The sequence below is a fragment of the Formivibrio citricus genome (genome assembly GCF_900115065.1).
GTDB lineage: Bacteria > Pseudomonadota > Gammaproteobacteria > Burkholderiales > Chitinibacteraceae > Formivibrio > Formivibrio citricus.
The window spans coordinates 55,560-100,927 of sequence record NZ_FOVE01000013.1; the positions used below are offsets into that span (position 1 = coordinate 55,560).

The following is a 45,368-nucleotide window of genomic DNA, read 5'->3' on the forward strand; positions in this document are numbered from 1 at the left end:
AGCATTCGGGCCGCCGCGCCTTGCAGACATAACGGCCATGCAGGATCAGCCAGTGGTGCGCGTGCTGGCGGAATTCGGCGGGAACCACCTTGAGCAGCTTCTGCTCCACGGCTTCGACATCCTTGCCGGGGGCGAGGCCGGTGCGGTTGGCGAGGCGAAAAATGTGCGTATCGACCGCGATGGTCGGCTCGCCGAACACGATGTTGAGGATGACGTTGGCCGTCTTGCGCCCGACGCCGGGCAGCGCTTCGAGCGCCTCGCGGCTGGGTGGCACCTGGCCCTGATGCCGGTCGATCAGGATGCGGCAGGTTTGCAAGAGATGCCTGGCCTTGCTGCGATAAAGACCAATCGTGGCGATGTACGATTCCAGCCCGTCCTGCCCCAGCGCCAGCATATTTTCCGGCGTGTTCGCCACCGCAAACAGCCGCGGCGTGGCCTTGTTCACGCTGGCATCGGTGGCCTGCGCCGAAAGCAGCACTGCGACCAGCAGCTCGAACGGCGAGGAATACTGGAGTTCGGTGACCGGATGCGGATCCAGTTCGGCCAGCCGCCGGAAAAACTCGTGACGGGATACTTTGTTCATCGGGATCTCTCTGGCTCGCTGATCCATGGCAAATGCTTCAATCGCTGCCTACTGGCCTCCAGCGAACGGAGTTGCCCGGACCGGTCGGCATTCAGCAGGCACGCCAGCACTGGATAAATTTTTTCCCAGTCGTAGGACACCAGCAGCAAATCCATGCCTGCATTCAGCGCCTGGGTTGAAGATTGGCACAGTCCCCGGTTGTAGACCGCGGCCATGGTCATGTCGTCGCTGACCAGGACACCCTCGTGCTTCCAGTCCTCCCGGACAATGCCGGTCAGCAACTTGGCGGACAAACTGGCTGGCAGCTCCCGATCGACGGCGTCCACGAACACATGCCCCACCATCAGCATGGCGGGTGTCTGGGCCAACGCTACTCGAAAGGGAACCCAATCCCGTGCGTTCAGGGCATCCAGCGGCAAGGTCAGATGGGCGCTGAAATGATGGGTATCATCCGTCACGCTGCCCAGACCGGGGAAATGCTTGGCCGTCGGCAGTACCCCTTTGGCCAACAAGGCGCGGTTGTACACCAGCGCAACCCGGCTTACCGTTTCCGGATCGGAAGCAATGGCGCGTTCCGCGATGCGGGTATGGAAATCCAGCACTCCCTTGGCCCGCTCCGGTTTCAGATCAAGAACCGGGCTGAAATTGACGTTGACGCCCAGCGCGGCCATGCCGCTCCCTTGTTGGCGGGCATACTCCGCAACGCGCGCATCAAGCTCGGCACGGGGCAATCCGGGCACCAGCACGGAAGCAAGCGCTGGCTGCCTGGGCAGGGGCGGCGACAATCGCGAGACCATTCCGCCTTCCTGATCGCTGGCAATCATCAACGGCGGCAACCCGGCCTGCCGTCTCAGGGCCTGCAAACCTGAAAGTTCGTCACGCACCTGCTCGAAGGTCTTCCCTTCGACGTTGCGGCGAGTCACGAACACGCCGCCGACGTATCCCCGCCGAACCAATTCCCGAATGTCGTCCACATGGTGGTACCCCACAACCAGATGCGCACCCAGACGGTTCAAGCGACGGTCATTATCGCCATCTGCCGTTAGAACAGTCTCTTTCTGGTGCAAAAAACGGTATTCGCCGAAACCTGTCAGGGCCAGCACGGAAAACCAGAGGACAAAAAAGAAAAGCCGCAGATTTTTTCTGCGGCGAAGGAAAAACCAGGTCAGGGCCGAGCCGGAAAGCGCGAGGATCACGAGAGCAGGCGTCTCGCGCGTCCGTGAATCCAGCAAATGGGGATCTTTCAGATGATACGCCCAGATCATGCCTGCTGCCGCCAGCAAGAAATGCACGGTTTGCAACAGGCGCAGCAAATATCGATTCATCCCGGTCTGTCCGCTGACAATGAAACCTGTCGGGCGAGTGATCTGCTTCGTAAATAGCGGACATGAAAAAGCGAAGGATTCGAGTTTCTGGCAAGGCGCGAATCGCAGCAATAGCCGTAGCTATTGCGAGGATGAGCAACGCAGTCAGGGACTCGAAGACAAGCTTTGTCGGTTCGTTCATTTGCGAAGCGGACCACCAGCATTTTCACCCCTTGGCGTGGCCGGTGGCGCAGGACGCCTCGGGGGCGGATGCGCGCTTGTCGAGCCAGGCTTTGCCGGCGACAAGGAAGCCGAAGCCGATGAACGCGCCCGGCGGCAGGATCGCCAGCAGGAACTGATAATTGTATTCGGGCGGAACGATATGCAGGATCCAGTGGGCGGCCTGCGGCCCCAGGACCAGATCGAGGCCGGCGAACAGCGTTCCCTTGCCCAGCACTTCGCGCGCCGCGCCCAGCACCGCCAGTACCACGGTGGCGCCGATGCCCATCATGAGGCCATCCAGCCCCGATTGCAGCACGCCGTTCTTGGAGGCAAAGGCTTCCGCGCGGGCCAGCACGATGCAGTTGGTGGTAATCAGCGGAATGAAAATACCCAGCACCAGATAGAGATCGCGCAGGTAGGCATTCATCAGGAGATCCAGCACCGTGACCAGTGCGGCGATGATCAGGATATAGACCGGGTTGCGCAGTTCGTTGGGCACATACTGGCGCAGGCTGGCCACGGCCATGCCGGATACCAGCATGACCAGCGCGGTCGCCACGCCGAGGCTGACGCCGTTGACGACCGTCGAGGTCATGGCCAGCGTCGGGCACATGCCCAGTATCTGCACGACCCCCGGATTCTGCTTCCAGACCCCGTTCAGGGTGATTTTCCGGGATTCTTCTGCCGTTATCATGTTTGCTCCTGCAAGCGGCGCCGCGTGGCGCTCACTCGAAAATCGTGGTGCGGTTCACCACCACATATTCCAGCGTTCTTTTCACGGCGCCGACCACGGCGCGCGGCGAGATGGTCGCCCCGGCGTTGGAATCGAACACGCCGCCGTCCTTCCTGACCTTCCAGCGCTCGACCTCGGGCGATGCCAGCGATTTGCCCTCGAACTGGCGAATCCAGTTCGATTTTGCCGCATCGATGTAGTCGCCCAGCCCCGGGGTTTCCTGCTGGGTGACCACCCGCACGCCAAGCACATTGCCGTTCGCGGCAACGGCAACCAGCAACTGGATCTTGCCGGCGTAGCCATCCGGCGCCACGGCTTCGAGCACGGCCGCAACCGTCTTGCCGCCCTTTTTCGCCAGATAGATCGAAGCGGGCTTGTCGTTGCCCAAGCGCCGGGAATCTTCGGCAGAAAGCAGGCGCGTATCGGCCAGCAGATTGTTGTCGTAGCTGCCCGCCGGCAAGGTCTGGGCGATCAGTTGGGTACGTGCCTGTTCTTCATTCTTGAGCACGATCTCGCGCGTCAGGCTGTAGGCGCCCGCCATCAAGGCCGTAAAAACCACCGTAAACGCCGCCAGGATGCCCGCACCGCGCACACCATTGGAGATCATGGCCTTCATGCCCTGCCCCCCTTCTTGCGCCCGAACACGGCCGGCTGGGTGTATTGATCGAGGAACGGCACCACGATGTTCATGATGATCACGGAAAACGCCACCCCGTCCGGGAAATTACCCAATACGCGGATGAGGTAGGCCAGCACCCCGGCCAACCCGGCGAAAATGATCTGCCCCAGCGGCGTAGTGGGCGAGGTCACCGGATCGGTCACGATAAAGAACGCGCCCAGCATGGTGCCGCCGGCAAAAAGATGGAGTAGCGGCGAGGCATAGTGGGCCGGGTTCGCCCAATAAAACAGCGTCGCGGTCAGGAACACGCTGCCCAGAAACACCACCGGCAGACGCCACTGGATCACCCGCTGTTGCCACAGGAACAGCCCGCCCAGCAGGTAGCCAAGCGCAATCCATTGCTGGGCCGCGCCGCCCAGCGCGCCAAACTTGGGAGTGCCGAGAATATCGGCCAGCGGAATGCGTTGCAGCAGCCCGGTCCGGATCGCGTCCAGCGGCGTGGCCGAGGCGACGGCATCGAAACCGGCTCCGGAAGACAGATGCCCGGTGAAGATCAGGCCGATTTGCGCCACGGCGTCGAGATCGGCCGGAGCCAGCGCCAGCGGCGCCGCCCAGCGCGACATCTGCGCCGGGAAAGACACGATCAGCGCGGCAAACCCGATCATGGCCGGGTTGAACGGATTCTGCCCCAAGCCGCCGAACAGGTGTTTCACGAACCCCACGGCGATGAACGTGCCCAGCACCACCAGCCACCACGGCGCCAGCGGGGGGATCGACAACGCCAGCAGGCAAGCGGTCAGCACCGCCGAACCGTCGGCCAGATAGGGGCGCACCGGGTAGCGGCGCAGGTTCAGGCACCAGGCTTCGGTGGCCAGCGCCACGGCCACGGCCAGCGCCACCTGCACCAGCACCCCAATGCCGAAGGCCCAAGTCGCCACGGCCATGCCCGGAAGCAATGCCCCGATCACCCGGTACATCAGGCGGTTGAGCGGCATCGGCTGGGCCACGAACGGAGAGGTCATCATCGTCATTCTGCCTTGTCTTGTTCCTGTGCCGCCTTTTTGGCAGCGGCTTTTTCCTTGGCGGCGGCAATGCGCGCGGCCTTTTCGGCGTCGAGCGCGGCGCGCTCTTCGGGGCTCATCGCCGCCAGGCGGGCCTTTTCTTCCTCGCGCTTCTGCATCGCGGCGCGGATGCGGGCGGCTTTTTCCTCGTCCAGCGCTGGCTCGGTCGGGGCGGCCGGGGGCTCGACCAGCGGAGCGGATTCAACGTTCAGCGCGGCATTCTTGGCCGCAGCCCGCTCCATCGCCGCCTTGATGCGGGCCGCACGCTCGGCGTCCGCCGCATCGACCGGCGCGGCCTCGGAGTTCGCCTCGACGGCCTTGGGCGCGGCGCGCGCGGCCAGGCGTTCGGCCTTCTCGCGTTTTTCGCGCTCCTCGCGGAACTGGCGGAATTCGTGCCGCTGGCGCGCATGATCGGCCGCCTTCATCTGCCGCTCGTCGGCCCAGATCTCGGACTTGGCGTAGCGGAAATAATCGACCAGCCGGATATGCGACGGGCAGACATATGCGCACGCGCCGCATTCGATGCAGTCGAAAAGCTGCCATTGTTCGAGCTTGTCGTAGCGCTTGCTGCGCGTGAACCAGTAGAAATCCATCGGCTGCAATTCGATCGGGCAGGCATCGGCGCACTTGCCGCAACGAATGCAGGGCATCTCCAGCGGTCGCGGCGGGAAATGCACCGCATCGCGCACGATGATGCAATTGCCGGCCTTGGACAGGCCAATGTCGAGGTTCGCCAGTTCGAAACCCATCATCGGGCCGCCATAGACGTAACCCGTCGCCTGCGGGCGCACGCCGGCCAGTTGCAGCAGTTCGTTCAACGGCGTACCGATCAGCGCTTCGTAGTTGCCGGGACGCTCGACGTTGCCAGTCAGCGTCACCACGCGCGAAATCGCCGGCTCGCCGAATTCAATCGCGCGCCAGATCGTGTACAGCGTGCCGACGTTGAAGCATTGAACGCCCAGATCGGTGGAGCGCACGCCGGACGGCACTTCGATGTTGGTCAGGAGCTTGATCAACTGCTTGGCCGCGCCCGAAGGGTACAGCGTCGGCACCACGCCGACGTCGGCCGGCAGGCCGCTGGCGCGGATCGCCTCACGCATGATTGCCACGGCTTCGGGCTTGTTGTCCTCGATGCCGACCAGAATCTGTTGCGCGCCCAGCAACTCGCGCACGATGGCCGCGCCGGCGAGGATGCCTTCGGCGCGCTCGCGCATCAGGCGGTCGTCACAGGTGATGTAGGGCTCGCATTCGGCGCCGTTGACGATCAGCGTCTTGACCTTGCCCTTTTCGACGATCTTGAGGTGCGACGGAAAAATCGCCCCGCCCAGGCCGACGATGCCCATGTCGCGCAGGTGTTCGCGCACGATGCGCGGCTCGACGTTGCGCCAGTCCAGCGGCTGCCGGTCGATCCAGCGGTCTTCGCCATCCGGCTCGATCGTGATCGCCGGTTCGGACAGCCCGGACGGGTGCGCCAGCATGGCCGGTCCGATCGCCGTCACGATGCCGGAAGTCGGCGCATGCACGGCCACCGACAACGCACCATCCGGCGCGCCGATCTTCTGACCTTTCAGAACCCGCTCACCCACCTGCACCAGCGGGCGGGCACAATTGCCGACGCTTTGCAGCAGCGGCACGACCAGCTTCGACGGCAAAGGCGCTGCCGCAATCGGCGCACCGCTCGAAAGATCCTTGAATTCCGGCGGATGTACGCCGCCGTGGAAGGGGAAAATGGTTCTGGAGTTCATGCTTGCTTTTTCACCTTCAGCGGAATCACCGGGTAATGCCATTTCCAGCTGGTCAGGTTTTCCGGAACCGGCTTCATCGAAATGCAATTGACCGGGCAAGGGGCCACGCACAGTTCACAGCCCGTGCATTCCTTGACCAGCACGGTATGCAGGTGTTTGGCGCTGCCGACGATGGCATCGACCGGACAGGCTTGCAGGCACAGGGTGCAACCGATGCAGAGGTTCTCATCGATGACTGCATACGATTTGGGCTTCTCGACCTGCACTTCCGCCGACATGGGAACGAAATCCTTGCCCAGAAGATCGGCAAGCTTGCGTACCCCGTCTTCGCCACCGGGAACACACAGATTGATTTCGGCCTCGCCCGCCGCCAGCGCCGTGGCATACGGCTTGCAGCCCGGATAGCCGCACTGCCCGCACTGGGTCTGCGGCAAGATTTCGTCGATCTTGTCGACCAGCGGGTCGTCATCCACCTTGTACTTGATCGCAGCGAAACCGAGCACTGCGCCGAGTACGACAGCCAGCACGACCATGATGAGAATGGCTTCAAGAAAAGCGATCATGTCTGCCTCACTTCACCAAGCCGGAAAAGCCCATGAAAGCCAGGCTCATCAGGCCGGCCGTCATGAATGCAATCGGGGTTCCACGGAAAAGCGACGGAATATCCGCGCCCTCCAGACGTTCGCGAATTGAGGCAAACAGGATCAGCACGAGCGAAAACCCGAAAGCGCTGCCAAAACCGAACACCAGCGATTCCAGCAGGTTGTGCTTCATCGACACGTTGAGAAGCGGCACGCCCAGCACCGCGCAATTGGTAGTAATCAGCGGCAGGTAAATGCCCAGCACCTGATACAGCACCGGGCTGGTCTTGTGGATAAACATTTCGGTGAACTGCACGATGCCGGCAATCACCACGATGAAACCCAGCGTACGCAGGTATTCGATATTCCAAGCCACCAGCAACTGATCCAGCAACCAGGACGTACCGCACCCCAGCGTCAGCACGAAGGTCGTGGCAATACCCATGCCCACGGAGGCTTCCAGCTTCTTGGAAACCCCCATGAACGGACACAGGCCGAGAATGCGCACCAGCACCACGTTGTTGACCAGCACGGCGCCAAGCAACAGCAGCAGGTAATGTTGAAGATCCATGGCTTCACCAGTGGCAAGCGGGGCCTGCGCCCCGCTCGTTGTCTATTGAAAACTATTGCGGATTATCCGCCCGCCCTTATGGCGTTTCAACCACAATCGCGGCATGTATATAGCTGATTTGGCTATATATGATTCGCCCGTTGTTGCTGAAGGGCGGCGGCGCAATCCCGAACCAGATCGGGACCGCGATAGACCAGCCCGCTGTAGACCTGCACCAGCTGGGCTCCGGCCAGCGTTTTTTCCACGGCACCTTCGCCATCGAGAATGCCGCCCACGCCAATGACCGGAATACCGCTGCCATGCAGGATGCCGGCCAGCTCGCGGATCACCGAAGTGGCACGCGCGCACACCGGTGCTCCGGACAGACCGCCCATTTCCCCGCCATGCGGCAGATGCTCGACTCCCGCACGGGAAATGGTGGTATTGGTGGCAATGACCGCGTCGAAGTGGTGGCGAATCACGCGCTCGGCGATATCGCGAATCTGAACGGGGTCAAGATCGGGCGCGATCTTGAGCGCCAGCGGTACATAGCGGTCATGCTCGCGCGCGAGCTCCGTCTGCCGACTCTTGAGTGCGGAGAGCAGCTTTTCCAGCTCTTCCGATTCCTGCAACTGACGCAGATTTTTGGTGTTGGGCGAAGAAATATTGACTGCGACGTAGCTCGCCAGCGGATAAACCTTGTCCAGGCAGATCAGGTAATCGTTGACGGCCTGCTCGATCGGCGTGTCGAAATTCTTGCCGATGTTGATACCGAGAACGCCCCGGTAGCCGCTGTTGCGCACGTTCTGCACCAGCTTGTCCACGCCGTCGTTGTTGAAGCCCATGCGGTTGATGATGCCTTCTGCGGCCGGCAGGCGGAACATGCGCGGCTTGGGGTTGCCTGGCTGCGGACGCGGCGTGACGGTGCCGATCTCGATGTGCCCGAAACCGAAACGCGACAGCGCCATGATGTGGTCGCCATTCTTGTCCATCCCCGCGGCCAGCCCGACGGCATTGGGAAACTCGATCCCCATCACCGTGACCGGCGCGCGGACCGGCTTGGGCATCAACCATTTCAGGAGCCCCAGGTTTTCCAGCAGGTCCAGCCCCCGAAGCGACAGCTTGTGGGCTTGTTCCGGGTCGATCATGAAAAGAAACGGGCGCAGCAATCGGTACAGCATCGGTTATTCCAGTATCGACTTGAAGAGAATCAAGCGTTGCGCTTGAGGTATGCGTCAAAAGTATTTTGCATGAGCGTGGCAACCGTCATCAGCCCCACGCCGCCCGGCACCGGAGTGATCCAGGAGGCGCGCTCGCTCGCCGCTTCGAATTCCACGTCGCCGCACAGCTTGCCATTTGGCAAACGATTGATACCCACGTCGATGACCACCGCTCCCGGCTTGATCCAGTCGCCCTTGACCAGCCCCGGAACACCGGCCCCGGCCACGACGATGTCGGCCTCGCGCGCCTTGGCGGCACTGTCTTTGGAAAAGCGGTGGCACACCGTCACGGTCGCCCCGGCCAGCAGCAATTCCAGCGCCATCGGGCGGCCCACGATATTGGATGCGCCCACGATCACCGCATCCGCCCCCTTGATCTGGATACCGGTGCGCTGCAACAGCGTCATCACGCCGCGCGGCGTGCAGGACCGCAGGGTAGGCAGGCGCAACGCCAGCCGGCCCATGTTGTAGGGGTGAAAGCCATCCACATCCTTGGCCGGATCGATCATCTCGATGATGGCTTCGGCGTCGATATGCTTGGGCAGCGGCAACTGCACCAGAATACCGTCCACACTGTCGTCGGCATTCAGACGCGCCACCAGAGCCAGCAGCTCGGCCTCAGTCACGGTCTCCGGCAGGTCATACGCTACCGACTGGATGCCGGCATTGGCACACTGGCGCTTCTTGTTGCCGACGTACACTTGCGACGCCGGATTATCGCCTACCAGGATCACGGCCAGGCTAGGCGCGCGCTTACCCGCCGCAACACAGGCATCCACCCTGGCACGAACATCACCGATGATTTCCTGGGAAATCAGCTTGCCATCCAGAATCTGCGCAGCCATCCGCGTACACCCCTGCCTTGAAATATCGAATTTTTTGAAAAAAGCCGCGTATTTTCGCACCGATCCGCGTTACCCTCAATGGCAGCCGAAGCACGGCTTGACGCGCGACGCTATCGCGCGTATATTTCGCCCTCTCATCGGGGCGTAGCGCAGCCTGGTAGCGCATCTGCTTTGGGAGCAGAGGGTCGCGAGTTCGAATCCCGCCGCCCCGACCAAAGCCTTCCAGAACGCTATTGCATCCGTTTCCGGGCGCCCGTAGCTCAACTGGATAGAGCAACGGCCTTCTAAGCCGTAGGTTACAGGTTCGATTCCTGTCGGGCGTGCCAGCCCACGGCAAGATTGAACCCCGGCCCGGCAAGATTTATCGTTGAAGCAGCGCTTCAACAAACCGTTTCGGCGGTGGATGTAGCTCAGTTGGTAGAGTCCAGGATTGTGATTCCTGTCGTCGTGGGTTCGAGTCCCATCATCCACCCCAAGTAACACAAGCACTTAGCCCAGCCTTCACGGTTGGGCTTTTTGCTTTCTAGTGGTCTGCTTCGTAAATAGCGGATACGAGAAAGCGTGGGATTCGAGTTTCTGGCAAGGCGCGAACCACAGCAATAGCCGTAGCTATTGCGAGGATGAGCAACGCGGCCAGGGGGTCGAAGACAAGCTTTATCGGTTCGTTCATTTGCGAAGCAGACCACTAGCGTTCATGTAGCCACCATGTTGCTTTTTCCCGGCAACACCAAGCAACTTCAAATTGCAGACTTGCCCTCCTTCACCTGCACCCTCAGGTGTAATACGCATCCCATTCAAAATATGGTTTTACAGATTCAGGCGGGTTAGGTTCTTGGCGTACAATTTGCCGTAACCAATAACCGCAACTTGATGGCGGCCTCCTTCCGGCCTTCGCCAGAAATCAAAAAATGAACCACCAAGCCCTTTCATCCTTCATCTGGTCGGTTGCCGACCTTCTTCGTGGCGATTACAGGCAGTCTGAGTACGGCAAGGTCATCCTGCCCTTCACCATGCTGCGCCGTCTGGACTGCGTCCTCGAAGCCACCAAGCCCGCCGTGCTGGCGGAGCTGGAAGCCAAGACCAAGGCTGGTTTGAATCCGGACCCATTTCTTCAGCGTAAAACGGGAAATCTCGGCTTCTACAACACCTCCCCGCTAGACCTCGTGAAGCTCTTGGGCGACCAGGACCACATCCGCCAGAACCTCTACGCCTATGTGCAGGCCTTCTCGCCAGCGGCGCGCGACATCTTCGAGCGCTTTGATTTCTATGCGCAGATCGAACGGCTCGCCAAGGCCAACTTGCTGTACCTGGTCACCGAAAAGTTCGCCAACATCGACCTGCACCCGCAGGTGGTGGATAACGCCCAGATGGGCCTGATGTTCGAGGAGCTGATTCGCAAGTTTGCCGAAATCTCGAACGAGACGGCGGGGGAGCATTTCACCCCGCGTGAAGTCATCCGTCTGATGGTGAACCTGCTGTTCATCGAGGACGACGACGTGCTCACCCCCGGCAATGCCGTCGTGCGCACCATCTACGATCCCACTGCCGGCACCGGCGGCATGCTCTCAGTGGCAGGCGAATACCTGCTGGAGCACAACCCGCAGGCACGGCTCACGATGTTCGGCCAGGAGCTCAACGACGAGTCCTATGCCATCTGCAAGGCCGACATGCTCATCAAGGGGCAGGACGTGGGCAACATCGTGGCCGGCAACACGCTGTCCGACGACGGACACAACGGCCGCAAGTTCGACTACATGCTCTCCAATCCGCCTTTCGGCGTGGAGTGGAAGAGGGTCGAAAAGGTCGTGCGCCAGGAGCACGAGCAAAAAGGTTTCGACGGCCGCTTCGGCCCCGGCCTGCCGCGCGTGTCAGATGGCTCCATGCTCTTCCTGATGCATCTGCTCTCCAAGATGCGCCCAGCGCAGGATGGCGGCAGCCGCTTCGGCATCGTCCTCAACGGCTCGCCGCTCTTCACTGGCGGCGCCGGCAGCGGCGAATCCGAAATCCGCCGCTACGTGCTGGAGAACGACCTCGTGGAAGCCATCATCGGCCTGCCCACCGACATGTTCTACAACACCGGCATTGCCACCTACGTCTGGATTCTCTCCAACCGCAAGACAGATGACCGCAAGGGCTTGGTGCAGCTTATCGACGCCAGCAGCTTCTGGCAGAAGATGCGCAAAAGCCTCGGCTCCAAGCGCAAGGAGATGAGCGACGAGCACATCGCCACCGTTACCCGGCTGTTTGGCGGCTTCACCGAGGCAGAATACATCACCGTGTTTGACGCGGCCGGCCAGCAAGTCGGCGAGCCGCAACTCGTGACCAATACCGACACGCCGCCTACGGCACCCGAAGGTGGCCGCCTCAAGCGCGTGCCCATTGCCCGCATCTTCAACAACGAAGACTTCGGCTACACCACCATCACCGTCGAGCGCCCGCTCAAGGACGAAGCCGGGCAGGTGGTGCTAGGCGTAAAAGGCAAGCAAAAGGGCAAGCCGCAGGCTGATAGCACCCTGCGCGATACCGAGAATGTGCCGCTCAGTGAAGACATTGCCGCCTACTTCAAGCGCGAAGTATTGCCGCACGCGCCGGATGCCTGGATGGACGAAGAAAAGAGCAAGGTCGGCTATGAAATCCCGGTCAACCGCCACTTCTACGTCTTCGAGCCGCCGCGCAGCCTGCACGCCATCGACGAAGAGCTGAAGACCGTCTCGGCCAACATCATGAAGATGCTGGAGGGGCTGGCGGAATGAGCTTGCCGAGGTATCCGGAGTACAAGGACAGCGGGTTAAGTTGGCTCGGTCAAGTGCCTTCTCATTGGCGGGTCACGAAGACGAAGCACGTTTGTTCTTTCTCCACGGGATGGACCCCGCCCACAGGGAACTCTGCTGCATATGAGGGCAGCAATCTCTGGGCAAATATTTCAGACCTTGGAGCAAGGACTATTGCTGACACTGCCAAACGAATCAGTGATGAAGCTGCTGTGCAGTCCGGCATCGAACTATCTCCCAAAGGGAGCCTACTGTTCAGCTTCAAGCTGTCGATAGGACAGGTTTCGTTTGCAGGTGCTGACATGTTTACCAATGAGGCAATTGCAACGTTTAGAGGCTCTGACCTGCTGGCTCTGCCATTTGCCTACTATGCTTTTCCGTTATTTCTCGTACAGAACGCGTCGGAAAACATATATGGGGCAAAACTCTTAAATCAGGAACTGATTCGTGGAGCTGCATTTGCTCTTCCATCAGTAGAAGAACAAACCGCCATCGCCGCCTTCCTCGACCACGAAACGGCGAAAATCGATGGTCTGATTGCCGAGCAGGAAAAGCTCATCGCCCTGCTGGCCGAAAAGCGCCAGGCCACCATCTCCCACGCCGTCACCCGCGGCCTCAACCCGGCTGCACCGATGCAGGATTCCGGCGTGGCGTGGCTGGGGGAGGTGCCGGCACATTGGGGGGTGACTCGGCTTAAGTACGCCACCAACGCTATCGTCGATTGTCCCCATGAAACGCCAGCGTACGACGACACGGGGTCGTATCGGGTGATTCGTACTGCTGACGTTAGCGAGGGGAGGCTGCGCCGGGAAGGAATGTATTCCGTCACTCAGCAAGAGTTTATGCAACGCATACGACGCATGCCCCTAGAAAAGGATGACATCGTGTATGGGCGTGAGGGAGAGCGATGGGGGTTCGCGGCCCAAGTTCCAGAAAATGACATCTTCTGCTTGGGTCAGAGAATGATGCAGTTCCGTGCAGCAGCAGGGATGTACCCACGCTTCCTTATGTGGCAGCTAAATGCGCAAAGTACATATCGACAGGGACAGATAGATACCGTCGGCGCCACTTCGCCGCACGTCAACGTTGGAACCATCAGGAATTATGTTTTGACGGAACCTCCTCCCCGCGAGCAAGAAGAAATCAGTACATTCCTCGATGCAGAAACAGTCAAGCTAGATGAACTTGATACAGAGGCCGAACTCGCAATCACCCTTTTGAAAGAACGCCGCTCCGCCCTCATAGCCGCCGCCGTCACCGGCCAGATTGATGTGCGTGAAGCTACAGGAAAGGCTGATACATGAACACCAGAGCCAAGACGATCCAGATCTTCCTGCCCGGCGGTGATCCGCAGGGTATTCGCGTGGCAGAGATTACGACGCGAATCGTGCAATTGATCGAAGTTCCGCGTGCGCTTCTGCCGGAATTTCTGAAGATGCCAGAGAGTGCACAGGTTGCCTTGTACTTCTTGGTGGGCGAGGCAGAAGATGGCGCGGAACGACGTGTGTACATAGGCCAGACGGGTGATTTGCCCGCAAGACTGGCGAAGCACAATAAAGAAAAGGCGTTCTGGGAGCGTGCGCTGGTACTGATTTCGCGTACCAACAGTTTGACCCAGACTCATGCGTTGTTTCTGGAGTGGTACAGCCTGCAGCGGGCAAAGCAGGCCGAGCGCTACGACCTGAGTGAGAACAAGAACGGCGGCAGCAAGCCCCATACGCCGGCGCCGCTGGAGGCTGATTGCCTGGAGATTTTCGAGACCGGACAGACTTTGCTGGCAACACTGGGCTACCCGGTGTTCGAGCCGGTGGCAAAGCCCACGGAAGCGGGCAAACCGGCCGAATTGTTCCACTGCAAGCGTTCGGGCATCGAGGGGAAGGGGCTCTACACGCCGGAAGGCTTTGTGGTGCTCAAGGGTTCGCTTGGCCACCAAGCTGATGCGCCATCTATTGCCGGCACTTGGGCTGAGCATTTGCGCAACAAGCTGCGCGACAGCGGTGTCGTCCAGGTCAAGGCCGAGAGCATCGAGTTCCTGAAAGATCATCTGTTCGCATCCCCCAGCGCTGCTGCCGTTGCACTGCTGGGCCGCACGGCCAATGGCTGGGTCGAATGGAAATCGGCCGAGGGCAAGACACTGGATGCACTGAAGCGGCAGGGCGGGACGGATTTGTCCGGGGGGCACTGATCCGCTAGCCTGTAGCCCGGCTGCAGGTTGGCCGGTTTTTTAGGGGTTGATTGACTTGCCAAACCCTTGTCGCACAGGCATATTCGCAATTCGCGAATAGCGAATAAGGCAAAAAAATGGAACTCAAACCCCAAGACTTGCTGGTGCTGCTGAAGGTGGCAGCCAATCCGCCGCAGCGCTGGACTTATGCCGCGCTGGGCGAGGCTTTGGCCATGAGCGCCTCGGAAACCCACGCCTGCGTGAAGCGGGCGATTGCCGCCGGGCTGGCCGTGTCGCTAGGGCGTGAAGGCTGGCAGCCGGTGCGCCCGGCTTTGCTGGAATTCATGCTACACGGTGCGCGTTATGTGTGGCCGGCCATCACCGGCCCAGCCAAGCGCGGGGTGCCGACCGCCTTTGGTGCCGAACCTCTGGCCAGTCTACTGAATGCCGCTCCCGGCGAAGCGCCGGTGTGGGCGCACGCCAAGGGCAGCGCCAAGGGGCCGACACTCTCCCCGCTCTATCGCACGGCGCCGCAAGCCGCACTGGCCGACCCGGCCTTGCATCGCCTGCTGGCCTTGCTCGATGCAGTACGCATGGGCCGGGCTCGCGAACGGGCAATGGCCTCAGAGCTGTTGAAGACGGCACTGGGAGGCGACAGCCATGAACCCCAATGACCCGAACCTGCCACAACTGCGGCGCATCGCCGGGGCGCTGGGCGAACTGCGAGAGCAAGTCGTGTTCGTCGGCGGCTCGGTGGCGGGCTTGCTGCTGACGGACCCATTGGCCGAGGGCGTGCGGGCGACTACGGACGTGGATGCCATCGTTGAAGCTGGCCGCGCCGCCTTTCATCAACTGGAAAATGAGCTGGCTGAGCGTGGTTTCGTGCGCGACATGCACAGCGAGGTGATTTGCCGCTGGGTGCATCGCGAATCCGGCCTGCTGTTCGATCTTATGCCAGTGGACGACGCCGTGCTCGGGTTCACAAATCCCTGGTATTCCTACGCAGTCAAAACAGCCGAATCCGTGGAAATTTCGGAGGGCGTGCATATCCGCCTGCTCAGCGCCGTGGCCTTCGTAGCCACCAAGCTGGAAGCGTTTACCAGCCGAGGCAAAGGCGACTTTTGGACCAGCCACGACCTGGAAGATGTGCTGAACGTGGTGGATGGTCGCGACGAGCTTGTTGAAGAAATGCGCACTGCACCGGAAGCGCTGAGGAACCTTGTGGCACAAACCTTTTCCACGTTGCTGAAAAATCCAGATTTCCACAACGTACTGCCCGGCCTGATTGCAGAACCGGAGCGAGCAAGTGAGGTCATGGCACGCATGGAGCAAATGAGCCGATGACCCCCTACACACATACTGAAATGGCTGGCTGAGCGATGGCACTACATCAGGAAATCCACTTCGAATCCGAAATCTGCGCCCACCTTGCGGCCAATGGCTGGCTGTACGCCGAAGGCGACGCGGCAAAGTATGACCGCGCGAATGGCCTGTTTCTACCCGACCTCCTGGCGTGGGTGGAAGAGTCGCAGCCGGATAGCTTTCAGCGCCTGACCAAAAACCACGGTGCGGCGCTGCCCCAAGTGCTGGCGGAGCGCGTGCGCAAAAGCCTGAACCTGCCAGACCGGGGCACGCTGGATGTGCTGCGTCGGGGCGTGGAAATGCTGGGGCTCAAGGAGCCGTTGATGCTGGCGCAGTTCAAGCCCGCTCTGGCGCTGAACCCTGCCATTGCGAAGAACTACGCAGCGAACCGCCTGCGCGTTGTTCGCCAGGTTTGCCATTCGCCCAACAATCCGAAGGAAGAGCTGGACCTGGTGCTCTTCCTCAACGGCATCGCCGTGGCCACGGTCGAGCTGAAGAGTAACTTCACGCAGAGCGTGCAGGATGCTGTCGACCAGTACCGCTACGACCGCCATCCGCAGCCCAAGGGCGGCGTGCTGGAGCCCTTGCTGGGCTTCCCCGGCGGGGCGCTGGTGCACTTCGCGGTGAGCCAGTCCGAAGTGATGATGACGACCAAACTCGCCGGCAAGGAAACCTTCTTCCTGCCTTTCAACCGTGGCAACGCGGGCGGCGCGGGCAATGCGCCGAATCCGGATGGATTTGCCACTGCCTACCTGTGGGAAGAGGTGTGGGCGCGAGAGAGCTGGCTGGACATCCTGCACCGCTATCTCATCGGCAAGCGCGATGACAAGAAGCAGCTCAAGAGTTTCATCTTCCCGCGTTACCACCAGCTCGATGCCACGCGGAAGCTGGTGGGCGATGTGCTGCAAAACGGTGCGGGCGAGCGCTATCTGATTCAGCACTCGGCGGGCTCGGGCAAGACCAACTCGATTGCCTGGACGGCGCACTTCCTCGCCGACCTGCACGACGCGCAGCACAACAAGCTCTTCGATAGCGTGCTGGTGGTAAGCGACCGCAACGTGCTCGATGCTCAGTTGCAGGAGGCCATATTCGACTTCGAGCGCACCACGGGCGTGGTGGCCAGCATCACGAACGAGCACGGCAGCAAGAGCGCCCAGCTTGGTCAGGCGCTCAAGGACGGCAAAAAAATCATCGTCTGCACCATCCAGACCTTCCCCTTTGCCCTGCAAGCCGTGCAGGAGCTGGCAGCCACCGAGGGCAAGCGCTTTGCGGTGATTGCCGACGAGGCACACAGCTCGCAGACCGGCGAAGCCGCCGCCAAGCTGAAGCAGCTTTTGTCCGCCGAAGAATGGGCCGAGCTGCAGGACGGCGGTGAGGTGGATACCGAAGCGCTGCTCGCGGCGCAGATGGAGGCGAAAGCTGGCGCATCGAAGGGCCTGACCTACATTGCCTTCACCGCCACGCCCAAGAGCAAGACGCTGGAACTCTTCGGTCGCAAGGGCGAAGACGGGTTGCCCCAGCCTTTCCATGTTTACTCCATGCGCCAGGCTATCGAGGAAGGTTTCATCCTCGATGTGCTGAAGAACTACACGAGCTACAAACTGGCTTTCAAGCTGGCCCACGATGGCCAGGAATACGACGAGAAGGCCGTTGAGCGCAGTACGGCGATGAAGGGAATCATGCAGTGGGTGCGCCTGCACCCCTACAACATCGCGCAGAAGGTGCAGGTGGTGGTCGAGCACTACCGCGAGAACGTGCAGCCGCTTCTCCGAGGCCGGGCCAAGGCCATGGTAGTGGTGGGTAGTCGTAAAGAAGCCGTGCGCTGGCAGAAGGCCATCCGCGCCTACATCGCCAAGCAGAACTACCCGCTGGGCGTGCTGGTGGCGTTTTCGGGTGAGGTAAACGACCCCGAGAACTTCCCCGAGCCGGTCGCCGAAACGAATGCCCAGCTCAACCCCGGCCTCAAGGGGCGCGACATCCGCGAAGTATTCAAGGAGCCGGATTTCCACCTGTTGCTGGTGGCCAACAAGTTCCAGACCGGTTTCGACCAGCCGCTGTTGTGCGGCATGTACGTCGACAAGATGCTGGGCGGCATCCAGGCCGTGCAGACGCTCTCGCGCCTGAACCGTGCGCATCCGGGCAAGGACACGACCTACATCCTCGACTTCGTGAACGAGCCGGCGGAAGTGCTCAAGGCCTTCAAGACCTACCACGAAACAGCCGAGCTGGAGGCCACGACCGACCCGCATGCGGTGTATGACCTGCGCGCCAAGCTGGATGCAACCGGCTACTACGACGACTTCGAAGTGGAGCGCGTCGCCAAGGTCGACCTCGACCCGAACGGCACGCAGAAACAGCTAGATGCCGCCATCGCCCCGGTGGCCGACCGCCTGCTCAAGCGCTACAAGAGCGCCCAGCAGGACAAAGCCGCGGCTGAGGCAAATGGTGATGAAAAAACAGCCAAGGTCGCCAAGGACACACTGGATGCCCTCATCCTGTTCAAGAACGACATGGGAGCCTATGTGCGCCTGTATGCCTTCCTGAGCCAGATTTTCGACTACGGCAACACCGACATCGAGAAGCGCTTCCTGTTCTACAAACGCCTCATCCCGCTGCTGGAATTCGGCCGCGAACGCGACACCGTGGACCTCAGCAAGGTTGTGCTTACCCACCACAACCTGAAGAACCGTGGCAAACAATCGCTGAACCTGAACCAGGACGGTAGCTACAAGCTGCAACCGATGGACGCGGTGGGCAGCGGCGCAGTTCAGGAAAAGCAGCAGGCCTACCTCGCCGAAATCATCGAGAAGGTGAATGGGTTATTTGAAGGCGAGCTCTCCGACGACGACCAACTCGTCTACGTGAATGGTGTCCTAAAAGGGAAGCTGCTAGAGAACGAGACCTTGGTTCAGCAGGCGGCCAACAACACCAAGGAACAGTTCGGCAATTCGCCCGACCTCTCGCAAGCGATCTTGCATGCCATCATGGATGCACTGGAAGCTCACACCTCCATGAGCACCCAAGCGCTAAGTTCTGAACGTATCCGCGAAGGGCTGAAAGATACCCTGCTAGGACCTGCACAGTTGTATGAAGCGCTGCGGGCGCGGTCAGTGGGCGTGGCCGCGAGAGCATGACCACAGGCCCCCTGCATCAAAAAGCCCGCCTGATCGCAAGATCGGCGGGTTTTTCCTTTTGACCCCGCCATTCCGTACAATGGCGCCATTCCTTCCCGCACGACAGCACCATGGCCGACCTGACCTTTTTCTGGCACGACTACGAAACCTTCGGCATCGACCCGCGTCGTGACCGGCCCGCCCAGTTCGCCGGCATCCGTACCGATGCCGAGCTCAACGAAATCGGCGAGCCGCTGATGTGCTACTGCCAGCCGGCTCCGGACTACCTGCCCGATCCGCAGTCCTGCCTCATCACCGGCATCACGCCGCAACTGTGCCAGGAGCGCGGCTTGCCGGAAAACGAATTCGCCGCGGCCATCGAAAAGGAACTCGCGGCCCCCGGCACCATCGGTGTGGGCTACAACACCATCCGCTTCGACGACGAATTCACGCGCCACCTGTTCTGGCGCAACCTCATCGACCCGTACGCCCGCGAATGGCAGAACGATTGCGGACGCTGGGATCTGCTCGACGTGGTGCGTTGCGCCTACGCCCTGCGCCCGGAAGGCATCGTCTGGCCAACCAACGACGACGGCAAACCGAGCTTTCGCCTGGAACACCTGACCGCCGCCAACGGCCTCGTTCACGAAGCCGCGCACGATGCACTGTCCGACGTGCGCGCCACCATCGCGCTCGCACGCCTGATCCGGCAAAATAATCCCAAGCTGTTCGACTTCTGCCTGAAGCTGCGCAAGAAAGATGCCGTCCAAGCCGAAATAGGCCTGCCGCAACGCAAGCCGTTCCTGCACATCTCCGGCATGTTCGCGCCGGAAAGGGGCTGCCTCGCCGTCGTCTGGCCGCTGGCCTGCCACCCCACCAACAAGAACGAAATCATCGTCTGGGATCTGGCGCACGATCCAGCCGAGCTTTTCGCTCTCGACGCCGCCACCGTGCGTCAGCGCCTGTTCACCCGCAGCGACGAGCTCCCGGAAGGCATGACCCGCCTGCCCGTCAAAAGCATCCACATCAACAAGTCCCCCATCGTCATCGGCAACCTGAAAACGCTCAGCCCGCAAATGGCGGAGAAATGGGGCGTCGACATGGCCACAGTGGAGCGCCACGCCGCAACCGCCGCCCAAGCCCCGGAGCAAGGCGGCCTGTGGGCCGAAGTATTCCAGCGTCCCGCCGGCAACGACGGCACGCCGGACGTGGACGGCGACCTTTACGGCGGATTCATCGGCAACAACGACCGGCGCACACTCAACCGCCTGCGCGGACTGAACCCCGAACAACTCGCCGCCGCCCGCCCAAGCTTTGACGATGCACGGCTCGACGAGCTGCTCTTCCGCTTCCGCGCACGCAATTTCCCGCTCACCCTGAGCGAAGAAGAAGCCGCCCGCTGGCAGCAACACTGCACGGAACGCCTGCACGAAGGAAAGAACAGTGCCCGCGACTTGGCGAGCTATTTCGAAAACATCGACGCCCTTTCCGAAACGGCGGACGAGCGCGGCGAAGAAATTCTCGGCGCGCTCTACGACTACGCGGAAAACATCGCCCCGGAGTTGAACTGAATTTCGCAAAGAGGTTGACACGCGCAACGAAATCCGGTTTAATTCGGCCTCTCTTGGCCAGTTAGCTCAGTTGGTAGAGCAGCGGATTGAAAATCCGCGTGTCCGTGGTTCGATTCCGCGACTGGCCACCAAAAGTTTTAAGCAAAAACGCCGACCCATGTGGTTGGCGTTTTTGTTTTCTGCGGGACAAAAACCAAACAAGTCCGGCAACCCGGTCTATTCCCGGTTCAAATTTTTTGAGCCGACACGATACGCGAAGCTTGAACCATCCCTCCCTTCTCACCCTGTATTCCCTAGCGCCCACGTTTTGCTCGCGGTGAAATAGCCCCCCCCTCACAGCCAATAACAAAACCTCGCTCGCGACAGCCACCAAAACGCATCCAGCAATCTGTTCTTCTTACCCTAGATATCAATCTGCGTGCACCTACCACCGTGCGCAGTTTCAAGTAAGCGGCATTACCACCTCTCCCGGTTTCTTGTGCATTTTCCACACACCCAGCTCAATACATATTACTTAAAGTATAATATTTATTTCATATTTTCTTTCATATTCATGTCGTGCCATCAAAGACTTACCCTTTCCAATTTAATAACAAGTTCGCCAGATCAGGCACGCAACCGAAGAGGAAATACCGCTTCGGCCTGAAGCGCTTTTTTGGCGACGATCCAGTGCCTACCCATCCACCCCCGAGAGTGCAAGTGTTCACGGCGAAATCCAGATCAAGGACGGCAACAAATGGATCAGATGATTCGGCACAAACCAATCGAAGGGCATGGCTTCGCCTATCAACCAAGCTCGACGTCAAGAACACTTCTTCATGGACGTACTGGACAACCAGCCGTCCCCATGGGGCCAGTTATAGTGACCACCCATAACACCTAAAATTCTTGAGGATCAATATGTACAAACACGCTTCCGCTATTTTGGTACCACTACTAGTTGCAAACTCGGCTCTATCGGCGGGACAAGAAACACCCCCGCAAAACTCGGGGACTGAGGCGTTGCGCCATTTTGCCCAATGCGATGCATCGTTTTTTAATACATTGAAAAAACACCCCAATACGTTTGGCCCTTCCGTGCACGTCGCGAATCGCGGCTCGGCGGCCACAATCGTGGTTGCAAATCCCTTGTCAAAAAAAGGGAACGAGCAGTATTTCTCCCATCCCCCGCAGATCAACGATCTGCGGTTGGTCGCGTGGCACAACGAAGTATCATACGATGTCGACATGGGCGGTTTTCTCTACTGGGGCTTTAAGGTTGATGGTGATCCGACATCAGTCGCAAAGAAAATCAATTCACTGCTTCCTGACACCCGAAAGCTGGTGCACACCGGGAAAGAATGGGTTCGTTCAGAGGTTCGTTCAATCGGAGACGCTATCGACACTTGGCATGCCGGCGGTATATCGGGGACAGTAACCCCACGAGGAAGCGTCGAGCGCGCCCTTATTGTTGAGGGCGAGTCGCCATCCGTGACGACCGTTTATTGCTCAATTCAAGGATCAATTACAGCCCCGCTGCTGAAAAGGTTGCGGCCAGATTTGCTTTCTTCGGAGTACCCACAATGATATCAGTCCGTCAATTTGCAGTTATTTGTGTTGTTTTGCTTTCGGGGTGCGCAGGGGCGCAAAGCAAGGTGATGACTAGCGATGTTGCAGCCAAGGGGCAAGACCCTTGCGCCCAAATCAAGCCACTGAAACTTAACGCAGATGGAACCAATTTCGAGAACCCACAATTGGCAATAGATGTGCTTTCCGCATGCAATGCCTCCAACACTCGAGCGCCCAGCAAAGCGCGCGCTGCCATTTTTAAACTTCGCAGCACAGCCTATGCGCAACTGGGTGATTATGGAAAGGCTATTAGTGATTGCGAAGAATCTTTACGACTGGTCCCTGCTCGTACTGCTTGGGACGTAATAACGCTGGCGTCTCTTTATCGACAGAGTGGGCAACCAGAACGTGCTCTTGGCGCCCTCAGGCAGATGCTGAAGGATCATTTGGGGGTAAGCGGCAAAGGAACTACACCAGGGATGCCAAGCTATTATCACCTCGGCATGACCTTGGTTGCACTTGAACAATGGCCTGAAGCCGCTGAAGCATTTTCAGAAGGATTGACCTATCAGCCCGATTACGCATGGGCCTATCTGTATCGCGCGCTATCTTATGATCATATGAACGACATGGATCGCGCCCGTGACGATGTAAGAAAGGGGCGATCACTTATTGATGCGTTGAAGGACGATGATCGTGCAGAGGGACTTAAAAGCCTGAGCAAGCCCCCTTTTGCAACGTTGATGGCTAAATATCCCAAATAAAGTGTAGAAGTTTCGACTTGATCTGACAGTCCCCCATTTTGACGGCACCGGATTGTCAGATCAATTCAGAACAGGCGTCGATCTCGAGGTCTTAGTAGAATTTTCATGGCAAGAGGACGAGGGACTTTGCATATTTAAACTGCATAGTCAGGCGCATTGCTCTCGACGCGACTGCCATACCGGGATGCCCCGTAGAATTCCAGCTTTTCTACCGGCAAGGGCGAAGGAACCTTCCCTTCCGCAGGAACTCAACGCATGGGCACCTTGAGGTGCGGCGGCACCGGAACGGCGGTCACACTGTTCTTGGGGCTGCCGTCAACCAAACGGTCTGAGTAGACCAGATAGGCCAGCGTGTTGCGCTTAACGTCAACCATGCGAACAACGCGAATATGCTTGAACACAAGCGAAGCTTTCTCGCTGAAGACTTCTTCCTGCTGCGGCAGCGGGCCAGTGAAACCGATCTCCCCCACCTGCCGGCATGCGACAGACGCCTCGGCCTTGTCTTCGGCCAGCCCCAGAGAGCCAGAAATCCCGCCTGTTTTGGCTCTGGAAAGATAACAGCTCACGCCATTGACGCGGGGGTCGTCGAACACCTCCACTACGACCTTGTGGTTGGCTCCCAACAGTTTGAAGGCCGTAGAAACCGCGCCGACAGTTTCGGCGGCGGCTGGCAGGGCGGCGCACAGCAACACACCAAGGAACAGTCGTTTCATATCAGCACTCCGTATGCGAGAAAAACCAGAAACCTCTTATTCGACAGTAACCGACTTGGCCAAGTTGCGCGGCTTGTCCACATCGGTCCCGCGCATCAGCGCGGAGTGGTAAGCCAGCAATTGAACCGGAATTGCATGCACCACCGGCGAAAGCACGCCTACATGCCGCGGGGTGCGGATCACGTGCACAGCCTCGGACTCGCTGAAGTGGCTATCCAGATCGGCGAAGACGAACATTTCTCCACCGCGGGCGCGCACTTCCTGAATATTTGATTTCACCTTTTCCAGCAAGGCATCGTTGGGCGCGATCACCACGACCGGCATGTTTTCATCGACCAGCGCCAGCGGCCCGTGCTTGAGTTCGCCAGCGGGATAGGCTTCGGCATGGATGTAGGTGATTTCCTTGAGCTTGAGCGCGCCTTCCAGGGCGATGGGATAATGCACGCCGCGGCCCAGGAACAGGGCGTGGTCCTTGCCGGCGAATCTTTCGGCCCAGACACGGATCTGCGGCTCCAGGTTGAGCGCATGTTGCACGCTGCCCGGCAATTGGCGCAGAGCGTCGAGGTATTCGGTTTCCCGCGCTGCCGTCAGCTTGCCGCGCAACTTGGCCAGCGTACAGGTCAGGGCGAACAGTGCGATCAGTTGGGTGGTGAACGCCTTGGTCGAAGCCACTCCGATCTCGGCTCCGGCACGGGTATAGATCACCAGATCCGAAGCGCGCGGGATGGCGCTTTCCTTGACATTGCAGATCGACAAGGCCCATTTGTGGCCCAGCGATTTCGCATATTTGAGCGCTTCCATCGTGTCGAGCGTCTCGCCCGATTGCGAAATGGTGACGATCAGCGTGTTCGGGCGGGCGACTGCATCGCGGTAGCGGTATTCGCTCGCGACTTCGACGCTGCACGGGATACCGGCAATTGCTTCCAGCCAGTAGCGTGCGGTCAGGCCGGCATAGTAGCTGGTGCCGCAGGCCAGGATCTGCACGCCATCAATCTGGCTGAGAATTTCGCTGGCTCCGGCGCCAAACAGCGCTGGCAAAAAGCCGTCGTGCAGCACCTGCTCGATGGTATCGGCCAGCGCCTTGGGCTGTTCGTGGATTTCCTTCTGCATGAAATGGCTGTACGGGCCGAGCTCAAGCGAAGCGAGGGAAACATCCGAGAAATGGATCTTGCGTTCGATGGGCTGGCCTTGCTGATCGGTCAGCTTGACACCTTCGCGGCGCACTTCGGCGATGTCGCCTTCTTCAAGGAAGATCACCTTGCGGGTCGACGAAATGATGGCTGAAACGTCGGAGGCGATAAAGTTCTCGCCTTCGCCCAGCCCCACCAGCAGCGGACAACCTTTGCGTGCGCAGGCCATCACGTCTGGTTGGTCGAGTGCAATCACGGCAATGGCATACGCGCCGCTCAGTTCGCGCGAGGCAACGCGCACAGCTTCAACCAGGTCGAGGCCGCCATTCTTGTAGTAGTGATGCACCAGATGGGCGATCACCTCGGTATCGGTCTGCGATTCGAAAACGTAGCCGAGCTGTTTCAATCGTTCGCGCTGCTCGTCGTGGTTCTCGATGATGCCGTTGTGGACTACCGCGATCTGGCCGTGCGAGACGTGCGGATGCGCGTTGTATTCGGTCACGCCACCGTGCGTGGCCCAGCGGGTATGGCCGATGCCAAGCTGGCCTGTCAAATTGATCTCGGCGGCGGCATTTTCCATTTCAGCTACGCGGCCAACGCGGCGCACACGCGTGATCGCGGAACCGGTATGCACGGCGACCCCCGCCGAATCATAACCCCGGTATTCCAGGCGTTTGAGCCCTTCGACCAGGACAGGCACCACGTTACGCTGGGCTATCGCACCGACAATTCCGCACATTCTCAATCCCCTTGTTGGCAACGGGTGAAACTATACCGACCCACCCCGCATTGCACCATGAAAAACGCCCGTTTTTCTCCGACAAGCGGCCTTACATCCCGCATATCAGGAGTCTAAATTGAATTATGACCTTAATAGGAATGCCTATCATGTCTGACCAGCTGCTCGCGCTCGGCGTCATTGGCGTGCGACTGTACGACTGCATCCTGACTGCGCAGGCCACCGCTCCCGAAGAGTTGTCGGATCATATCGTTGATACGATCAACGGTTACCTGATCCGGGCAACCCCCAAGGAAAAGACCTTGTTATTCCACTTGGCTTGTGAAATTCACGACGCACTGTCGAAGAATTTCGACCGGGTGGACAATCTGGAAGCCCGCAAGGATGTCATCAAGCTAGTCAACGTACTCATCAATCGCGCGCGGGCCTTTGCCGGCCACCACGGCGACTGAGCAACCGCCATTGCCATTCTCCACGGAGAAGCAAGGGATTGGCGTTGTCTGCTCTCCTCTCCCCAATCATTTTTTCTGCAATTTCACCGGCCTTGCCCAGCCTTCGACAGTGAGTTGCTTGGCGCGAGAAAGCGTCAGCTTGTCCGGGGGCGCATTCTTGGTAATCACCGACCCCGCGCCAGTCGTTGCCCCCGCCCCGACTTCAACCGGAGCAACCAGGCTGGTATTCGAGCCGATGAAGGCGTTATCCCCGATCACGGTGCGGAACTTGTTCACACCATCGTAATTGCAGGTAATCGTACCCGCCCCGACATTCACACCGCGACCGATCGTGGCATCGCCGACATAGGTCAGATGATTGACCTTGGAGCCGACGCCAACTTCCGCCTTCTTGATTTCGACGAAGTTGCCGATGTGGACGTTTTCCGCGAGTTGCGCGCCGGGACGCAGGCGCGCATAAGGTCCGATCAGGCTTCCCGCACCGACTTCCGCTTCTTCGAGATGACAGAACGGATGAATCACGACGTTATCGGCCACCTTGACATTCTTCAGTACGCAATTGGCGCCGATGCTGACATTGTTGCCGAGTTCAACCCTCCCCTCGAACACGCAATTCACATCGATGCATACATCCTGTCCATGGTGCAGCATACCGCGCACATCGATGCGAGCCGGATCGGCCAAGGTCACGCCGGCCTCCAGCAGCTTGCACGCCACATTCTGCTGATGGATGCGCTCCAGCTGCGCCAGTTGCAGTTTGTTATTGATGCCTTCTGCTTCCCAGTGCTCATCCGGCTGCACGGCGTTGACGGCCAATCCGTCCCGCACAGCCAGGGCGATGATGTCAGTCAGGTAATACTCGGCTTGCGCATTGTCATTGCGCAGCTCGGCCAGCCAGCCATCCAGCCGCGCGGTCGGCACCGCCATCATGCCGGTATTGATTTCCTTGACCGCGCGCTCCGCCTCACTGGCATCTTTGTGCTCTACGATGCGGACCACCTTGTGCGCCGCGTTGCGCACGATTCGGCCATAGCCAGTCGGATCCGCCAGGAAATCGGTCAGCAGCCCGACGGCGGTGCAGTGCCCTGTCGCATCCAGTAAACGCTCCAGCGTGGCTTTGCGCGTCAGGGGCACGTCACCGTACAGGATCAGCGTGACGCCTCCCTGCACGTGCGACATGGCCTGTTTCACGGCATGACCAGTTCCCAGTTGCTCGGCTTGATGCGCCCAGACCAGATCGTCCTGCCCGGCAAATTCGGCGCGCACCTGGTCGCCTCCATGCCCGTAGACCACGACCAGCTTGTCCGGGCTCAGACTGCGCGCCGTATCCAGCACGTGCCCCAGCAAAGGTTGGCCCGCGATTTTGTGCAGAACCTTGGGGCGCTTCGAATACATGCGCTTGCCTTGCCCGGCGGCAAGAACGATCACTTGCAGAGACATGCTGAATTTCCTTTGGGTTGATCTGCGAATTTTAACCGATTTGCCGATCACAAAAACAAAGAGGCAGCCTGCCGGCCGCCCCCTTGTTTTCAAATACCTGCCAAACGCTCAGTGCGCGCGCTTCTTGAGTTTGTCGATCACGCCCAGTTTGGCGATAGCCTCGGCCAGTTCGGCTTGGGCCAGCGCAAAGTCCATGGCACTGGCGCGATTGCGAATGGCCTCTTCGGCACGCCGCTTGGCATCCAACGCCTTGGCCTCGTCGATATCTGCCCCGCGAATGGCGGTATCCGCCAAAATGGTCACCACATGGGGCTGCACCTCAAGCAAGCCACCCGAAACGAAAAGGACAACCTCTTCATTGTCGGTATTGGCGACCTTGATCCGGACAGCGCCCGGGCGGATGCGGGTCAGAAGCGGCGCGTGGCGGGGCAGGATACCCACTTCACCCTTTTCAGCCGGGGCGGACAGGAACTCGGCAGTTCCGGAGTAGATCAGCTCTTCCGCGCTGACTACGTCCACGTGCATTGTCATTGCCATATCTGAAACCTCGTGAGGAGTGAGGAAAAAGGCGTGAGGAGCGGAGTTTCACCCCACCCCCCGCACCTCACACCTGACATCATTGCAGCGTCTTGGCCTTTTCGACAGCCTCTTCGATGCCGCCAACCATGTAGAACGCCTGCTCGGGAAGGTGATCGTAGTCACCGTCGAGAATGCCCTTGAAACCCTTGAGGGTTTCCTTGAGCGGAACGTATTTGCCTGGCGAACCGGTGAACACTTCGGCCACGTGGAACGGCTGCGACAGGAAACGCTGGATCTTGCGAGCCCGCGCCACGGCCAGTTTGTCTTCGGCCGAAAGTTCGTCCATACCCAGAATGGCGATGATGTCCTGCAGTTCCTTGTAACGTTGCAGGGTGGCCTGCACGCCACGCGCCACGGTGTAGTGCTCATCACCCACCACTTGCGGATCAAGCTGGCGCGAAGTGGAATCGAGCGGGTCCACTGCGGGGTAGATACCCAGCGCGGCGATATCGCGCGACAGCACCACGGTTGCATCCAGGTGGGCGAAGGTCGTCGCCGGCGACGGATCGGTCAAGTCATCGGCAGGCACGTACACGGCCTGGATGGAAGTGATCGAACCGGTCTTGGTGGAGGTAATGCGTTCTTGCAGTACGCCCATTTCTTCGGCCAGCGTCGGCTGATAGCCCACGGCGGACGGCATCCGGCCCAGCAAGGCGGATACTTCGGTACCGGCCAGCGTGTAGCGATAGATGTTGTCGACGAAGAACAGGATGTCGCGGCCTTCGTCGCGGAAGTATTCAGCCATGGTCAGGCCGGTCAGCGCCACACGCAGACGGTTGCCCGGCGGCTCGTTCATCTGGCCATAGACCATGGCCACCTTGTCGAGCACGTTCGAATCCTTCATTTCGTGATAGAAGTCGTTCCCTTCGCGGGTACGCTCCCCTACGCCGGCAAACACGGACAGACCCGAGTGCGCCTTGGCGATGTTGTTGATGAGCTCCATCATGTTCACGGTCTTGCCCACACCCGCGCCGCCGAACAGGCCCACCTTGCCGCCCTTGGCAAACGGACACATCAGGTCAATCACCTTGATGCCGGTTTCCAGAAGATCGATGGTCTGGTTCAGCTCGTCGAACTTCGGTGCTGGCTGGTGAATCGAGCGCACGGTCTCGCTTTCGACCGGGCCAGCTTCATCCACCGGCGAACCCAGCACATCCATGATACGACCGAGAGTGGCTTTGCCGACCGGCACCGAGATCGGCGCACCGGTGTTGAGCACACCGAGGCCGCGCTTCAAGCCATCGGTCGAACCCATCGCAATCGTACGAACAATGCCATCACCGAGTTGTTGTTGCACTTCCAGCGTCAGCTCGCCCTCGACGAGCTTCAACGCGTCATACACCTTGGGCAGGGCCTCGCGCGGAAATTCCACGTCAACGACCGGGCCGATGATTTGAACGATTTTCCCTTGGCTCATTGCAGTTCCTAATCCAGTTGATTCTGCATTCCGTTAAACCGCGGCCGCGCCGGACACGATTTCAGAAAGTTCCTTGGTAATGGCTGCCTGGCGAGTCTTGTTATACAAGAGCTGCAAGTTGCCAATCACTTTTTCGGCATTGTCGGTCGCCGACTTCATGGCCACCATGCGCGCCGCCTGTTCCGACGCCATGTTTTCCGCCACGGCCTGATAAATAAGCGCTTCGAGATAGCGATTCATCAAGTCGTCGATCACGGTCTTGGCGGCCGGCTCGTAGAGATATTCCCAGTTGTAACCATGTTCGGGCTGACCAAAAGCCTCGCCAGACAATGGCAACAATTGTTCGCACACGGGCTCTTGCTTCATGGTGTTCACGAAGCTCGTATAGACCATGTGCACCTCATCCACATCGCCCGCGATGTAGGCATCAACCATGGCCTTGATCGGGCCAATCAGTTGTTCAAGGTGCGGGGTATCTCCCAAGCCATGCGCCGAAGAAACCACCTTGGCGCCATTGCGGCTCATGAAACCCAACCCCTTGTTGCCGATTGCCGTAACCACGGTTTCCACGCCGGCATCGCGCCAGCCCTTCATGCGGTTGACGGCCAAACGCAGCGAATTGGTATTAAGACCCCCACACAAGCCCTTGTCGGAGGTCACCACAATCAACCCCACGCGCCTGACGTTTTCGCGCGCCAGCAAATACGGATGCGGATATTCCACCAACGCCTTGCTGAGGTGAGCCGCCACGTTGCGGATTTTCTGGCCGTAGGGACGCGCAGCTTTCATGCGATCCTGGGCCTTGCGCATCTTCGACGTGGCGACCATCTCCATGGCGCGGGTGATCTTCTGCGTATTCCTGACGCTTTTGATCTTGGTCCGAATTTCTTTTCCGCCTGCCATGATTTGATCCTTGTTTTATCGTCTCAAATCAGTAGGCAGCGCCAGCCTTGAACGAATCCACCGCTTTGAGGATGGTAGCTTCGTCGTCTGCAGCCATGTCGCCTTTCTCGTCGATCCGGGCCAGTACCTCTGCATGCGCCGTCTTGAGGTGGGAAAGGAATGCAGCTTCAAAAGCAAGCGCACGATCCACTTTGACGTCGTCATAGCAGCCCTTGTTGATGAGCAACAGAGTAATGGCGAGTTCGGAAACCTGCAGCGGCGAATACTGCGCCTGCTTCATGAGCTCGGTCACCATGCGACCGCGGTCGAGCTGCTTGCGAGTGGCTTCGTCGAGGTCCGATGCAAACTGGGCGAATGCAGCCAGTTCGCGGTACTGAGCCAGCGCCAGACGCACGCCGCCGCCGAGTTTCTTGATGACCTTGGTCTGTGCAGCACCGCCGACGCGGGACACCGAAATACCGGCGTTCATGGCAGGACGGATACCCGCGTTGAACAAGTCGGTTTCCAGGAAGATCTGGCCGTCGGTAATCGAAATCACGTTGGTCGGAACGAAAGCGGACACGTCGCCAGCTTGGGTTTCGATGATCGGCAGCGCGGTCAGGGAGCCAGTCTGGCCCTTTACTTCGCCGTTGGTCAGACGTTCTACGTATTCCGGATTCACGCGGGCAGCGCGCTCCAGCAGACGGGAGTGGAGATAGAACACATCGCCCGGGAAGGCTTCACGGCCCGGCGGACGACGCAGCAACAGCGAAATCTGGCGATAGGCAACGGCTTGCTTGGAAAGATCGTCATAAACGATCAGTGCGTCTTCGCCACGATCCCGGAAGTATTCGCCCATCGCGCAACCGGAGTAAGCCGCGATGAACTGCATTGCTGCAGATTCCGCCGCTGCGGCAGCCACGATGATGGTGTGATCCATTGCACCATGCTCTTCGAGCTTGCGTACCACGTTGGCAATCGAAGAGGCCTTCTGGCCAATCGCCACATAGATACAGGTGCAGTTCTTGCCTTTCTGGTTAATGATGGCATCAATCGCCACGGCGGTCTTGCCGGTCTGGCGATCGCCGATGATCAGCTCGCGCTGGCCGCGACCGATCGGCACCATGGTGTCGATGGCCTTGATACCGGTTTGCAGCGGCTGGGAAACCGATTGGCGGGAAATCACGCCCGGAGCGATCTTCTCGATCGGGCTGGTTTGCTTGGTATTCAGCGGCCCCTTGCCATCGATCGGCTGGCCCAGTGCATCGACCACGCGGCCAATCAATTCGCGACCGACCGGCACTTCCAGGATGCGGCCGGTACATTTGACTTCGTCGCCTTCGGTAATGTGCTTGTAGTCGCCCAGCACCACCGCGCCCACCGAATCACGCTCAAGATTGAGCGCCAGACCAAACGTATTACCCGGGAATTCCAGCATTTCGCCCTGCATCACGTCCGACAGGCCGTGAACGCGGACAATACCGTCGGTCACGGAAACCACGGTACCTGTGGTGCGCGTCTGGGCGCCTTCGGCCAGATTCTGGATCCGGGCCTTAATCAGCTCGCTGATTTCAGACGGATTGAGTTGCATGTTTTCTCCTAATTCTTCAGGCTCGCGGCCAGTGCGGACAGCTTGCCACGCACGGACGCATCGACCACCAGATCGCCAACAGTCACCTTGACGCCCCCGATCAGGGCTGAGTCGACAGTCACTGAGGCATTGACCTTGCGATTGAGTTGCCGGGACAGCGTCGTAGTCAAATCGGCCAGTTGCGCGTCGGTCAGCGCGTACGCCGACTCGATCAATGCGTCAACTTGGCCTTCGCTGGCTGCTTTCAGTTCCTCAAACAAGGTCGCAATGGAAGACAGCACCAAGAAGCGCCGATTTTCCAGTATGGTCGAGATGAAATTGCTCACCTCCGGCATGACATCCTTGCCAAGCAACTCCAGAAGCAGTGCTTTGGTTTGCGCCACAGAAAACTGTGGATCGGCAACCACCGCCTGTGCCTCCTTGTTGCCGGCGATCAGCGCCAGCTTGGCGAGAGATTCAGACCAGGCATCAAGCGAGCCGGACTCCTTGGCCAGCCGAAATACCGCCTCGGCATAAGGGCGTGCAACGGTAGTGAGTTCTGCCATTTGCGTTACAGCCCCGCTTTGATCGACGCCAGAATGTCGGCGTGCTTGTTCTGATCGACTTCGCGCTGCAGGATTTTTTCCGCGCCGGCAACGGCCAGTTCGGCCACCTGCTGACGAAGAGTTTCCTTCGCATGCTGGACTTGTTGTTCGATTTCGGCCTGGGCACCGGCAATCAGGCGATTGCCTTCCTGCTTTGCGTCGTCCTTGGCTTCATCGACAATTTGCGCTGCACGCTTCTCTGCTTGCGCGACAATCTCGGCAGCATGCTGCTTGGCTTCGCGCAGCCGTTCGGCAGCGCGTTTCTCGGCCAACTCCAGATCCTGTTTGGCGCGATCCGCTGCAGACAGCCCCTCGGCGATCTTTGCGGCTCGTTCATCCATGGCCTTGACCAGCGGCGGCCAGACAAATTTCATGGTGAACCACACCAGGATGGCGAAAGTAATCGCCTGCCCGATGAGGGATGCGTTGATATCCATGAGTGCGTTCCCCGGTTACTGACTGAACAACCCAAGTCGTCCAGCCGGAAAATTACTTGATAACGGCGAGCAGCGGGTTGGCAAACGCAAACATCAGGCCGACGGCAACGGTGATAATGAAGATGGCGTCCACCAGACCGGCGATCACGAACAGCTTCGGCTGCAGGGCGTTCATCATTTCCGGCTGACGGGCAGCAGATTCAAGGAAACGGGAACCGACCAGTGCCACGCCGATCGCCGCACCGATCGCAGCCAGACCGATCATTACACCAATGGCAATCACGGTTACCGATTGAACTTGAGCCAGAAATTCCATGTGTTTTCTCCTAAATGAAAGACGGGTAATACGTTTACAACAAGGTTGAACAAACAGCCGATCAATGCTCTTCAACGGCCAAACTGCAATAAACAATCGTCAACATCATGAAAATATATGCTTGCAGGATCACGATCAGGATGTGGAAGATCGCCCACGGCGCTCCGCCCACCCACTGCGCCCACCAAGGCATCAGTGCGATCAGCATGAAAACCAGCTCGCCGGCGAACATATTGCCCATCAACCGCATTGCGAGCGACAGCATCTTGGAAAAGTATTCAACCAGCTGCATGAAGAAGTTGACCGGAGCCAGCAACAGAATCATCACCGGATTGTGGGCATGGAAAGGCGCGGTAAACAGCTCTTTGAGGAAGCCGGCAGGCCCCTTGGCCGCAATACCCAAGGCTACGGTGCACAGCACCACGGAAATCGACATGGCCAGCGTCTGGTTGATGTCAGCGGTCGGAACAACTCGCAGATATACATGATGTGGATCGGCATGGAAGAAGGTCATGGCGAACCACTGCGCCAGCTTGGGCAGCAGATCGACCGGCAGGAAGTCCATCGAGTTCATCAGGACAACCCACATGAAAACAGTCAGTGAAAGTGGCCCGACCAGATTCGACCCCCTGCCATGGAAGGCCCCCTTGACTTGGCTGTCAACCATGTCGACGATCATTTCGATGACATTCTGCAAGCGACCGGGAACTCCAGAAGTCGCCCGGCGCGCGACATAGGCAAACAGCGCCAGGAAAACAAAACCCGTCAGCAGCGCCACCCAGAAAGTATCCAGGTGAAAAGACCAGAAGCCATCGCCCACCTTCCAGAATTTCAGGTGATGCTGGATGTATTCGGTAGGATTGGCAGGTACGTATGCGTGTTGTCCAGACATGATTCAACCGTCAGTTTTTTATCAAGAGTCCAAACCAGTAAGCACTATAGGCAGCAAGGCAACCGCCTACAACAAGAAACCATTCTGCTTGCCGGAAAAAAAACAGCACCACCACCAGTGCGGCAGCGATTCCTGCCAGCTTCGCCAACTCGGCAACAAAGAGCAAGTACAAAATTGCCGTCGAGCTGAAGTCGCCTTCATTGATCTTGCGCAGGGCCACGAAATACAGCAAGCCTCCAGCAATTGCGATCCCAGCTCCCAGCAATCCGGAAAGTGCTGAGGCCCAGCCTTTCGGCATGAGTAGCAGAAAAAAAATCAGTGCGATCCAGCACTGAATCCTGACCACTGCCCGTATGGGAGTCCTTGCAGCCACATTCAACCCTGCCCTCAATAAAGCCAATAAAGGCAATAAAAGCGGTGAAGCGAATCGATTGTGCGCCACACAAACTTACGCCGTCAAGCGCTGACAGCTGTTTGAGTCAGCGGTTATTTGAGCATTGACAACAAGCCGTCAAGCTGCTCAAGGCTGGCATAATCGATCACCAGCTTGCCCGCGCCCCGGTGCCCCGGCGCAATAGTCACACGCGCACCGATTCGCTCGGAAACCTCTTCCTGAAGCCGGCGCACATCGGGGTCAACCTCGCGATTCAGCTTGCTCTCCGCAGGCTTTTGAATGCGCTTGACCAGGGCTTCGGTTTCACGCACGGAGAGCCCCTTGAGCGCTACGGTCTTGGCCGCTTCCAGTTGCTTGAGCGCATCCAGCGGCAGAAGGGCGCGGGCATGCCCCATGTCGAGCTGTCCGTTCATCAGCATGTCGCGCACCGGCTCGGTCAGATTGAGCAGGCGAAGCAGATTGGTGACGGTCGTGCGCGATTTGCCCACTGCATCCGCTGCCACCTCATGCGTCATGTCGAATTCGTCGATCAAGCGCTGGATACCGATTGCTTCTTCCAGCGGATTGAGGTTCTCGCGCTGGATGTTCTCGATCAGGGCCATCGCCAGTGCGGCCTCGTCGGGAATCTCGCGCACCAGCGTCGGGATCTCGGTCAAGCCGGCCAGTTCGGATGCCCGCCAGCGACGCTCGCCGGCGACGATTTCGTAACGGTCATCACCGACTGGGCGCACCAGCACCGGCTGCATCAACCCTTGTGCCCGGATCGAAGCAGCCAGATCCTCCAGCGCCTCCGGATTCATCTGCGTCCGTGGTTGGTATTTGCCAGGCTGCAATGCGGCAATCGGCAATATCTGCAGCGACTCGGAGGTATTTTCGCCCATCAGGGCATCCAGCCCCCGCCCCAATCCCTTGAATTTTTTGTTCATGCTGTCACGGCTTCCTGAGCGTTGCGGCGGGCCAGCAATTCTTCCGCCAACTGCAGATAGGCTTGCGCCCCTTTGGATGATTTGTCATACGCCAGAATGGGGCGGCCATAGCTGGGGGCCTCTGCCAGGCGGATATTGCGCGGTATGACGGTGTGGTAAAGCTTGGATGTGAAATGCCGCACCAGTTGATCGGACACTTGCTGGGAAAGTGTGCTGCGCGGGTCATACATCGTGCGCAGCAACCCTTCTATTTCAATCTTGCGGTTCAGCGATTGCTTGATGCGCTTGAGGGTATTGACCAGATCGGTCAACCCTTCCAGAGCGAAATACTCGCATTGCATCGGGATCATTACCGCATCGGCCGCCACCAGACCGTTGAGCGTCAGGAGATTGAGCGCCGGCGGGCAATCGATCAGGACATAGTCATAGTCCGCCGCCAATTCCGCCAGCGCCTGCTTGAGACGGGATTCGCGCTGCTCGGCCTGCACCAGTTCGACTTCAGCCCCAGCCAGATCGCGGCACGCCGGCAGCAGCCCGTAGCCGCCGGTTTCCGACGCCTGGACGACCTGGTGCACGGAAGACTCACCGATCAACAGCGTGTAGATCGAATGCTTGAGGTGCGTTTTGTCCACGCCGCTGCCCATGGTGGCATTCCCTTGCGGGTCGAGGTCCACCAACAGCACCCGTTTGCCAAGATGAGCAAGGCTCGCGGCAAGATTGACCGCGGTCGTGGTTTTGCCCACGCCCCCTTTCTGATTCGCAATGGCCAGCACCCGCATCAGTTTCTCCAGATCAAGCCGGTACGACACGCACCAGATGACGCTCGGCTTCGATGCCGGGCACCTTGAGATGATCCACGCCCGCGACTTTGACATCCGCAGGCAGCAGCGCAATCTCTTCATGCGGATAGACGCCCTTCAGCGCCATCCAGCTCCCGTCCTCCGCCAGTAGATGCCGAGTCAGTTTCACGAATTCCGACAAATCGGCAAAGGCCCGGGAGGTAATGATATGGAAAGGCGTCTCCGGGCGATAGTGCTCGACGCGCTCGGTCACCACCCTGACGTTATCCAGCTTCAACTCCAGCACGGCCTGGCGCAGGAAAGTGGTTTTCTTGTGGTTGCTGTCGAGCAAGGTCACTTGCCAGTCGGGACGTGCAATCGCCAGCGGAATACCCGGCGTACCGAACCCCGAACCGACATCCAGGATATGCAGGTCATCCCCTTCAAACACCGGCAACGGCGCCAGCGAATCAAGCAGATGATGGGAAACCATGCGCTCCGGTTCGCGGATCGCCGTCAGGCTGTAGACCTTGTTCCACTTGGCCAGAAGCGCCACGTAGGCGAGCAGCTTTTCCTGTTGCCCGGCATCCAGCGCCAGTCCCATCGTTTCCTGTCCCGTCGCCAGTTGCGCGGCCAGATTCTGCGTCATTCATTCCACCTTGCCTGCCGCATCGGCAAGCTGTTTTTTCTTCAGAAACACCAGCAACAACGCGATGGCCGCCGGAGTAACCCCGGAAATACGCGAAGCCTGGCCAAGGGTTTCCGGCCGCTGTTTACCGAGCTTTTGCTGTATTTCCTTCGACAGCCCGGAAACCTGGCTGTAATCGAAATCGGCAGGCAGCGTCACATGCTCCATATTGTCGCGTCGGGCCACCTCGTTCTGCTGGCGCTCGATATAACCCTGATATTTGAGCTGGATTTCCACCTGCTCGGCCACTTCCGGTTCCGCGACACCCGGCCCGGCCAGGGACAGCGTCATCAATCCGGCGTAGTCCACTTCCGGACGGCGCAGCAAATCGGCCAGCGTGAATTCGCGCTCAATCTGCTTGCCGAGCAGGCGTTCGGCCTCGGCAGCATCCAGAATACGCGGATTGACCCATGTCGATTGCAGTCGCTGCTTTTCCGCCTCGATCGCATCGCGTTTGCGGCAGAACCTTGCCCATTGCTCATCTCCGATCAGGCCCAGTTTGCGGCCGGCATCGGTCAGACGCAGATCGGCGTTGTCTTCGCGCAACTGCAGACGGAACTCGGCCCGGCTGGTGAACATGCGGTAAGGTTCGGTCACGCCCTTGGTAATCAGGTCGTCCACCAGCACGCCGAGATACGCTTCGTCGCGACCGGGGCACCAGGCTTCCTTGCCCTGCGCCTGCAGCGCCGCATTCAGGCCGGCATGCAGTCCTTGCGCGGCAGCTTCTTCATAACCCGTCGTGCCGTTGATCTGACCAGCAAAAAACAAGCCGTCGATCGACTTGGTTTCGAACGAAGCTTTCAGGTTACGCGGGTCGAAATAGTCATACTCGATCGCATAGCCGGGGCGCAGGATAAAGGCATTCTCCAGCCCTTTCATCGAGCGGATGGCCGCCAACTGAATATCGAACGGCAGACTGGTCGACACCCCGTTCGGGTAGAACTCGTGCGTGGTCAGGCCTTCCGGCTCCAGGAAAATCTGGTGACTTTCCCGGTCGGCGAAGCGGTTGATCTTGTCCTCGATCGACGGACAATAGCGCGGCCCAACGCCCTCGATCTTGCCCGTGAACATCGGGCTGCGGTCGAAACCGGAACGGATGATCTCGTGGGTACGCAAGTTGGTATGCGTCACCCAGCACGGCAACTGCTTCGGATGCATGGCGCGCGAGCCGCGCACCGAAAACACCGGTTCGGGATCGTCTCCGGGCTGGGCCTCCAGCACGGAAAAATCGATTGTCCGGCCATCGATACGCGGCGGCGTTCCGGTTTTCAGGCGCCCAGCAGGCAGATGCAGTTCGCGCAGCCGCACGCCCAGTGTCGTAGCTGCCGGATCGCCCGCGCGCCCGCCCACATAGTTTTCCAGACCGATGTGTATCTTGCCCGAGAGAAACGTCCCGGCCGTCAGCACCACGGTTTTGCTATCGAAACGGATGCCTGCCTGCGTCACTACGCCAGCCACCCGTTCGCCTTGCATGATCAGGTCATCCGCCTGTTGCTGGAAAATATCGAGGTTTTCCTGGTTTTCCAGCATGCTGCGAATCGCGGCTTTGTACAGGACGCGGTCGGCCTGGGCGCGTGTTGCGCGCACGGCCGGCCCCTTGCTGGAGTTGAGCGTGCGGAACTGAATGCCGCCCATATCGGTGGCCAGCGCCATCGCGCCCCCCAGGGCATCGACTTCGCGCACCAGATGGCCCTTGCCGATCCCGCCGATCGAAGGGTTGCACGACATCTGGCCGAGCGTTTCGATATTGTGGGTCAGAAGCAGTGTTTTGCAGCCCATGCGGGCCGCGGCCAACGCGGCTTCGGTACCGGCATGGCCGCCGCCGATCACGACGACGTCATAGCGAGTGGGATATAGCATCAGACGTGCTCGCATCCGGGAGAAAAGGGCAGGTATTTTACGCCCAATCAGTGGCTTGCGTCAGCCCACGCGGCCACGAGGGCCGCTCCCACGATTCCGGCCTGGTTGCGCAATGCGGCCGGCAGAACCGGCGTCCGCAGCTTGAGTTCCGGAATGAAGCGCTCGTGCTTGCGGCTGATCCCCCCTCCCAGAATGAAAAGATCGGGGGAAAAGAGCAGTTCAAGGTGGGCCAAGTATTCATTCAAGCGTTTGCTGTAAGTGCGCCACCCCAGCGAGTGCCGCTCCTTGGCCTTGGCCGAGCAATATTTTTCGGCGATATCGCCCTTGAACTGCAAATGGCCCAGCTCGGTATTGGAAACCAGCCGGCCATCCACGATCAGGGCACTGCCGATCCCCGTGCCGAGCGTCAGCACGATCACTGTACCCGCCACGCCCTTGGCTGCGCCGAAAACGGTCTCGGCAAGCCCTGCCGCATCGGCATCGTTGAGCAACACGACGGGGCGTTCCAGCGCAAGGGAAAGGATGTCTTGGGCCGGCGCGTCGATCCAGCTCTTGTCCACGTTGGAAGCCGAACGGGTGACGCCATGCTGGACGATTGCGGGAAAAGTGCAGCCGACAAGACCGGAGAATTCGAAGCGGTCCGCAAGCTCGCGAACCGCCTGCGCGACGGCTTCCGGGGTGGCAGGCTGCGGCGTTGCCAGATGGGCCCGTTCCGACAGCAAAGCGCCGGTCGAGACATCCACCAGCGCGCCCTTGATACCGGAGCCTCCGATATCGATCCCCAATACCGTGCCGAACGCCGGGAGAGTCCGGTCGGGGCATACGGATGACACTTCCATCAGCGCCGCACCGGTCCTTGCAACTCAATGAGACGCCGCTTGTCCGCTTCAGCCCGCGCCGTAATGGCGGCAATTTCTTCGTCCATCTTGCGCGCTTCCGCTTCCAGCGTTGCCAGTTCCTTGCGGGCAGCATCCAGATTGCTCTTGATGGAGTCGGGCACAGGTTTACCGGCGGCAGACAGGGTTTCGGCCTGAGTATTCAACCGGCTGCTCTTTTCGCCCACGGATTGCTGTTGCAGCTTGTTGGTCTGCAATCGGGCCCGCACTGCCTCAATCTGCCGGTCACGCAGGAAATCGATTTCCTCGGGCTTGGAAAAAGACTGTCGCAGTGCGTTGTCACGGCGTTTCTGCTCAATCAGTTTCTGTTGTTCCTCGGCGCGCAGAGCCGCATCACCCGCCGAGGCCGCTTTGGCCGGCGTCTTGCGGACCACGCCGCGCTGGTCCAGCTCCGATACGCCTTTGGCTCCGGCAGGCGGGGGCTTGTCGCTGAATTGCACGCGGCCGTTCTCGTCCACCCATTTGTACAGGCGAGCTTCTGCAGCCAGCGAAGCGATTGCCAGCAAGGTTGTCACGAAGAAAATGCCTGTCTTTTTCATGAGGTGCTCTGAGATTTCAGATTCCGTATTGGGCTCGATAAGCCCCGACTCTTTTCTCGTTTTCGACCATTTCCGGTCGATCCGCAAGATAAGCCAGCAAATCGTCGAGCGAAGCGATGCTGATGACCGGGATGCCATAGTCGCGCTCGACTTCCTGCACCGCCGACAATTCACCCTGCCCGCGCTCGCGCCGGTCCAACGCAATCACCACCCCCGCCGGCTCGGCGCCTGCGGCACGGATCATTTCCACCGATTCACGCACCGAGGTTCCGGCCGAAATGACATCGTCGATGATCAGCACCCGCCCCTTGAGTGGCGCGCCAACCAGAACGCCGCCTTCGCCGTGATCTTTGGCCTCTTTGCGGTTGTAACAGAACGGTGTTTCTCGTCCGCTATCGGCCAAAGCAACTGCCGTAGCTGCTGCCAGCGTAATGCCCTTGTAGGCCGGGCCGAACAGCACATCGAACTGAACATCCGATGCCTGGATTGCCTTGGCGTAAAAACGCGACAGCGAACCCAGCGCCGTACCGGTGTAGAACAAGCCGGCATTGAAAAAGTACGGGGAAGCTCGCCCGGCCTTGGTGATAAACTCGCCGAAACGCAGCACATTCTGTTCAACGGCAAAGGCAATAAAATTGCGGCGAAAATCGCTCATGCAGAATTCCTGTGTCTTGTCTGATTGCGTACAGACCCCAAGGATAGCAATTTTCAGGAGCAAGTTCATTCATGCGTATCATCGGAGCCAACCTCAACGGCATTCGTTCTGCGAACAACAAGGGTTTTTTTGACTGGCTCGCCGCACAGGATGCCGACATCGTGGCCGTTCAGGAACTGAAAGCCCAGGAAGCGGATATCGCGCAGGCATTGCGCAATCCACACGGATTTCACGGTTACTTCCACTACGCGGAGAAAAAAGGCTACAGCGGGGTCGGGCTTTATTGCCGCCGCGAGCCGGACCGGGTCATTGAGGGGTTGGGTATCCCCGATATCGATTCAGAAGGCCGCTACCTGGAGGCCCGGTTCGGCAACCTGTCCGTGGTCTCGCTCTATCTACCCTCGGGCTCCAGTTCGGAAGAGCGCCAGCAAGCCAAATTCACCTTTATGGACCATTTTCACCCGCATCTGGAGAACCTCATCGCCAGCCAGCGCGAAGTCGTCCTCGTTGGCGACTGGAACATTGCCCATCGCGAAATCGATCTGAAAAACTGGAAAGGCAACCAGAAAAATTCCGGTTTTTTACCCGAAGAGCGCGCCTGGATCGGCCAACTGTTTGACGGACTGGGGTACGTCGATATCTGGCGCACACTCCACCCCGAAGATCCCGGCTACACTTGGTGGTCTAACCGCGGGCAGGCTTATGCCAAGAATGTCGGCTGGCGCATCGACTACCACATTGCCACACCCGGCATAGCAGCTGCTGCCCAATCCGCGCAGGTCTACAAAGGAGAAAAATTCTCGGACCATGCGCCGTTGATCGTGGATTACGACTGGCCGGGTTGAGTATCGATTGCCGGCTCATTCCATGGCGCCACTTTCAACAGCAGAGTCATCCCCGGCACAGCCAACACTGTACACAACACAAAAAAATTGAACCAGCCAAGATACTCGACCAGCCAGCCCGCGCTGGCATTGATGAAGGTGCGCGGTACCGCCATCAGGCTGGTAAACAACGCAAGTTGGGTGGCCGTATAGGCCGGGTGCGTCATTCGCGCCATCCAGGCAACGAACGCCGTCGTTCCCAGACCAACACCAACCGCTTCGGCTGCGATCACGACAGCCAGGATCGCGAGGCGCGGAGCATCGGATGGAGCGGGACCGCGCCAAGCCAGCCAGGCAAATCCCAGAATGGCCGCCCACTGCAAAAAACCGAATACCCATAAGGCCCGATTGATTCCCAGTCTGACCATCCACACTCCACCAACCAGACCCGCAATCACGCTCGGCCACAGACCGGCGTTCTTGGCAACAATGCCGATTTCAGTTTTCGAGAATCCCATATCGAGGTAGAACGGCGTGGCAAGCGCAGTACACAGCGAATCGCCCAGCTTGTAGAGCAGGATGAAAACAAGAACCAGCAGGGCCGACTGAATTCCTTGCCGATTGAAAAATTCATGAAACGGCTCTACCACCGCTTGGCGCAGTGTCCGGGGCGAGCCAAACATACCTGCTGGTTCGGCCACCCACAAGGTCATCGCCACGCCAGGCAGCATGAACAAGGCGGTGATGATGAAAACCGCGTTCCATGGCAAATGATCGGCAAGGATCAGGGAGATGGCTCCAGGAACCAAACCGGCAATCTTGTACGCATTCACATGGATGGCGTTGCCCAGGCCCAACTCGATTTCCGGGAGCAATTCGCGGCGGAACGCATCCAGAACGATATCTTGCGTCGCAGAAAGAAAAGCAATGGCAGCGGTCAACAGCAGGACCACTTCAATTTGCACTGAAGGTGCGATCTGACCAAGCGCAGCAATCGCGCCAACCAGCAGAATCTGTGTGACAAGCATCCAGCTACGGCGGCGACCAAGCAACGGCAAGGCATAACGATCCAGCAAGGGCGACCAGACAAATTTCCAGGTGTAGGGGAATTGGATCAGGGCAAAAGCACCGATCATCTTGAGGCTCAGGCCCTCCGTCTTGAGCCAGGCAGGCACCAGGTTGAGCAGCAGATAGAGCGGCAATCCGGAACTAAAGCCGGTCAAGGTGCAGACCAACATGCGGCGGGTCAGAAGAAGTTGCCTCCAATTGGCTGTGGGCATAGCAAATCCTGTCACAAAAGAGCCCTAACCTTACCCAAAAACACGCGCCACCGCTAATCCAAAGCAGTCCGGGCGGCGGCGCAGTGGATGGTCATCTAAGATAAAAAAAAGCAACATACGATGCGAGCCGATCATGAGCCACCCTCCTCATTTACAGCAACAACAAAATATCGCCGCCCCGCTTTCCGGAGACCCTGCCTCGCAACTCAGCAGTGAAACTGCGATTTCCGATCCCGTCGTGGTTCCCAACTCCGTAGGTTTGCATGCTCGCCCTGCTGCGTCGCTGGTCAATGCAGCCAAAGCCTATTCGTCCGAAATCCGCTTGCGCCGTGGCAACCGGGATGTAAATGCCAAATCTCTGGTCTCGATCATGAGTCTGGGTGTCAAGCAGGGGGACTCGGTCCTGCTTTCCGCTATCGGCCCCGACGCCCGAGAAGCAGTACAGAAACTGGCCGAACTGATTGCAACGGGGTGTGGAGAAGGAGAGGCCGAATCGACACTGCCCCCGATGCCCTCGGCAATTCCAGCAGAAAAAAACATCGCTTTGTCCTGTGCACTGAATGGCATTCCCTCGGCACCTGGAATGGCAGTCGGTGTCATCGTTCAAGTCCGGCAAGAAGAAATCGTCGTCAAGGAACGGGGTGAAGACCCCCTGCTCGAACGCCAGCAACTCGACGAGGCATTACGGGAAGCTGCCATACAATTGGAGGCGCTGCACGCCACCATTGCCGACCCAGACAAGGCCGCCATCTTCGCCGCCCACGAAGAGCTTCTCAGCGATCCGGAATTGCTGGATCTGGTTGTATCCGGAATCAGCCATGGTCAAAGCGCCGCGTATGCATGGCAAGCCGCCTGCAAAGCCTATGCCAACCAACTCGCAGCGCTCAAAGATGAGGTTCTTGCCGGGCGCGCCAATGACATCCGGGATGTCAGCCGACGGGTTCTGAAACTTCTGGCGGGAGTGACAGAAGAGGTCCCAGCACTGCCTGATAATGCCATCCTCATTGCGGAAGACATGACTCCTTCGGAAACCGCTCACCTTGATCGGGACAAAGTACTCGGTTTTTGCACAACAGGGGGCGGCGCAACCAGTCACGTCGCTATCCTGGCCAGATCACTTGGCCTGCCTGCTATTTGTGGCATTGAGGAACGTGCCCTACGGGTTGAGAACGGGACACCCGCCATTCTGGATGGATACAGCGGCACGTTGTCGCTCAATCCGCCTCCGCTAGCCATTGCCAAGGCCCGATCACAGCAAGCCCGTGTCTTGCGTCAACACGCCAATGCGATGGAACACGCGCAAGAGCACGCTTCGACCCTTGATGATCAGCGAATCGAGGTGGTGGCCAATATTGGCAGCGTAACCGAAGCCTTCGATGCAATTGCCCAAGGCGGGGAGGGTGTCGGGCTGCTACGCACGGAATTTTTATATCTGGAGCGCACGACGCCTCCCAGCGAAGCCGAGCAGGCAGCCAACTATTGTGCGATTGCCAAGACGCTCGGACCCAAAAACATTCTGGTCTTGCGAACGCTGGATGTGGGTGGAGACAAACCTTTGGCCTACTTGCCTTTGCCGGCAGAAGAAAACCCTTACCTCGGCATCCGCGGCATCAGATTACTTGCAGTAGAGCCCGAGATACTGCGCACACAGATCCGCGCAGCTTTGCAGGCAGCCAGCTTTACGCGCCTGCATCTGATGTTCCCAATGGTTGCTACGCTTGAAGAACTCCGGGAAGCACGCAAACTCGTAGAGGAAGAAAAAAAACAGCTCGGCAGCCATATGCCAGTCAATGTCGGCCTCATGATTGAGGTGCCATCAGCCGCGCTCATGGCAGAAAAATTTGCCAAGGAAGCGGATTTCTTCTCAATCGGCACCAACGACCTGACTCAATATACGTTGGCAATGGATCGAGGGCACCCCAAGCTGGCCGCAAGCGCCGACGCTTTTCATCCCAGCGTCCTTCAATTGATCGCGATCACAACCGCAGGAGCTCACAAGCATGGCAAATGGGTTGGCATTTGCGGAGGCATGGCATCGGATCCGCTGGCTGTCCCTCTGCTGATCGGGCTTGGAGTGGACGAACTTTCAGTTAGCATACCGAGCATCGCTACAACCAAGGCACTCATCCGCAAACTCAGCAAGGCCGAATGTGAAAAACTGGCGCGGCATGCTCTTGGAATGGAAACCGCCAGTGAAGTACGAGAACTATTCAACGGCTTTCTGGCACACAAATCGTAGCCGCATCTTGAAAAGCAAAACCCCCAGCCACGTTTGTAGCTGGGGGTTTTCTGAGGGGAAGTCTGGCGATGACCTACTTTCACACGGGAGCTCCGCACTATCATCGGCGCTGAGGCGTTTCACTGTCCTGTTCGGAATGGGAAGGAGTGGGACCGCCTCGCTAAGGTCGCCAGACATAACTGGTTGTGGGCTGTTCTTTGAACAGCACACTGAATCTGGAAGAAGTAACACTAGGTTTGATTGTTCGCTTACGCGTTTCAGATTATAGGATCAAGCCGCACGGGCAATTAGTATCGGTTAGCTTAACGCATTACTGCGCTTCCACACCCGACCTATCAACGTCCTGGTCTCGAACGACCC

General features: G+C 59.1%; 42 protein-coding genes, 4 tRNA genes and 2 rRNA genes (1 of these 48 only partly in view). 16 read left to right on the plus strand and 32 right to left on the minus strand.

Annotated features, from left to right (window positions below; genetic code table 11):
• From nth to folD, 10 genes are all read right to left on the minus strand, one after another.
• Positions 1-583, minus strand: partial view of an endonuclease III gene (gene nth, locus BMZ36_RS09430; RefSeq protein ID WP_091195098.1) — the 5' portion only. Its footprint begins 68 nt before the window's first position; 583 of the gene's 651 nt are visible here — the first part of the coding sequence; it begins with the start codon at positions 581-583; the stop codon falls past the left edge of the window.
• A complete protein-coding gene (locus tag BMZ36_RS09435; protein WP_091195101.1) occupies positions 580-1,908 on the minus strand; it encodes a glycoside hydrolase family 3 N-terminal domain-containing protein in 1,329 nt (442 codons plus the stop codon). The genes nth and BMZ36_RS09435 overlap by 4 nt, the downstream gene beginning before the upstream one ends.
• Before the next feature lie 205 nt (positions 1,909-2,113).
• On the minus strand, positions 2,114-2,803 hold the full coding sequence (locus BMZ36_RS09440) for an electron transport complex subunit E (protein WP_091195104.1): 690 nt from the start codon (positions 2,801-2,803) through the stop codon (positions 2,114-2,116).
• A gap of 31 nt (positions 2,804-2,834) precedes the next feature.
• Positions 2,835-3,458, minus strand: coding sequence for an electron transport complex subunit RsxG (rsxG, locus tag BMZ36_RS09445; protein WP_091195107.1), 624 nt, complete (start codon positions 3,456-3,458; stop codon positions 2,835-2,837).
• Positions 3,455-4,492, minus strand: a complete 1,038-nt coding sequence (locus BMZ36_RS09450) for an RnfABCDGE type electron transport complex subunit D (protein WP_245747869.1) — start codon at positions 4,490-4,492, stop codon at positions 3,455-3,457. The genes rsxG and BMZ36_RS09450 overlap by 4 nt, the downstream gene beginning before the upstream one ends.
• Positions 4,489-6,267 carry an electron transport complex subunit RsxC gene (rsxC, locus tag BMZ36_RS09455; protein WP_091195115.1) on the minus strand — a complete coding sequence of 593 codons (1,779 nt, stop codon included), beginning with the start codon at positions 6,265-6,267 and terminating at the stop codon, positions 4,489-4,491. The genes BMZ36_RS09450 and rsxC overlap by 4 nt, the downstream gene beginning before the upstream one ends.
• Complete coding sequence (gene rsxB / locus BMZ36_RS09460) at positions 6,264-6,830, minus strand: electron transport complex subunit RsxB (protein WP_091195119.1); 567 nt, start codon at positions 6,828-6,830, stop codon at positions 6,264-6,266. Before rsxB ends, rsxC begins: the two co-directional genes overlap by 4 nt.
• A 7-nt stretch (positions 6,831-6,837) precedes the next feature.
• Positions 6,838-7,419: an electron transport complex subunit RsxA gene (gene rsxA, locus BMZ36_RS09465; RefSeq protein ID WP_091195123.1), complete on the minus strand. Its 582-nt coding sequence runs from the start codon at positions 7,417-7,419 to the stop codon at positions 6,838-6,840.
• A 122-nt stretch (positions 7,420-7,541) separates the two neighbouring features.
• Positions 7,542-8,579 carry a quinone-dependent dihydroorotate dehydrogenase gene (locus tag BMZ36_RS09470; RefSeq protein WP_091195127.1) on the minus strand — a complete coding sequence of 346 codons (1,038 nt, stop codon included), beginning with the start codon at positions 8,577-8,579 and terminating at the stop codon, positions 7,542-7,544.
• 29 nt (positions 8,580-8,608) lie between these two features.
• On the minus strand, positions 8,609-9,463 hold the full coding sequence (folD, locus tag BMZ36_RS09475) for a bifunctional methylenetetrahydrofolate dehydrogenase/methenyltetrahydrofolate cyclohydrolase FolD (RefSeq protein WP_091195130.1): 855 nt from the start codon (positions 9,461-9,463) through the stop codon (positions 8,609-8,611).
• A gap of 138 nt (positions 9,464-9,601) precedes the next feature.
• On the opposite strand from folD, the gene BMZ36_RS09480 reads away from it, so the two are divergent.
• The 13 genes from BMZ36_RS09480 to BMZ36_RS09535 all read left to right on the plus strand — a co-directional run bounded on the left by BMZ36_RS09480 (position 9,602) and on the right by BMZ36_RS09535 (position 22,756).
• A tRNA-Pro gene (locus tag BMZ36_RS09480) sits at positions 9,602-9,678 on the plus strand.
• 34 nt (positions 9,679-9,712) lie between these two features.
• Positions 9,713-9,789: transfer RNA gene (locus tag BMZ36_RS09485), tRNA-Arg, on the plus strand.
• 73 nt (positions 9,790-9,862) lie between these two features.
• Positions 9,863-9,938 (plus strand) — tRNA-His (locus tag BMZ36_RS09490).
• A gap of 433 nt (positions 9,939-10,371) precedes the next feature.
• Positions 10,372-12,216 carry a type I restriction-modification system subunit M gene (locus tag BMZ36_RS09495; protein ID WP_091195133.1) on the plus strand — a complete coding sequence of 615 codons (1,845 nt, stop codon included), beginning with the start codon at positions 10,372-10,374 and terminating at the stop codon, positions 12,214-12,216.
• Positions 12,213-13,538, plus strand: a complete 1,326-nt coding sequence (locus tag BMZ36_RS09500; protein WP_091195137.1) for a restriction endonuclease subunit S — start codon at positions 12,213-12,215, stop codon at positions 13,536-13,538. Before BMZ36_RS09495 ends, BMZ36_RS09500 begins: the two co-directional genes overlap by 4 nt.
• Positions 13,535-14,419, plus strand: coding sequence for a GIY-YIG nuclease family protein (locus BMZ36_RS09505; protein WP_091195141.1), 885 nt, complete (start codon positions 13,535-13,537; stop codon positions 14,417-14,419). The genes BMZ36_RS09500 and BMZ36_RS09505 overlap by 4 nt, the downstream gene beginning before the upstream one ends.
• 116 nt (positions 14,420-14,535) lie before the next feature.
• Entirely contained in the window at positions 14,536-15,072 is a 537-nt protein-coding gene (locus tag BMZ36_RS09510) for a hypothetical protein (protein ID WP_091195145.1), read from the plus strand.
• Positions 15,059-15,742, plus strand: coding sequence for a hypothetical protein (locus BMZ36_RS09515; RefSeq protein WP_091195149.1), 684 nt, complete (start codon positions 15,059-15,061; stop codon positions 15,740-15,742). Before BMZ36_RS09510 ends, BMZ36_RS09515 begins: the two co-directional genes overlap by 14 nt.
• Before the next feature lie 35 nt (positions 15,743-15,777).
• Entirely contained in the window at positions 15,778-18,894 is a 3,117-nt protein-coding gene (locus BMZ36_RS09520) for a type I restriction endonuclease subunit R (RefSeq protein WP_091195153.1), read from the plus strand.
• Between the two features lie 110 nt (positions 18,895-19,004).
• A complete protein-coding gene (gene sbcB / locus BMZ36_RS09525; protein WP_091195156.1) occupies positions 19,005-20,444 on the plus strand; it encodes an exodeoxyribonuclease I in 1,440 nt (479 codons plus the stop codon).
• Positions 20,445-20,499: 55 nt separating this feature from the next.
• Positions 20,500-20,575 (plus strand) — tRNA-Phe (locus BMZ36_RS09530).
• 769 nt (positions 20,576-21,344) lie between these two features.
• Positions 21,345-22,010 (plus strand): hypothetical protein, encoded by a 666-nt coding sequence (locus BMZ36_RS14350; protein ID WP_143086019.1) that lies wholly within the window; start codon positions 21,345-21,347, stop codon positions 22,008-22,010.
• Positions 22,007-22,756 carry a tetratricopeptide repeat protein gene (locus BMZ36_RS09535; protein WP_091195159.1) on the plus strand — a complete coding sequence of 250 codons (750 nt, stop codon included), beginning with the start codon at positions 22,007-22,009 and terminating at the stop codon, positions 22,754-22,756. Before BMZ36_RS14350 ends, BMZ36_RS09535 begins: the two co-directional genes overlap by 4 nt.
• 248 nt (positions 22,757-23,004) lie before the next feature.
• Here BMZ36_RS09535 and BMZ36_RS09540 read toward each other — a convergent pair whose 3' ends face one another.
• Entirely contained in the window at positions 23,005-23,469 is a 465-nt protein-coding gene (locus BMZ36_RS09540; RefSeq protein WP_091195163.1) for a CreA family protein, read from the minus strand.
• Positions 23,470-23,505: 36 nt separating this feature from the next.
• The gene (glmS, locus tag BMZ36_RS09545; RefSeq protein WP_091195166.1) at positions 23,506-25,338 is read right to left on the minus strand and encodes a glutamine--fructose-6-phosphate transaminase (isomerizing); all 1,833 of its coding nucleotides are present in this window, start codon (positions 25,336-25,338) and stop codon (positions 23,506-23,508) included.
• A gap of 149 nt (positions 25,339-25,487) precedes the next feature.
• Between glmS and BMZ36_RS09550 the strand changes: the two genes are divergently transcribed.
• Positions 25,488-25,790 carry a hypothetical protein gene (locus tag BMZ36_RS09550; protein WP_091195169.1) on the plus strand — a complete coding sequence of 101 codons (303 nt, stop codon included), beginning with the start codon at positions 25,488-25,490 and terminating at the stop codon, positions 25,788-25,790.
• Between the two features lie 66 nt (positions 25,791-25,856).
• Here the strand turns inward: BMZ36_RS09550 and glmU are convergent, their stop codons facing one another.
• The 17 genes from glmU to pyrE form a co-directional block, all read right to left on the minus strand.
• The gene (gene glmU, locus BMZ36_RS09555) at positions 25,857-27,230 is read right to left on the minus strand and encodes a bifunctional UDP-N-acetylglucosamine diphosphorylase/glucosamine-1-phosphate N-acetyltransferase GlmU (protein WP_218142689.1); all 1,374 of its coding nucleotides are present in this window, start codon (positions 27,228-27,230) and stop codon (positions 25,857-25,859) included.
• Positions 27,231-27,338: 108 nt separating this feature from the next.
• On the minus strand, positions 27,339-27,767 hold the full coding sequence (locus BMZ36_RS09560; RefSeq protein WP_091195172.1) for a F0F1 ATP synthase subunit epsilon: 429 nt from the start codon (positions 27,765-27,767) through the stop codon (positions 27,339-27,341).
• Positions 27,768-27,846: 79 nt separating this feature from the next.
• On the minus strand, positions 27,847-29,226 hold the full coding sequence (gene atpD / locus BMZ36_RS09565; RefSeq protein WP_091195175.1) for a F0F1 ATP synthase subunit beta: 1,380 nt from the start codon (positions 29,224-29,226) through the stop codon (positions 27,847-27,849).
• A 33-nt stretch (positions 29,227-29,259) separates the two neighbouring features.
• Positions 29,260-30,129, minus strand: a complete 870-nt coding sequence (gene atpG, locus BMZ36_RS09570) for a F0F1 ATP synthase subunit gamma (RefSeq protein WP_091195179.1) — start codon at positions 30,127-30,129, stop codon at positions 29,260-29,262.
• A gap of 28 nt (positions 30,130-30,157) precedes the next feature.
• The gene (atpA, locus tag BMZ36_RS09575; RefSeq protein WP_091195183.1) at positions 30,158-31,699 is read right to left on the minus strand and encodes a F0F1 ATP synthase subunit alpha; all 1,542 of its coding nucleotides are present in this window, start codon (positions 31,697-31,699) and stop codon (positions 30,158-30,160) included.
• A gap of 8 nt (positions 31,700-31,707) precedes the next feature.
• Positions 31,708-32,244 carry a F0F1 ATP synthase subunit delta gene (locus BMZ36_RS09580; protein WP_091195189.1) on the minus strand — a complete coding sequence of 179 codons (537 nt, stop codon included), beginning with the start codon at positions 32,242-32,244 and terminating at the stop codon, positions 31,708-31,710.
• A 5-nt stretch (positions 32,245-32,249) separates the two neighbouring features.
• Positions 32,250-32,720 carry a F0F1 ATP synthase subunit B gene (locus BMZ36_RS09585; protein ID WP_091195195.1) on the minus strand — a complete coding sequence of 157 codons (471 nt, stop codon included), beginning with the start codon at positions 32,718-32,720 and terminating at the stop codon, positions 32,250-32,252.
• Positions 32,721-32,772: 52 nt separating this feature from the next.
• Complete coding sequence (atpE, locus tag BMZ36_RS09590) at positions 32,773-33,036, minus strand: F0F1 ATP synthase subunit C (protein WP_091195199.1); 264 nt, start codon at positions 33,034-33,036, stop codon at positions 32,773-32,775.
• 61 nt (positions 33,037-33,097) lie between these two features.
• On the minus strand, positions 33,098-33,928 hold the full coding sequence (atpB, locus tag BMZ36_RS09595) for a F0F1 ATP synthase subunit A (protein WP_091195203.1): 831 nt from the start codon (positions 33,926-33,928) through the stop codon (positions 33,098-33,100).
• 10 nt (positions 33,929-33,938) lie between these two features.
• The gene (locus BMZ36_RS09600; RefSeq protein ID WP_143086020.1) at positions 33,939-34,370 is read right to left on the minus strand and encodes a hypothetical protein; all 432 of its coding nucleotides are present in this window, start codon (positions 34,368-34,370) and stop codon (positions 33,939-33,941) included.
• Positions 34,371-34,414: 44 nt separating this feature from the next.
• Positions 34,415-35,248, minus strand: coding sequence for a ParB/RepB/Spo0J family partition protein (locus BMZ36_RS09605; RefSeq protein ID WP_091195211.1), 834 nt, complete (start codon positions 35,246-35,248; stop codon positions 34,415-34,417).
• On the minus strand, positions 35,245-36,027 hold the full coding sequence (locus BMZ36_RS09610) for a ParA family protein (RefSeq protein ID WP_091195214.1): 783 nt from the start codon (positions 36,025-36,027) through the stop codon (positions 35,245-35,247). Before BMZ36_RS09610 ends, BMZ36_RS09605 begins: the two co-directional genes overlap by 4 nt.
• Positions 36,028-36,040: 13 nt before the next feature.
• Positions 36,041-36,676, minus strand: coding sequence for a 16S rRNA (guanine(527)-N(7))-methyltransferase RsmG (gene rsmG, locus BMZ36_RS09615; RefSeq protein WP_091195217.1), 636 nt, complete (start codon positions 36,674-36,676; stop codon positions 36,041-36,043).
• Positions 36,677-38,575, minus strand: a complete 1,899-nt coding sequence (mnmG, locus tag BMZ36_RS09620) for a tRNA uridine-5-carboxymethylaminomethyl(34) synthesis enzyme MnmG (RefSeq protein ID WP_091195221.1) — start codon at positions 38,573-38,575, stop codon at positions 36,677-36,679. It lies immediately after the preceding gene.
• Between the two features lie 47 nt (positions 38,576-38,622).
• Positions 38,623-39,414, minus strand: a complete 792-nt coding sequence (gene ppgK / locus BMZ36_RS09625; RefSeq protein ID WP_091195223.1) for a polyphosphate--glucose phosphotransferase — start codon at positions 39,412-39,414, stop codon at positions 38,623-38,625.
• On the minus strand, positions 39,414-40,010 hold the full coding sequence (locus tag BMZ36_RS09630) for a DUF4124 domain-containing protein (protein ID WP_091195227.1): 597 nt from the start codon (positions 40,008-40,010) through the stop codon (positions 39,414-39,416). The genes ppgK and BMZ36_RS09630 overlap by 1 nt, the downstream gene beginning before the upstream one ends.
• Before the next feature lie 16 nt (positions 40,011-40,026).
• Positions 40,027-40,665 (minus strand): orotate phosphoribosyltransferase, encoded by a 639-nt coding sequence (pyrE, locus tag BMZ36_RS09635; protein WP_091195269.1) that lies wholly within the window; start codon positions 40,663-40,665, stop codon positions 40,027-40,029.
• Positions 40,666-40,736: 71 nt separating this feature from the next.
• Here pyrE and BMZ36_RS09640 point away from each other — a divergent pair, with 71 nt between their 5' ends.
• On the plus strand, positions 40,737-41,510 hold the full coding sequence (locus tag BMZ36_RS09640) for an exodeoxyribonuclease III (RefSeq protein ID WP_091195230.1): 774 nt from the start codon (positions 40,737-40,739) through the stop codon (positions 41,508-41,510).
• Here BMZ36_RS09640 and BMZ36_RS09645 read toward each other — a convergent pair.
• The gene (locus BMZ36_RS09645) at positions 41,492-42,769 is read right to left on the minus strand and encodes an AmpG family muropeptide MFS transporter (RefSeq protein WP_245747871.1); all 1,278 of its coding nucleotides are present in this window, start codon (positions 42,767-42,769) and stop codon (positions 41,492-41,494) included. The genes BMZ36_RS09640 and BMZ36_RS09645 overlap by 19 nt on opposite strands.
• Before the next feature lie 133 nt (positions 42,770-42,902).
• Here BMZ36_RS09645 and ptsP point away from each other — a divergent pair, with 133 nt between their 5' ends.
• Positions 42,903-45,008: a phosphoenolpyruvate--protein phosphotransferase gene (ptsP, locus tag BMZ36_RS09650; protein ID WP_091195236.1), complete on the plus strand. Its 2,106-nt coding sequence runs from the start codon at positions 42,903-42,905 to the stop codon at positions 45,006-45,008.
• Positions 45,009-45,068: 60 nt separating this feature from the next.
• On the opposite strand, the gene rrf is transcribed toward ptsP, so the two are convergent.
• Both rrf and BMZ36_RS09660 read right to left on the minus strand, forming a co-directional pair.
• Positions 45,069-45,182 (minus strand): 5S ribosomal RNA (gene rrf / locus BMZ36_RS09655).
• A gap of 92 nt (positions 45,183-45,274) precedes the next feature.
• Positions 45,275-45,368 (minus strand): 23S ribosomal RNA (locus BMZ36_RS09660); the annotation flags it as partial.

Bases quoted from the DNA above. Each gene is read 5' to 3' on its own strand.
- rsxG (WP_091195107.1), bottom strand. From the start codon at position 3,458: ATGAAGGCCATGATCTCCAATGGTGTGCGCGGTGCGGGCATCCTGGCG.
- folD (WP_091195130.1), bottom strand. From the start codon at position 9,463: ATGGCTGCGCAGATTCTGGATGGCAAGCTGATTTCCCAGGAAATCATC.
- rsxB (WP_091195119.1), bottom strand. From the start codon at position 6,830: ATGATCGCTTTTCTTGAAGCCATTCTCATCATGGTCGTGCTGGCTGTC.
- BMZ36_RS09450 (WP_245747869.1), bottom strand. From the start codon at position 4,492: ATGACGATGATGACCTCTCCGTTCGTGGCCCAGCCGATGCCGCTCAAC.
- mnmG (WP_091195221.1), bottom strand. From the start codon at position 38,575: ATGCTATATCCCACTCGCTATGACGTCGTCGTGATCGGCGGCGGCCAT.
- BMZ36_RS09585 (WP_091195195.1), bottom strand. From the start codon at position 32,720: ATGGATATCAACGCATCCCTCATCGGGCAGGCGATTACTTTCGCCATC.
- BMZ36_RS09640 (WP_091195230.1), top strand. From the start codon at position 40,737: ATGCGTATCATCGGAGCCAACCTCAACGGCATTCGTTCTGCGAACAAC.
- BMZ36_RS09645 (WP_245747871.1), bottom strand. From the start codon at position 42,769: ATGCCCACAGCCAATTGGAGGCAACTTCTTCTGACCCGCCGCATGTTG.
- ptsP (WP_091195236.1), top strand. From the start codon at position 42,903: ATGAGCCACCCTCCTCATTTACAGCAACAACAAAATATCGCCGCCCCG.
- atpA (WP_091195183.1), bottom strand. From the start codon at position 31,699: ATGCAACTCAATCCGTCTGAAATCAGCGAGCTGATTAAGGCCCGGATC.
- glmS (WP_091195166.1), bottom strand. From the start codon at position 25,338: ATGTGCGGAATTGTCGGTGCGATAGCCCAGCGTAACGTGGTGCCTGTC.
- BMZ36_RS09605 (WP_091195211.1), bottom strand. From the start codon at position 35,248: ATGAACAAAAAATTCAAGGGATTGGGGCGGGGGCTGGATGCCCTGATG.
- BMZ36_RS14350 (WP_143086019.1), top strand. From the start codon at position 21,345: ATGTACAAACACGCTTCCGCTATTTTGGTACCACTACTAGTTGCAAAC.
- BMZ36_RS09520 (WP_091195153.1), top strand. From the start codon at position 15,778: ATGGCACTACATCAGGAAATCCACTTCGAATCCGAAATCTGCGCCCAC.
- BMZ36_RS09500 (WP_091195137.1), top strand. From the start codon at position 12,213: ATGAGCTTGCCGAGGTATCCGGAGTACAAGGACAGCGGGTTAAGTTGG.
- sbcB (WP_091195156.1), top strand. From the start codon at position 19,005: ATGGCCGACCTGACCTTTTTCTGGCACGACTACGAAACCTTCGGCATC.
- atpE (WP_091195199.1), bottom strand. From the start codon at position 33,036: ATGGAATTTCTGGCTCAAGTTCAATCGGTAACCGTGATTGCCATTGGT.
- rsmG (WP_091195217.1), bottom strand. From the start codon at position 36,676: ATGACGCAGAATCTGGCCGCGCAACTGGCGACGGGACAGGAAACGATG.
- BMZ36_RS09495 (WP_091195133.1), top strand. From the start codon at position 10,372: ATGAACCACCAAGCCCTTTCATCCTTCATCTGGTCGGTTGCCGACCTT.
- BMZ36_RS09550 (WP_091195169.1), top strand. From the start codon at position 25,488: ATGTCTGACCAGCTGCTCGCGCTCGGCGTCATTGGCGTGCGACTGTAC.
- BMZ36_RS09505 (WP_091195141.1), top strand. From the start codon at position 13,535: ATGAACACCAGAGCCAAGACGATCCAGATCTTCCTGCCCGGCGGTGAT.
- BMZ36_RS09630 (WP_091195227.1), bottom strand. From the start codon at position 40,010: ATGAAAAAGACAGGCATTTTCTTCGTGACAACCTTGCTGGCAATCGCT.
- BMZ36_RS09535 (WP_091195159.1), top strand. From the start codon at position 22,007: ATGATATCAGTCCGTCAATTTGCAGTTATTTGTGTTGTTTTGCTTTCG.
- pyrE (WP_091195269.1), bottom strand. From the start codon at position 40,665: ATGAGCGATTTTCGCCGCAATTTTATTGCCTTTGCCGTTGAACAGAAT.
- BMZ36_RS09515 (WP_091195149.1), top strand. From the start codon at position 15,059: ATGAACCCCAATGACCCGAACCTGCCACAACTGCGGCGCATCGCCGGG.
- BMZ36_RS09610 (WP_091195214.1), bottom strand. From the start codon at position 36,027: ATGCGGGTGCTGGCCATTGCGAATCAGAAAGGGGGCGTGGGCAAAACC.
- BMZ36_RS09435 (WP_091195101.1), bottom strand. From the start codon at position 1,908: ATGAATCGATATTTGCTGCGCCTGTTGCAAACCGTGCATTTCTTGCTG.
- glmU (WP_218142689.1), bottom strand. From the start codon at position 27,230: ATGTCTCTGCAAGTGATCGTTCTTGCCGCCGGGCAAGGCAAGCGCATG.
- BMZ36_RS09540 (WP_091195163.1), bottom strand. From the start codon at position 23,469: ATGAAACGACTGTTCCTTGGTGTGTTGCTGTGCGCCGCCCTGCCAGCC.
- atpG (WP_091195179.1), bottom strand. From the start codon at position 30,129: ATGGCAGGCGGAAAAGAAATTCGGACCAAGATCAAAAGCGTCAGGAAT.
- BMZ36_RS09580 (WP_091195189.1), bottom strand. From the start codon at position 32,244: ATGGCAGAACTCACTACCGTTGCACGCCCTTATGCCGAGGCGGTATTT.
- BMZ36_RS09470 (WP_091195127.1), bottom strand. From the start codon at position 8,579: ATGCTGTACCGATTGCTGCGCCCGTTTCTTTTCATGATCGACCCGGAA.
- ppgK (WP_091195223.1), bottom strand. From the start codon at position 39,414: ATGGAAGTGTCATCCGTATGCCCCGACCGGACTCTCCCGGCGTTCGGC.
- rsxC (WP_091195115.1), bottom strand. From the start codon at position 6,267: ATGAACTCCAGAACCATTTTCCCCTTCCACGGCGGCGTACATCCGCCG.
- BMZ36_RS09510 (WP_091195145.1), top strand. From the start codon at position 14,536: ATGGAACTCAAACCCCAAGACTTGCTGGTGCTGCTGAAGGTGGCAGCC.
- atpB (WP_091195203.1), bottom strand. From the start codon at position 33,928: ATGTCTGGACAACACGCATACGTACCTGCCAATCCTACCGAATACATC.
- BMZ36_RS09440 (WP_091195104.1), bottom strand. From the start codon at position 2,803: ATGATAACGGCAGAAGAATCCCGGAAAATCACCCTGAACGGGGTCTGG.
- atpD (WP_091195175.1), bottom strand. From the start codon at position 29,226: ATGAGCCAAGGGAAAATCGTTCAAATCATCGGCCCGGTCGTTGACGTG.
- rsxA (WP_091195123.1), bottom strand. From the start codon at position 7,419: ATGGATCTTCAACATTACCTGCTGCTGTTGCTTGGCGCCGTGCTGGTC.
- BMZ36_RS09560 (WP_091195172.1), bottom strand. From the start codon at position 27,767: ATGGCAATGACAATGCACGTGGACGTAGTCAGCGCGGAAGAGCTGATC.